The organism is Puniceicoccaceae bacterium (assembly GCA_040224245.1).
Taxonomy (GTDB): Bacteria; Verrucomicrobiota; Verrucomicrobiia; order Opitutales; family JAFGAQ01; genus JAKSBQ01.
On record JBEGIR010000084.1, the window covers coordinates 1 to 54,506 of the forward strand.

The window sequence follows — 54,506 nt, forward strand, 5'->3', positions numbered from 1 at the left end:
GCCCGAATCCATTGCACCGGTCTTCGAACAATCCCACGGAGTGCATGGCACCCTTCCCGGACTGGTCAGCATCACGCAATGCACGGAAGGGGGCACGCTCTACCCGCTCGCGGCAATTGAAGAGCTGGCGGATACCGCGCACCGCCACGACCTGCTCCTGCACATGGACGGTGCACGCTTCTGCAACGCGCTGGTCGCTCTCGATGCGACGCCAGCCGAGATGTCATGGAAGGCCGGAGTGGATATTCTCAGTCTCGGTGGAGTGAAGAACGGACTGGCGTATGGAGAAGTGCTTGTTGTCTTTAATCCAGAACAGGTGGACCGAGTCGACTACCGCGTGAAGCAGAGCGGCCAGCTCACGTCAAAAATGCGCTTTCTGAGCGGACCGTGGATTCCGTTCATCGAAACACACGAGTGGCATCGTAACGCCCTGCACGCCAATGCCATGGCCAAACAACTGGAAAAAGGGCTGCGCTCCATAGAGGGTATCGACATCCTTCTTCCGGTCGAGTCCAATGCAGTCTTCTGCTCCATGCCTGAATCCACCTACCCGGCGATGCTGGATCGGGGCTGGATGTTCTACCCTTTTCCACAGATGGGCGGTTATCGGCTCATGTGCAGTTGGGATACGGAAGACAGTGACATCGCAGCTTTTCTTGACGACTTACGCGACTTGAGTGCGACCTGAACGTGGATCGGGATCTGGTTGCACAATCCACCAATCGGTGCGCTGGATTCAAAGACCAAAACGCTGAAGGCGACGGTAGAACGCACTGCGCGACAGACCCAATGCCTTGGCCGCCTCGGTCGCATTGCCACCGTGGCGTTTGAGAGTGCGCTCAATGAAATAGCGCTCGAGATCGTCCAGACTCATGTCATCCATGGAAGCCTGCACCCCACCTGTGGAACCGTTGAGTCCAAGATGGGTCGGCTCGATGAGACTGTCCTTGCACATCAATACCGAACGCTCCACGCAGTGATCCAATTCCCGCACATTGCCCGGCCATTCATAGCCTTTGAGCAGTTCAATCGCCTTGGACGAAAAACCCTCGATGGGTTTGCGATATTTCTGGAGATGACGGTTGAGGAAATGGTCTGCCAGGACGTCGATGTCTTCGATTCGCTCACGCAGCGGGGGCAGGTGAATGTGAATGGTATTGAGGCGGTATAGCAGGTCCTGCCGAAACGCACCGCTCCTGACCGCTTCGTCCATGTCCGCGTTGGTAGCACTGATGATGCGCACATCAACCTTGCGGGTTTTGGATGAACCCACCCGTTCAAATTCCCCGGTCTCCAACAGGCGTAGTAATTTGTTCTGCTGATTGAGTGGTACATTGCCAATCTCATCCATGAACAGCGCCCCTTCGTCAGCCAGTTCAAAACGCCCAGCCCGGTCCGCCCGCGCATCGGTAAAGGCACCCTTGACATGACCAAACAGCTCGCTTTCAAAAATCCCCTCTGGCAATCCGCCCATGTTCACACTGATGAACGGCTTCTCCCGGCGGTGGCTGCGCTCATGCAATACCTTTGCAATCACACCCTTGCCCGTCCCATTTTCACCAGTGATCAAAACGTTGGCATCGGAAGGGCCGACTGCATCAATGATTTCCAGCACGGGTTTCATCGCCTCCGAGCGGGAAATAAACTCCACCTTCTGGTCCGAGCGCAGGATCTTGTTTTCCTCACGGAGCAATTTGCCCTTGCGAACCAGGCGGGTGTATTCCGCCTGATTGCGCATCACGCTGACGACACGTTCATTCTCCCAGGGTTTGGTAATGAAATCCCTCGCTCCCTCCCGCATGATTTCGACGGCAAGCTCGACTGAAGCCCAAGCGGTCATAACGACCACAGACAGGTCAGCGTCCATTCCCCGAAGAGTTCGGACCAGTTCCAGCCCCTCCTGTCCGGAAGTGGTGTCGCGGGTGTAATTCAGGTCCAGTAACACAACGTCAAATTCCTGACGTCGCACCTGGTCAACCACCTCATCCGGGTGAGTCGCCACAGAGATGCGAAACCCTTCACTGCGCAGCAGCATACGCAGCGCTTTCAAAATGTCTTCCTGATCATCAGCAATCAGGACCGAATAGGAGGGGACATCAGCCATGAGTGGTGTCGTTGTAGCTCATCATTGATCACGGACAGAGGGGATGGACGCCAAGGTTGCTTCCTTCAACTCCCTCAGCTCGGTTTTGAGCGATTTCCGCGTCTTCGAATCCATTCGATCCGTAAAGAGTATTCCGTTGAGATGATCCACTTCGTGCTGAATACAGCGCGCCAGTATGCCATCACATTTCAGATTGTGACTTGCACCCTCAAGATCCTGGTATGTCACTTCAATCGCCAGAGGGCGCCTCACCTCACCGCGAATGCCCGGAAACGAAAGACAGCCCTCTTCGAGCACATCCGTGTCTTCCGACACCTTGAGAATGCGTGGGTTCACCAGTGCCATGGGCATGATCAAGTCAATGGGTGGTGTTTTCCCGTCGAGTTCATAAGCAAAATCGACTTCCGCACCCTCGGGAGCGACATCCACCACACACAGCATGATGGGCTGATCAATTTGCTGGGCCGCAAGACCGATGCCGTCTGCCTCGTACATCGTATCGACCATCGCATCTGCCAGATTCAACAGTGCCTCGTCAAAAACGGTGATTTCAGTTCCCTTGCGTGTCAGCACGCTCTCTCCATAATGGGTGATTCTCAACATGGTATTTGATACAAGTCAGTTCAGGTCCTTTACCCGGATTTGCGAACGGCGGTTTTTTCCGCCTCCATTTCCTCTTCAAGAAGCAGGCGTTCCGATGCGATCTGCTTGAGCAATGCTTCCTCTTCCTGGCGGTTGCCCTGCTGTCGAACTTCTGCCAACTGTTTTTTGAGAAATACATCCCGCTCTGCAATCCTTGCCTTGAAACGGCGGTCAATTTCCGCAAGGCGGTCCTTCTGCTCCTGCGTTAGCGAAACCCGCTCTCCGGATTCGGTAGCCTGCAGTCGCTCCATGGCTAGTTCGTAAGCACTCTTCATAACAAATGATATGATGAAAACCGGTAATGCTTCCACGCGCCAGTGTCAATTCAGCCGCGCGGAAGCAGCAAGGATAGCAAGAGGCTTCCCAGGCTGATCAGTGGAGGCAGGAAAAGTTTGGCATGATGTTGTCGTCGAAACAGATTCCACCCGCATCCGACTCCCAGAACCGCAAGGGTAGCAACTGCCGCCAGGGCACCGGGCATCTCCATCACCAGCGTCAACGGTAAACGGTCGGTAATGGCTAGCAGTGCATCAATGCTCGCAAGCACGAGCCAGGCTGCCTGATTCAGGAAGCCACTGACCTCCCACATGCCCAACACCCCTAAGCTCGCGGACAGGAAGCCAGTGATGAGGATCAGTGCAAACAGGGGAACCAACAGGGTGTTGACGATAATCGCCGCAAACGGAACACTCCCAAATGTGCTCGCGACCACAGGCGCACTCATCCAAAAGGCCGTCCAGCTCACGGAAAATGCACCGAGGAAAAAGCGTCTCAGCTTCCACAGTCCATTGGTAATGCGATCCGTCACCCGAAAAGCATCACCAACGGATAGAAACGGAGAGTCTACCAGTCGCTCATGCAGGGGAATGGCCTGTGTCAGAATGCCCGCAACCACGATGAAACTCAGCTGGAATCCCGGAGAAAAGAGCTGAGTAGGGTCCATCCACAGCACACAAAGCGCCGCAGCAGCAGTGGACGCAAGCGCATCCGGTTTTCGCAACACCAGTTTTGCAAAAAAATAGCAGGCCAGCATGAGCCAGGCACGCTGAGCCGAAACCGGGTTGCCCGTGACCCACACAAAACCTGCACAAAACGCGAGCATCGCCACAATGCTGACCCGCTTCGAAGCCCCTACCAACTGTAGCGTTGTGTAACAGATCAGAGCGATCATGGAGAGGTGGAATCCACTGATCGCAAAAAAGTGCATCACCCCCGCACGACGAATGCGTTCTTTATCAGGGTAGGCAAGAAAGCGCGTATCCCCGGTCAGCATCGATTGCAGGTATCCTGCGTAGGCAAATCCCTTCGGTTCTCCCTTCCCCAGTGCAAGAATCATGCGATGCAGGATGGTGTAGCGAAGGGATGCATCCCAGGAAGAACGACCCGCTTCGATCACTTCCAATACCTCCCCATTTCGAAACAGAAAGGGCATTCCAGCCTGCTTCGGAGGATGCAGCACAGCGCGTGCCCGCAGGATGCCGAATTCCCGCAGTTCACCCCGTTCTGGAGGCAGCGTGAGGTGGCAGTTCAGTTCCTCTGGCATGGGTTCCAGAAGCTCTGGATCAGGGCTTCGAACCGCGACCACGTTTGCGCGGCACTCCAGCACAGGGTGACCCGACACACGCGGATGGCTTGCAATCGAGTCAACCCTGAGAACCAGCTCACATTCGCGCACGGGCAAGGATCGCCAGTGCCTGGCCGCTGCAGGGTCCGGTCCCTGTACGTGCCACCATGCCATCGCCAGAAGTCCAGCTGCCACTGCATAACAACTTTTCCAGATCCAGAAATAGCCCGAAAACCGCTCCAGTAGAAAAACCGAAGCTCCCACCAGCAGAAGCCCGGAACCCACCAGCAGCGACAACACCGATAGCGAATCGGCACGATCTGCTGAGGCCAACCAGAGTCCACTGCACCAGGGCAGGAGCAGCCACAGCATCGGCGCACGATACGATTTGCGGGAGTTGGAGGAGGTCGGATTCACGAGAGAACAGCCGAGAGAGGTGCGGAGGGTTGAGACCCTATCACCTTGGCGCGACAAGGAACGCAGCACAAGATTTTCCGAACACTCGCTCCACTTGGGGCTTGCTTTCAAATCCGGAAGGGCGCGTATTCTCTAAGGTTCAACGACTCATCTAGCAACGGATCATGTTACAGGCAGGCATCGTAGGTTTACCCAATGTGGGCAAGAGCACCCTCTTCAACGCACTCACCCGGTCACGCAAGGCCGATGCGCAAAACTACCCGTTTTGCACCATCGATCCCAATGTCGGCGTAGTCCAGGTTCCGGACGCCCGACTGGAGCCGCTCTCCAAGCTGGTGAAAACGCAGCGCATCATTCCCGCAGCTCTCGAGGTTGTGGACATTGCCGGACTCGTGGCAGGTGCAAGCAAGGGAGAGGGTCTGGGGAACAAGTTTCTTGCGAACATCCGGGAAGTGGATGCCATCGTTCATGTCGTACGCTGTTTTGAGGATGATGACATCATCCACAATGCTGGCTCGGTCGATCCCGTGCGCGATATCGAAATCATCGAAACCGAGCTCATTCTGGCCGACCTGGAATCACTCGCCCGCCAGCGGGAGAAATTGATCAAAAAGGCAAGGGGCAATGATAAGGCGGCCCTCGCGGCAGTCGACTTGATTGACCGCATCAACCCACACCTCGAGCAGGGATTCGCAGCCAATACCTTTGGCATCGACGAAGATGAAAAACCGCTGCTCAAGTCCTTGAATCTGCTCTCCTCCAAACCCATGCTTTTTGCCTGCAATGTGGCAGAAACTGATCTCGCCAATGCCAACGCAAACGCCATGGTGCAGCAGGTTCAGGCCGCCGCAGACCAGCGCAACCAAACCGAGGTTTGCGTCATTTCGGCCCGTATTGAGGAGGAACTCATGGATTTTGATCCATCCGAGGCAGCCTCCTACCTGCAGGACCTCGGTGTCGAGGACTCTGGCGTCAACCGCTTGATCCAGTCGACCTACCACCTGCTCGGACTCGCATCATACCTGACTGCGGGCGAGATCGAAGTCCGGGCATGGACGTTTATCAAGGGCATGAAGGCACCACAGTGTGCGGGAGTGATTCACACGGATTTTGAAAAAGGCTTCATCAAAGCCGAAGTCGTCTCCTACGATGACCTCATGCAGCTGGGCAGCGTCAATGCCGCGAGAGAGGCCGGAAAATACCGTCTTGAGGGCAAGGACTATCTCGTCAAAGACGGAGATGTGATCCACTTTCGCTTTGCAACCTAAGGCAAGCGACAGGGTTTTCACCGCTCGGGCGATATCAATTAAACCCTCGGCAAAGGGGTTAAGGGTAGATTTTGAGGTTGTGATCATAAGAACTGCTTATTTACTCTATTAACGCCATAAATATATACCCCTACAATCAGATGGACCGTTGATCCACGGGCATTCGGTCATACAAGAAATACTAATAAGATCCTGAAGGTGATCTCATGGAAGTCCTGTTTCTGACGATTTTTCTGAGCTTTACCCTGGCGGCGTTTTTTTTAACCTTCTTCGTAAGGAACGCGAAATCCCGTCATCGTAGCAGCCCGGAACAAAGTGCACTTATTCCGTTTCGGGATGAGCAGGCCACACGCGAGAACTCTGAATCCCCACCTCCAGGATCAACTTCCTGATTCGCAGACAAATCCACTCCCTGAACTATGAGCCAGAACAAGGTTACCATTGCATACAACGACAACATCGTCCGCTATTTCCTGATCGCCACGGTCATTTGGTCTCTCGTGGCAATGGCTGCGGGCGTGCTGATCGCCTTCATGCTGAATTTCTGGCAAATCGACGGTGGCATCTACCTGTTCGGCCTGCACATCCCGCTCGAATGGATTGGATTTGGAAGGTTGCGCCCACTACACACCAATGCCGCCATTTTTGCGTTTGTGGGCAACATGATGTTTGCAGGCATCTACTACTCCACCCAGCGTCTCGTGCGCGCCCGGCTGGCATCCGATTTTCTCTCGTGGCTGCATTTCTGGGGCTGGCAGTTCATCATCGTATGTGCGGCCATTACACTCCCACTGGGACTGACCCGTGGTAAAGAATACGCAGAACTGATCTGGCCGATCAACATTCTGGTCGCCCTGATCTGGGTCGTATTCGCGATCAACTTTTTCTGGACCCTCGCGCGGCGCAATGAACCCACACTCTACGTTGCCATCTGGTTCTACATTGCCACCATCGTCACTGTAGCCCTGCTCTACATCGTCAACCACCTCTCGATTCCTACCAGTCTGATTCACAGCTATCCCATTTTTGGTGGGGTTCAGGACGCGCTGGTGCAGTGGTGGTATGGTCACAACGCCGTCGCCTTCTTCCTGACGACTCCCATCCTCGGCATCATGTATTATTTTGTGCCGAAGGCGGTCAACCGCCCGGTCTACTCCTACCAGTTGTCGGTGATTCACTTCTGGTCCCTCGTCTTTATCTACATCTGGGCTGGCCCCCACCACCTGCTCAACACCGCACTGCCGGCCTGGCTGCAATACCTGGGCATGCTTTTTTCATTGATGCTGTGGGCACCTTCCTGGGGCGGCATGCTGAACGGCCTGTTCACCATGCGAGGAGCGTGGGACAAACTGCGAACCGATCCGGTCGTGAAGTTTTTTGCCGCAGGGATCACGTTTTACGGCATGGCCACGTTTGAGGGGCCACTGCTCTCGATCAAGTCAGTCAATGCACTTGCACACTACTCAGACTGGATCATTGGGCACGTTCACTCGGGAACACTCGGGTGGAACGGCATGATGGCAGCTGGCATGATATACTGGCTGCTGCCACGCTTGTGGAAACGCGGCCTTTACTCTCAGCAACTGGCAAACCTGCACTTCTGGCTGTCCATGATTGGCATCCTGCTTTACGTCGCCTCCATGTGGATCTCCGGCGTCAATCAGGGCATGATGCTCAATGCGCTGAATGAAACCGGCACGAGTCTGGCCTACGGTAATTTTTTGGAAACCCTGAACGCCATTCATGCGCTCATGCTCACCCGGGCGATTGGTGGAACACTCTACCTGCTCGGATTCGTGATCCTCGCCTACAACATGGCGCGCACCGTTATGGGAGCGGAAGTCAATGATGTCACCGTAGAGGTTCCAGCCCGCACCGTTCGGGATGATCAGGGTTTGACTGGCGGGTTGATCAATGCTCCGGTTGCCTACACGGTACTCGGCATCGCATTCCCCTGCATCTGGATGCTGACGGAAGGATTCTGGATGTTAGTCGGCATGTTTGGAACGATTTTCACGGTGCTACTCGCCCTCGTGAGTTTCAAGGTATCCAAGGGCGGGTGGACGCGCTGGTATGAAAAACTGCTGGCCAACTCGATGTCATTCACGATTCTGGTCTTTCTTGCCGTTGCGGTGGGTGGTGCAATCCAAATCATCCCAACCGTTACGGTGCAGCGGGCGCACAATCTTGAGGGTCGCGTCCAGGAGCTATATACGCCGCTCGAACTGGCTGGACGGGATATTTATGTCTCCGAAGGCTGTTACAACTGTCACTCTCAGATGGTGAGGACCATGCGCGCAGACGTGCTGCGTTACGGAGATTACTCCCGTCTGGGTGAATCCATTTACGACTATCCTTACCAATGGGGATCACGACGCATCGGCCCCGACTTGGCGCGGGAGGGCGGATTTCGCCCCAACGAGTGGCACTACGATCATTTCATGGATCCACGAGCCATTTCACCAGGATCCAACATGCCTGCCTACCCATGGCTCGCAGAAAAGAAAATCGACATGGATGCCCTGCCCTCAAAGCTCGCCGTGCAGCGCATGCTCGGAGTCCCTTTTCCCGAATGGGAGGAATCTGAAATCCGCGACCTGGTCGCCACACAGGCGGAAGCAATCTCCCGGGATCTTCAGACCAAAGGGCGCGCACTCGAACCCAATACACAAATGACCGCATTGATTGCCTACATGCAAAAGCTCGGAGCCTACGAAGTGAGAGGGACACCCTCCATCACGGAACCCAATCGCTGAGCATTCTGCAAATCAACCAACCCGAATCCAAAGACCGTCATGAGTGGAGCCAAGGTTACTTTTGAAGACTGGCATGTGTGGGTCCAAACCACAGCCTTCATCCTGATCGCAACCTTTTTTGTGGTGTTTACCATTCGTGCTTTACTGATGAAGCGCGACAAGGCGGATAGCATGGCATCCATGCCACTTCGCCAGGACGACGCCCCGACATCCGACTCCAAGCCTGAAAAGGCTGACACTTCCGACAACACCTGAACTTTTGCAAGCCCCACCTGACTCGCCATGAACGAAACCCGCAATGACCATTCGAATAACCAGGATCTCAAAGTCATGGAACACTCCTTCGACGGGATTCAGGAGTTTGATCAAAAACTGCCAAACTGGTGGCTTTTCACACTCTATGCGAGCATCGCATTCTCAGTAGTTTACTGGGTCGTGAGGGATCAGTGGATGGGAGGAACTTACGACTACGAGAAGCTCGAAACACAACTGGCATTGGTGGAAGATGCACGCATGCAGGAAACGCTCGCCATTCTTGATGATGATACCCTGCGCTCATTCGCGGACAATGAAACGTGGGTTGCAGCAGGACGGGCGACTTACCAGCAGAATTGCGCAGCCTGTCACATGCCCGACATGAGCGGAATGGTGGGACCCAGTCTTGTCGATGCAGAGTGGCTGCACGGCAGCAACCCCACGGACATCTACAATGTCATCTCAAACGGAGTGATCGAGAAGGGAATGCAGGCATGGGAAAATCAGTTGGGTCCGAAAAAAATCGCCGAAGTAGTGGCCTATATTCTCAGTCAACAGCCCTGAACCCACCTGGATCGTAAAAGGCAGTGAATGAAAATGTGACGAGGGTTGCGATTTTCAATTAAAACATTCTAATAAACTTATATGGCGAAAAAGCATCAGCCCACGCTCGACACGCTCGCCTCCATCAACACCGATGGGTCGCGCAATTTCCTTCGCCCTGCCGATGCCAAAGGCCCATTCACCACATGGAGGCGCATCACTGCGGCTGTGCTCATCCTGATTTATCTGCTCTTGCCGTGGATCCAGATAGGTGGCCACCCTGCCCTGTTTTTCGATTTTTCGGCCCGCCGTTTCTACATCTTCGGCGCAGCTTTTGCTGCCCAGGATTTCTGGCTCGCATTTTTTCTGGTATCCGGACTCGGTTTCACGCTCTACGTCGTCACATCCATTTTCGGCCGTGTCTGGTGTGGATGGACGTGCCCGCACACGGTTTTCCTGGAACATGTTTACCGCCGTATTGAGCGCTGGCTTGAGGGCAATGTGTCGAACCAGAAGCGTCTGGACAAAATGAACTGGGGAGAACCGGAAAAGATGCTGCGCCGTGGAACCAAGCACGCACTGTTTGTACTGGTTTCCCTGGGCATTGCCCACATGCTGGTGGCATATTTCATTTCGATTCCGGGGCTTTACGATTGGGTTTCCCACAGTCCCGCAGAACATTGGGAGGGCTTCCTTTTTGTCTTCGTCACTGCCGCACTGCTCTACTTCAACTTTGCATGGTTTCGTGAACAGCTCTGTCTGGCAATCTGCCCCTATGGTCGCCTGCAATCTGCACTCATTGACGACGATTCCATCGTCATCGGATACGACGAAGATCGTGGGGAGCCGCGTGGAAAACCACGCACACCGGGCGTCGGTGACTGCATCGACTGCAAGCGTTGTGTTCAGGTGTGTCCAACCGGTATCGACATCCGCCAGGGGCTACAGATGGAGTGTGTCGGTTGTGCCAACTGCATTGACGCCTGTGATGTGGTCATGGCCCACCTGGGTCGTGAGAAGGGACTCATCCGCTATGATTCGCTCAATGGTTTCAAGGGTCAGGGCAAGCGCATCCTGCGACCCCGGTTTTTCCTCTACCTCTTCTTTTTGCTGATGGGAGCAGGTGCGATGACCTACGCCTTCACGTCCGTGGAATCCGCCTACCTGCTGGTCACTCGCATGAGCGGACCTCCCTACTACCAGACTGAAACACAGGTGCGTAATCAGTACAATGTGCGCATCGTGAACAAGGCAGACAGCGTGCAGGTATTTTCGATCCACATTGATCCAGGTCAGCATCCGCTGACCCAACTGGGGGACGCCCAGAAGATCAGCGTCGACCCCGTGGGCGAGGTCGTCGTTCCCCTGATTGTGACAACCCCAATCGAAGGCTTTGAAGGAACCTTCCCGTTTGACGTTTGGCTTGAAACCGAAAACAGTGACCTCTCGCTATCCCGCACGGTTTCTTTCCTCGGACCCAATGTGGCTGCGCTCAACAAGGAAATGGTATTCGAATGAAGATCAGGCAAATCATTGGTAACCTGTGGATATGGGTCGTCGCAGCCTTTCTCCTGGTGATTCTGGGCTGGTACTGGACGGTTCGCATTGCAAATCAGTATGATTTTAGTCCTCCTGCCGAAGGGGAAACGCTCGAACGTCAACTCCCCGATTCGGGGCACCCCCCACATCCCTGATTCATGTTTCCCGACGTCTCAGCTGGTGCGTGGAGCGCATTTCTCGCGGGATTGATTGTCAGTCCACACTGCATTGGCATGTGCGGACCACTCTATTGTTCTTTGGTCCCCGCTCGCAGGATCGGCAGTGAAAGCCTGCAGTTGAGCTACCACCTCGGGCGAGTGATTTCCTATGTCAGCATCGGCATCCTCGCTGGTGCCCTGAGTTTGAGTTTTGTGCAAGCATTTCGCTGGGATATCTCCCGCTTCCTTCCGTGGGCACTTGTCGGCATGCTGCTGCTGTTTGCGTTGGGTCTGGATAAGTGGATCCAGCCCAAACACCGAAGATCCCCACGCTTTCTTTCCCGCTGGATGCTCAAAAGTCGATCCCTGCCGGGTGAAGTCTCGACCCTTGCAATGGGGCTGCTCACACCCCTGCTTCCCTGTGCTCCGCTCTACATGGTGCTGTGGGTTGCTCTGGTGTCGGGAAGTCCGTTCTTTGGTGCCCAGATCATGCTCGGCTTCTGTCTTGGCACCATTCCCCTGCTCTGGCTGGCGCAGAGTCAGTTTCTCCGTCACCGGCAAAAATGGGCCAGCGGCACCATCCGGGTGATCCAGCGCTCCCTCGCCCTGATTGCGGCCATCCTGATCACGGTGCGCATGATCATGATCGGTTCACCGCTCGACGGTGCTGCCTGTTTTGGATTGTGAGCGGTGCAGTGCACCATGTTCCCCAAGGGTTCATATAGACAGCAGTTGCCAATGCGGGCGTCGGTTGACAAACGCGGATGAAGGTCATTGATTGAAGCTCGCATTTTCCAAAGGATTCAACTCCATCCATCCCGTTGCAAGCTTCACCCAATACCATATTTTTTGTCTGTTCGGGTAACACCTGTCGAAGCCCCATGGCCGAACAGTTGCTTCAACACGCACTCGCAGCGGAAGCTCCACCGTTATGCGAACTGCAAGTTGCCTCATTTGGGCTGTCCGCCTTTCCCGGTTGCCCTGCGTCCCCAAATGCCGTGCATGTGCTATCCAAGGTCGGTCTTGACCTGTCTGCACACCAGAGTCGCTCCCTTCACGAAGTTGACCTGAGCCGTGGGCTGCTCTTTTTGTGCATGACCACCGCGCACCGCGACGGATTATTGAGTTTAACTGACACGGATCCAGACCGCATCTTTCTCGTTCGGGAATGGATGAACTCGGAATCCCCAGACATTCCCGATCCATTTGGCGGAGATGTACGCTCGTACGCGCATTGCCGGGACAGCATTGTCGAAGCCATCCCTTCAGTGCTTGAATTCCTGCGCCACCATTATCGGTGAGGCTGAGTTCCGCAGTACCATTTGAAACGATTCACAGCTCCAGGCCTCAGGCTGACTATTCCGCCTGCACACCACCGAAATGCAAAGGTATTCAGGCCAGAATCGAGGGAAGCTGGTTTTAACGTTGCATTCGGGTTTTGGCGTTGACTCCGAAGTGCCTGGGGACGCTTAAATAAAGGGAATTCGATCCATCCTTTGCACATGAAAACCAAACCATACCGCCGCCCCTCCTCAACCCGGCAGGCGTTCACCCTCATTGAACTCCTGACCGTCATCGCCATCATTGGCATCCTCGCCGCCATCCTGATTCCATCCGTTGGAAAAGTTCGCGAAAACGCGCAGCGCGCCAAGTCGGCAAGCAACCTGCGCTCCATCGCCCAGGCCTATGCCACCTTCGCTGCATCTGGCGGTCGGGTACGAACGATTCCAGCAACGGTGGACTCGATTCACGAATGGGCCGCATGGCTGGCCAAGGAGGTTGAACTCAACGATGCCAGCCTCTATTTCATCGAGACCGATCCGGAAGTTGCAGCTCTGGCATCACTTCCCCTGGTCGTCGGCACCACATCCGATGGCACCTTCACGATCCATTCGGAGTTTGAATCTGCAACCCCCAGCTACGCCGTCGTCGCAGGCATCACTCCAAATGCGCCCGCCACAACGACCCCATTGCTGTTTACACGTGGACTGACGGCTTCAGGTTCATGGGAGACCCATGCTCCCTGGGGAGCATCAGGAGGGCACATTGCATTCCTTGACGGCCATGTGCGTTTCTACCGGGATCTTTCTGAAAACGGGGGTGAACTTGTGCACTACCAAACCAAGGCCCGCACCGCCAACATTCATGAGGCCATCAGTCCAGGTGCAGTCATTCTAAACAATACACTTTGAGTATTTCAGCTGGTCACTTCGATTTGACACCTATGCCAGAACAACCCGCCTTCATCATCGGTCACAAAAATCCCGACGCCGATTCCGTCTGCTCCGCTATCGGTTATGCCGCATTAAAAAAGGCACAGGGGTTTGAACATTTTGTTCCCGCCCGATGCGGAAACTCGAATCCGCGAATCGATGCGATCCTCAACCGCTTTGAGACACCACTGCCAACCTTCCTGGGCGATGTCACTCCACGGGTTCGGGACATCATGCGCACCAAACCACACGTGGTATCGCCCAGCGATACCTGCGCTGAGGCACTGCGCATCATCGACGAACATGACTATCGTGCCCTGCCTGTCGTCGACGACCAAGGCATACTCAAGGGAATCATTACCATCTTTGGTCTGGGGCAATATTTCACTCCTCGTGTCAGGAACCCTCTCGACATGCGCCGTGTTCGCACGCGCATTTCCGATATCATCCGCTCACTGGATGCGAAGGTGGTGAATGTCGTCAACCCTGAGCAGGAGGATGAAATGTTTGTGCGGGTCGGAGCCATGGACATTCGCTCGTTCGACCGCACTTCACAGGAAAGCCAATTGCCCCCATCCTCCTCCATTGTGGTCGTGGGAGACCGCTGGGATATCCAGGAAAAGTGCATCCAGATCGGAGTTCGCCTCATCGTGATCACCGGTGGGCTTCGGGTTGACAAGGATATTCGTGAACGCGTCAAGGCAAACGGCATCAGCCTGATTGTCAGCCCGCACGACACAGCCACCACTTCCTGGATCATCAAAACTGCCACTTCCGTCACCCATCTGATGGATTCTGTTCCGACCACCTTCGGAATTGATGACACCGTGGCAGCGGCAAAACGCCGCGTTATTGAGCTTTCCGCACCCCTCTTTCCCGTGGTTTCCGAAGATGGAAAACTGCTCGGCGTGTTTACCAAGACCGACCTGCTTCGCCCGGTAAAAACCGAACTGGTGCTCGTCGATCACAACGAAATGAGTCAGGCCGTTGATGGAGCGCGCGAAGTGCGCATCACTGAGGTCATCGACCACCACCGCCTGGGCAATCTCACAACCGAGCAACCCATCCTCTTCATCAACGAACCCGTCGGTTCGACCTCCACGATCGTGGCCAACCTGTTTCGCCGTCATCGACTCAAGATTGCTCCCCATATTGCCGGCATCCTCATGGCAGGCATGATCTCCGATACGCTGTTCCTGAACAGCCCCACCACGACCGATGTGGATCGGGAAATCCTGAAGTGGCTATCTGATCGCTCGGGAGTGTCGCCCAAGGAACTTGCGGACCTGATCTTCAACTCGGGCAGCACGATTTCCTCCGAATCCCCGGAGGGCGTGGTCACAGCCGATTGCAAACACTACCATCATGGCGACATCGAATTCTCCGTTTGCCAGGTAGAAGAGCTGGGGTATGACAACTTCTGGAACTGCTGGAAAGCACTCTACGATGCACTCGAAACCTACCGCGAAAAGAACTCGCTCTTTTTCTCATCGCTCCTGGTCACCGACATCAATCGCCAGAATTCCCTTCTCGTGATCAGTGGAAACAAGGGTTTGATCGAATCCATTTCCTATCCCCATGTGAAGAAAGGCATGGTGTTTGAATTGAATTCCATTGTCAGCCGCAAGAAGCAACTCATTCCCTATCTTACCACTACGCTCAAAAGCATTGGCATTGCCTCCTGATCCTCGCTACCTTTCCCATTTTCGCTCGCAACGCTAACTCAATCCGAAAATCGCCATGAAAGACAACGCCGAGAAACAAATGATCGTGGGCTACGGCATCACCGTCGATGGACGCATCGACAACTGTGATCGCCTCGTGCTCGATGGAAACATGAACTGCGAACTGCACAATGTGAAGAGCCTCATCATCAGTCAGTCCGGCTTCTTCAAGGGCAAGGGCAACATCGAACAGGCAGAGATCAGCGGACGCTTCGAGGGCGAACTTACCGTAGACGGTCACATCACCATCATGGAGTCCGGAAAGGTCGACGGCATGATCACCTACGAATCCATCGAAATCAAACCCGGTGGAAAATTTACCGGACAGATCATTCTCAAGGAACAAAAACCCGCAGGTTCTGATGAATCCGAGGCGAACTCGTCGGATCAGGTAACTTCATCCAGCTACCTCGACAGCGCACTGAAGGGTCGCATCATGGGCAGTAACGCTCCCGCCTCCGACGGGGAGTAAGGGATCGTCCATGCATGACCTGCACATCCACCTTGGCGGTGCCGTGCCATCGTCCGTACTGTGGGAGACCCTTTGCGACAATGGTCTGCAGACCGAATACCAAAACTTTGACAGTTTTCACGAGTCCCTCACGGCCAATGCCCGGGACGTCAAATCCCTGGATGATTTTCTGGGTCGCTATTTCCAACTGACAGAGGAGATTCAATCGTCTCCCTCCGCAGCCAATGTTTCGGCCTATCAGGTTGTAGCCAAGGCCTACCGCCGCGCCCGAGTGCAAAGCCTCGAACTTCGCTTTAATCCCCATAAACGGGTGCGCAGTGGACTGCACACCATGGATGCCATCATCCTTGCGGTGTTGCAGGGCCTGGAAAAAGCAAGTTTGCACTACGGAGTTGCGACCGGCATCATCCTTTCACTGGGGCGCGATCTCCCCATCGAGTCCAACTGGCAAATCGTCGAAGCCGCAATCAAGTGGAAAAGTCATGGTTCCCTCAACGGTGCAAATGGGGTCGTTGGCATCGATATGGCAGGATTGGAATCACGCTCACTCGAACTGCGCGAGTCCTGGCTGGCTGAAATTGCCTCCATGTTCCATCGGGCACGGAAAGCCGGACTGAAACTGACCTATCACGTTGGCGAAAGTCAGGGGACCGGACCTGAAGCCATGTTGCGCGTAATCGAGGCTCTGCAGCCGGATCGCATCGGGCACGGCGTCGAGTTGCGCAATGCCGATGGCAAGCTCAAGCAACACCTCATCAAACTGCTGCGCACTCAATCCATCTGCCTCGAAATTTGTCCCTCGGTAAACCTCGTCACGCGCGTTGTTCCAGATTACCGCACAATTGCGGATCTGATCCGCGAGTTGGCCAGGGAACAGATCCCCTACTGCATCAATACGGACAATCCCTATCTGATTCACACCAACCTGCGCCGGGAGCACGATCTGATCCACCAGGAATTGGGGTCTGATGGCGATGCCCTGATCGCACTGGCGCAGGAGCACGCGCGAAGTCACTCGTTTCTGAAGCTCAGCTGAATACCTGATACCAAACTCACGGAAGCACTCCTCTAAGTGGTGCTTCGGTTTCAGGCTAGTGCTCACAGGCGGCGTAAGCACCCTGTTTTGCCTTGGGAAGCGGTGGAAGAATAACTCAGAGACAGAGTCCTCGGTCCGATTCCTCAATACCAGAAAAAGATGTCCGCCTTGCGCGAGCTTGCCTGGATTCCCGCTTTTTCATGATGGAACAGCAACTCGCCCCAGGGTGACAGTTGGGTGGCGTCAAAATCTATCACCAGATCGAGCTGGGCAACGGGTTCATTGTTGCCGGACCACGACCAGCCCAGGTAGCCCAGGTCCCACTGCTCGCACGCCAGGAGAATGGCCTCGGCTGCGACTGGCTTGCCGTTGTGCTCCATGCCAAACTCTCCAACGATGATGCAGAGATTTTGATCCATTGCACGCTGGAGATAGGCGCGTACTTCCTGCTCCGTCGGATACCATTCATACATGTGCACCGAAAACATCACGTTGCGCTCTGGATCGGATTCCAGCAACTCCGGACCCTTTTCAAGCATCAACCCTTTCGAATCTTGCCCCCAATGTGCTCCATCGATCATGAGCGTGTGCTTGTATCCCGCATCCCGCAGTTGCTGAATGGCACTGAGGTGGAATTCGAACCACGCTGAACTGCCCTGATTTCCAAAGGGTTCATTCGCGATGTTGAGAATCACGCGATGATCTGTGCCACGCAGAACTTCAAAAATCCCGTCATCCAACCAATAATCCACAGCCGTCTGTGGGTTCGCCGCCTCGGGTTTGTCTCCATAGCCAGTCGCATCATGGATTTCAACAACTGCCACAAGACTGAACCGCTCACACCAGTTGAGGACCTGGTTCAGCTCGTCCGGTGGAGTGCGGTTCCACTGCTCCCCATTGGAAAGCACGATGCGAACGGTATTGCATCCCATCGCCGATGCCCGTTCGAGGGTCTCGTAGGTGTGCTCGGGGAACCAGGTGTGCGACACATTGACGCCACGCATGACCAGGGGCTGATCGTTGATATCCCTCAATACTGTGCCATCGACTTTAAACCCCTGAGGCAAGTCCAGTGAAACAGCAGTTGCAGCAGAAGCCAGTGCAAGTGTGAGACAGGCAACGTTCAGGATCTCTCGGGAAAATCGCATACCCGACAGCATTCGGAATCGTCGACCAGAATCAAGCCAGATCGAGCGAATTCCGTGCCGTAAGGGATGGGAATTATTGATACTCCAGAGTCAGAACCACGACGGACTTGGCCGGAATAGAAGCACTGAGCTTGCCGGAATCCAGCGAAAATTCCTCAAACTCCGAAGGTTCAATCGCATTCGGTGAATCAAAGGTGTTGTGTGCATCCATCTCGGCGGCTGTCAGCACCCGGCCCTTCACAGAGGCAATGGACGCGCCGGACAATGCGCAGTTCAGCGGCTTCGCAACTTCGGGATCAAGGTTGCAGATCGTCACGTTGACCACTCCGTCAGCATTGCTGGAGCAAGAGACGTGAAGACTGTTCACGGATTCCTCGCCATGAACATAGGCATCTGTCTGCAAGCGATGCTGCACGAGTGTGGCTTCATGGTGCACCTTGTACATCTCAAACACATGGTAAGTGGGTGTTTTGAGAATCTGTGCACCGTCCGTGAGGATCATCGCCTGCAATACGTTCACAACCTGAGCGATGTTTGCCATGCGCACTCGATCCGCATTCTGGTTGAAAATATTGAGATTGATCCCCGCCACCAGTGCATCGCGAAGCGTGTTTTGCTGCCATAGAAAACCTGGGTTGCGACCGGGTTCAGGATCATACCAGGTGCCCCATTCATCCACCATGAGTCCAATGCGCTTCTCGGGGTCGTACACATCCATGATGGCACTGTGTTTTGCAACCAACTCTTCCATGTAGAGCGTGCGCTTGAGCGTCGAAAACCACTCGTCCTCGCCAAATCCGGTGGACTTTCCTTTGTCCGACCAGTTACCCTTGGGCAGAGTGTAATAGTGCAGGGAAAGACCGTCCATGTGGCGACCGGCGATGTGCATCAAAGTCTCGGTCCAGTCGTAGTCATCGCCACTGGCACCGCAGGCGATTTTGAAGAGACGGTTGTCACCGTAGTTTTTGGCAAAGGTTTTGAAATGGCGATACACGTCTGCGTAGTACTCGGCACGCATGTTGCCCCCGCAGCCCCAGTTTTCATTTCCAATCCCCAGATATGTGACCTTCCACGGTTCCTCGCGACCGTTCTGACGGCGCAGGTTTGCCATTGGCGAAATTGCATCGGAGGTCATGTATTCAATCCACTCCATCATTTCCTGTGGCGTTCCGCTGCCCACATTCGCACTGATGAAGGGTTCCGCGCCAATCTGCTCACAAAGGTCCAGGAATTCGTGCGTTCCAAAATGGTTGTTTTCCACCACACCGCCCCAATGAGTGTTGATCATGGTCGGACGTTCCTCCTTGGGGCCGATGCCATCCTTCCAGTGATACTCATCCGCAAAACAACCACCCGGCCAGCGAAGCACCGGAATATCCACTGCCTTGAGGGCTTCCACAACGTCGGTTCGAATCCCTCGCACATTTGGGATTTCACTGTCCTCACCCACCCAGATGCCTTCGTAAATACAGTGCCCCAGATGCTCGGAAAAATGTCCGTAGATGTTCGGATTGATCGTCGCTCCGGTGTGGTCCGGATAGATCATGAGTTCATTGGCTTGAAGGCTGCCTGCAAGCAGGGCAGCACCGGTTGCCAGGGCGGCAGCGGTCGATGGGTACCATGTCGATTTCATGTCGGTATTGGGTCGGGTTTCAGAATACCTGCCATTCCATTACCCCGGGACGGGTTTCCGAATCCGGTGCAAACACGAGTCGCAGGCAGCGCGCTTCGACCGGAGTGGAAATCTGAACAGGGGAACCTTTCGCAGGGGTAAGAGAAAAGTCTTCCAGTAGCTCCCAAGTCGAGCCATCATCCGAGTGCTGAACAGTAAAGTGGTAGGGTTTCCACGCAAACTCCAAGCGCAGTTCCTGATGAGTCACCTGCATCCGCTTCCCGAGGTCCATCACGAGCGTTGGACGGGAATCCTCGGGATCCGGTTTCCAGAGCGTTGCATAGTTGTTATCCTGCGCCTGATCTGCCCCTGTCCAGGAATGCTGCACCGACGATGCTTTCACCTGTCCACGCATTTCGGAAGCGGAGCTTGTGCGCAGGCGGGCAAACCGTTCGACTCCATCGTGGCTGGGACGGATGTTGCGAATCCACCCGTGCTCATCCCATTCCAGCGGCTCCATACAGACCTGTCGCCCCACTACCTCCGGATCGAAGGGAATGCTGTGGCGATGGTACAGGATGTAGTGTTCGCCTTCCAGTTCGACCACCGTGTGATGCCCGGGACTTAGTATGTTTTGAGAGTGATCCGACACCAGGATGGGACTGTTGGGTGCTTCGACAAAGGGTCCGGTCGGGCCGTCTCCGACGGCATAGTGCACCTGATAGGTGTCTTCAATGGTTTTCCCGTCAGAATACATCAGGTAATAACGTCCGTCCCGCTTCACCATCAGCGGAGCCTCGAAAAAGTGCGGCGGCGTCACATCGACCACTTCTCCGGCAAAGGTCACCATGTCCGCCTCAAGTGGAACGACCCAGCATTTCCCGTTGGTCCAGTTCCATCCAGATCCCCAATAGAGCCAAGGCTGCCCATCATCATCAATGAAGGCCTCCCCATCAATCATGTGGTAGCCGGGACGAAAATCCTCTGGAATCATGGGCTGATCCCCAAGAAGATTTTGCCAGGGTCCGAGCGGGTGGTTCGCAGAGCCAACCCAGATTTCACTGCCAACGGAAACATACATGTAGAAGGCGCCATCGATGCCCTGCACTACCGAGGGTGCCCAGACCATTGCATCCTTGGAGGTGGGGCTTGTGCATGCTGCTTTGGTGGGCCAGTTGAGTTCGTGAAATTCCCAGTTGGCAAAATCCTCACTACTCCAGCAACCAAGCGTTTCCCCTCCCCAGGGATCGAGCGTGGCATAGAGATAATATCGTCCGTCGTGGGTTACCACCGAAGGGTCCGCATAATATCCTGGCAAAATGGGGTTGCCTGAATCCGGGCAGAGTCCGGAAGGAAGTTCGGAACTCGCTGCCATTGCCGAATGGCATTGCAGCGTCATGGAGATTGCGATCACACAAGACAGAATGGGGTTGTTCATGAACTCCATTCAACCCAATTTGCCCAACATTTCGAACTCAATCGCATCCCCCAAATGGGTGAAACCTTCGCTCCAGATGCACGACTTGATCATTTCCAAATTCGCACCAGCACCCTCTTTACACGGCACAGAGGGTGCAAGGTCTCCACTCGCTAACTCGTGATTGCATAGGCCAGATCGTCATTTTCCACCCGAAGGTCCACCCTCGATCCGTCCTGCAGCTCGCCCGCAATGAGCAGGCGCGCGATGAGCGTTTCCACGCGTTTTTGAAGAAACCGTCGAAGGGGACGCGCACCGTAAACGGGATCATAGCCCCGCTCAGCGATCCACTGTTTCGCCTCATCCGTGAGGTGGAGCAGAATCTTGCGGTCCGCAAGGCGTTGGTTGATCTCTGCCAGCAGCAGTTCCTCGATGCGCTCAATCTCTTCGAGCGTCAGCGGCTTGAAGAGCACGGTGTCATCAATTCGATTGAGAAATTCCGGACGAAAAGCGTGGCGCAGTTCCGCCATCACCGACTCCCGCACACTCTCGGGGATTTCACTGCCCGTCACACCCTCCTGCAGATAACGACTGCCGATGTTCGAGGTCATGATGATGATCGTGTTCTTGAAGTCGACGGTTCGTCCCTGCGAATCGGTGATGCGCCCGTCATCAAGCACCTGCAGCAGCACGTTGAAAACGTCGGGATGCGCCTTCTCGATCTCGTCAAACAAGACCACCGAGTAGGGTTTGCGGCGAACCGCCTCTGTCAGCTGTCCACCTTCGTCATAGCCCACGTATCCCGGAGGTGCTCCGATCAGTCGGGCCACTGCGTGTTTTTCCATGTACTCCGACATGTCAATGCGAGTGAGGTTTTGCTCGGAATCAAAAAGCGTCGCCGCCAATGTCTTCGCCATCTCGGTCTTTCCCACTCCTGTGGGTCCAAGAAACAGGAACGATCCGATGGGGCGGTCCTGATCCTTGATGCCTGCACGAGCACGCAAAATGGCCTCCGTTGTGAGCGTTACCGCTTCATCCTGACCGATCACACGCTCATGCAGGATGCTTTCAAGCCGCAGTAGTTTTTCCCGCTCCCCCTCAAGCAGCCGCGTCACGGGGATACCGCTCCAGCGTGCGATGATCTCCGCAATTTCCTCGCTGGTCACCTCCTCTTTGAGCAGATGCCCCGAATGATCGGCACTCTCGAACGCTCGCAATTCGGCTTCGAGACGTGGCAGGGTGCCATGTCGCAGCTCAGCGACCCGGCTCAGGTTGTAGTCCCGCTCGGCGCGCTCCATTTCGAGCCGGGTATGCTCAATCTCCTCACGCAGTTTGCGTCCGCGATTAAGCTGTGCTTTTTCGTCGTTCCAGCGCTCCTTGAGTTCCCGAAGTTTCTCACGATCCGCGTCGAGTTCACCCGAAAGTGTTTTGAGGCGATCCCTGGACCCTGCATCCTTCTCCTGCTTGAGTGCCGCCTCTTCAATCTCCAGCTGCATCACGCGGCGGTGGAGGTCATCGACCTCTGTGGGCATGCTGTCGATCTCGGTGCGGATCATCGCACACGCCTCATCCACGAGGTCGATCGCCTTGTCGGGAAGGAAACGATCCGAAATGTAGCGGTTTGACATCACCGCCGCATTCACAAGCGCATTGTCCTGAATCTTCACACCATGATGCACTTCAAAGCGCTCCTTGAGTCCCCGAAGGATCGAAATGGTATCTTCCACGGTGGGCTGATCCACTTTCACCGTCTGAAACCTGCGCTCCAGTGCGGCGTCTTTTTCAATGTATTTTCGATACTCGTCCAGTGTGGTGGCCCCGATACAATGCAGCTCCCCGCGTGCGAGCATGGGCTTGAGCATGTTGCCCGCATCAATCGCACCTTCAGCCTTGCCTGCACCGACAATGGTATGCAGTTCGTCAATGAATAAAAGGATCTGGCCATCGCTGCCCTTAACCTCCTGCAGCACCGCTTTGAGTCGCTCCTCAAATTCACCACGAAACTTAGCACCCGCCAGGAGCGACCCCATGTCGAGACTGAAAATGGTCTTGTCTTTCAATCCTTCCGGTACGTCGCCTCGAACAATGCGTTGAGCGAGGCCTTCTGCAATTGCGGTCTTTCCCACTCCGGGTTCGCCGATCAGCACAGGATTGTTTTTTGTTTTGCGAGAGAGGATGCGAATCACGCGTCGAATCTCCTCATCACGTCCGATCACGGGATCCAGTTTGTTCTGTCGCGCCTTTTCCACGAGGTCTTCACCGTATTTCTCAAGAGCCTGGAACGTCGATTCGGGGTTTTCAGAAGTAACCCGCTGGTTTCCGCGCACTTCGGATAACACCTTCATGACGGCGGCACGGTTCAGTTCAAAATTCTTGAGGAATTTTTTCAGATCCGTTGGTTCGGCCACTTCAAGGATTCCCAATAACAGGTGTTCAGTGCTGGTAAATTCATCCCGCAATTCTGTCGTCGCCTTTTCCGCAGCCGTGAGAATTTGCTGCATGTGAGCAGCCATGTAGGCCCCGGATGCACTCGTATTTCCACTTGCAGAGGGAAGCCGATCCAGCTCGCGATCAAGCGCGACCGCAATGGCATTGGCACCTTGCGGCATCTTGTTGAGAAGCGCAGGGACCACTCCATGATCCTGATTCACCAATGCGTGCAGGAGGTGCCAGCTTTCCACCTGGGCATGCCGACGTTTCTGGGAAAGATTCTGCGCTTCAACAATCGCCTCTCTGGACTTTTCCGTATATTTTTTGAAGTTCGCGTTCATGATTTGCTCCCTGCAGGTTTCGTACCGTTAATATTGGTGCTTTAAGTATCGTATTTGCAGCAGTTTAACAACCCGAAGCACTTCAAAATCGGGCGTATTCGGGCAGAACTGAGTCAAAATGACACAACCACAAACAGACATATGGATCGGGCTTTCAGCCCTCGCGGCATGGACACCCCTTCACACCTGGGCCTGCGACCCAGGCTGGTTTGAAACGGGGCGTTGCCCCGGGAAACTGGCACGACTCATCAAATTCCATACAGGCGTCAAATCCTTCAAGGCTTGAATACGATACGATTTGTCCCTTGCCAACTGACGCTACCCGTGGCAGCATCAGATCCTCCGATCCTGCGCCAACGGCGCAATCCATACCAGCCTGGGGCGACGCCCCAGGAAACCTCACACACCACCAATCCAAGGGCTGAAAGCCCGTGCCATCCTCCTCGAAATGCCTCAATCACTCTCCTTCCTTCTCGTGCATATCGTTTTCAGCACCAAAGATCGTGCCCCCATCCTCGATCACAAAACCCGTCATGCACTTTTTGCCTACCTTGCGACGGTGGCCCGAAATGAACATTGCGAATGCTTTCGGGTGGGAGGTGTCACCGATCATGTCCATCTGGCCATTCGACTTGAACGAACTTGCTCTGTGGCAAAGCTTGTTGAACGGCTGAAAACCACGTCTTCCAAATGGATTAAACCCCAATCACCGGTATTCTCCGATTTTGCATGGCAGCGAGGATACGGAGCATTTTCAGTACGTCCAAGCGATCTGGAAGCCTTGATTCAATATATCGACAATCAGGAATCCCACCATCGGACTCGCACATTTCAGGATGAGTATCGTTCGTTTCTGACCAAATATGGAGTCAAATTCGACGAACGATTCGTGTGGCAATAATAGCGATAGATCGGGCTTTCAGCCCTCACGGCATGCGGCCACCCTTCCCACCTGGGCCTGCGACCCAGGCTGGTTTGAAACGGGGCATTGCCCCGGAGAAAACATCCGACGATGGTTTTCACACGGATCCGGCAACATTCCTGTCCGACAGGCTCCCGTGGGTCGGGCTTCCAGCCCTCGCGGCATGGACCGGTCCTTCTCACCTGGGCCTGCGACCCAGGCTGGTTTGAAACGGGGCGTTGCCCCGGGAAAGGGAGCTGGACGCAATCCGGGACCAGGTGTAAAACCCAAGCTGGCATGAAACGGGCGTTGCCCCGGGAAACTGGCATGACTCCTCAAATTCCATACAGGCGTCAGATCCTTCAGGGCTTGAAAACGAACGTCTTGTCCCTTGCCAACCTGACGCTACCCGTGGCAGCATCAGATCCTCCGATCCTGCGCCAACGGCGCAATCCATACCAGCCTGGGGCGACGCCCCAGGAAACCTCACAACCGATATTCGAGGGCTGAAAGCCCGTGCCATCCGCTTCCATCTGTTCCCCTGCAACGCATGGAAACACCACAAATCGGATGGGGGCCTAACGGTCAAACGCGATGTCCTTGCGCGCCGAAGGAATGGACACCGAAAATCCACAGAGCACATCGATCAGGGAGATGATTCCCAAAATCAAAAACGTTCCCGTCCCTGCAGGTGCCCAGATCAAAAAGGCCACCAAATACGCAATAAACACAAAGGTCGATAGCATGTGATCAATGATGGACCCCGAATCCGAACGGGTGGCTTTGAAAATTTCAATAAACAGCAGGAACAGTGCGGCGATGATCAGCAGATCATTGATCGTGACATTGAGTGACGCTGATGAGATCAGTCCGATCTTAAAAATGGGCTTGGGTCCACGGTGTACCCCTGTCGGCTTTTCCATGGGTAACGGCTCCGGTTTCACCTCAACAGGTCCACCGGTTTCGGACGGTGTGACCTCTTCCGATCCGTCTTCAGAATCCGTAGAGATTACAGCGGGAATCACAGCATCTGCCGAAATTTCCTTCTTCGACACACCGAGATGTGACGGAAATGTCATTGCGAGCACAGCATAGGCCAACAAAACAAACAACAGCAGGGGGACTTTGATCAGGACTTTCATGACAACCAACTTGAATTGAGTGGGGAGATTCACCTGCAATCCGGAGATTCGGAACAGGATGCTGGACCTGAAAAGATGGAACGAATTGCCGCAGGAGTCAATCGAGCGTTCTGGATTGCCCCGGTTCTCATTCCCAAGTGGACGAAACTCCAATCACAATACGCTCCGCGCAAAGAATCCCGCCTCAATTGTAAGCGCGAATCAATCCCCAATTTCTGCAGAATTTTGCTAAGTTTACCCGTATCATGATAGGACTGAACCCCACCCCCAACTGTCATGAAGATGTTTCGCTGCTTTCCTCTGTGCTACCTCGCAGGATCACTGCTGTTCGCTCCTGGCGCTTCAGCGTATGAGAACTTTGAGGTCGCTGTGTATTGTCGCGCCTATGAGGTCGAGAAAATGTCAGACCGCACCTGGCTCGAAGAAACCTGGGCCAAAATATCCGATCAGCTGCACATCGACAAAGTGTACCTCGAAACTCACCGGGATCTGCTCATCGTCGACGATGCCACCCTCGAATCCGCAAAAGCGTTCTTCGCAGAAAAGGGCATCCGGACGGGCGGTGGCATCACCTACACAATTGACGAACCCAACCGCTTTGAAACGTTCAGTTTCTCCAATCCTGAACACCGCGCGAAGGTCCGTGAAATTGCCGAACACACCGCCCGGCATTTCGACCACTTCATCCTCGATGATTTTTTCTTCACCAGCACAAAATCCCACTGGGATGTGCAGGCCAAGGGACAGCGCAGCTGGACCCAATACCGGCTGGATGTGATGACACGCGCTGCGGAGGACTTGGTCATCCAGCCGAGCAAAGCCGTCAACCCCGACGTAAAAATCATCATCAAATACCCCAATTGGTACGATCACTTTGCGGCACTGGGGTTCAATTTGGAGACGGGTCCAAACCAGTTCGACGGAATCTACACCGGAACCGAAACCCGGGATGCCGTGACCTCCGCCCAACACCTCCAACCCTATCTCAGCTACAACATCATTCGCTATTTTGAGAATCTGGCTCCGGGTCGAAACCTGGGTGGTTGGGTCGACATCTTTGGTTCGCGCTACGCGGATCGCTACGCCGAACAACTGTGGCTCACACTGATGGCAAAAGCGCCGGAAATTACCATGTTCCAGTTGGATCTCCTGTCACGTCCCATCACGCCCGACATGCGCGGCGACTGGCAGGATCAGCCAACAAGTCTCGATTTTGACACATTGCAGAGTGCCGCTGGTGATGCTCCAGCGAGTTTTGCCACTATAGCGGGTCAGACGTTCCAAACCCTTGATTCCCTGATCAAGGAACTGGGCACACCCTTTGGGCTGAAATCCTACAAACCCCATCATTCCGTCGGTGAAGCCTTTCTGCAGAATTTTCTGGGCATGGCAGGATTTCCGATGGAAATGGTCCCGGAGTTTCCGAAAACCGAACCCGTCGTGCTGCTGACCGCACAGGCAGCGGATGATCCCACCATCCTATCCAAAATCACCGAACACCTGAGTGAAGGAAAGAAAGTCATCATTACATCGGGGTTGCTCCAGCAGTTGCAACATCGCGGACTGCACCACATTGCCGAAATCGAGCATTCGGGACGCATTGCTCTGGCAGACCGTTATGTCGTCGGTCGTCGCCTTGTGCAGGGCGGACAGTCCATCCTGATTCCACAAATCACCTACCGAACCAATGATTCATGGGAACTCGTGTCCGCGATCCGTGGCGACAATGGTTGGCCGTTGCTGCACGATGCGGACTATCTCGACGGTCAACTCTACGTGTTGACGATCCCCGAGAATTTCGCGGATTTCTACCACATCGCTCCCGAGGCACTAAACGCCATGCGTGCGATCCTCACCGATCATTTGCCATTTCAACTGGAAGGACCCGCAAAAATAAGCCTTCTGATCTACGACAATGACACTTTCATCGTGAATTCGTTCCTCGACGAACCCACCGATGTCGCCGTGTGCATGAATCTCGACGCCGAATCCGTGCACGACCTGCTGAGCGAGCAGTTGCTGCCACTTGAGACCCGACTTCGCGCTAGTCGCTGGGATCAGGAACCTACACCGCACAAAAAGATTGTGCAGTTTCGCATCCCACCCCATTCCTTCCGTGCCTTTCGAGTCAATCGCCAGTGACTGCCCGGAAAAATAAAATCGGTCCATCGCTTAAGGCGCAGGCACTCGCCCAACATATCTCTTTTGCATGGGCATCCTCTGCCCGGAAATCCACACGTTTGTTCGCTTTCAGTTCACTGCAAGTGGGTCGAGTGTGAAGGATTTACGGGTTGCTGTTGAGTGAGGCAGTGAATTGCGCCGCCCTCGGTGATCAAGTCCCGGCAGTCCACGGCTTCAAGGCGATGATCGGGAAAACACTCGCCCAACACTCCCATCGCATGGGCGTCATTGCGGGGTTGTCCATATTGCGGCACGAAGACCCACTCATTGTAGATCAGGAAATTACCGTAGGTGGCGGGACAGGCTTCGCCGTCATTGATGACGGGTTCTGGCATGGGCAAATCGATCCCGTCAAAATGCCCACCCGTGAGCGTGCGAAAGCCTTGGAGCTGCTCGCGAATCGACTGTAGCGCACGATACTGGGGATGACGTGCATTGGACTCCGTGCAGACCACCATGGTTTCGGGTTTCACAAATCGTGCAAACATGTCCACATGACCGTCAGTATCATCCTCCGCAAGTCCTTCGCTGAACCACAATGCCTGCTGGCAACCCAGGTGTTCGAGCAACCACGATTCGATCCTGCGCTTGTCGATGCCCGCGTTGCGGTTCGGGTTGAGCCAAACCGATTCCGTGAGCAGGACTGTGCCAGCTCCGTCCACTTCCAGTCCGCCGCCCTCGCCAACAAACGGACTGGCAATGCGTTCGACCCCGAGCGATTCGAGCATTCGTGAAGCAACCTGGTTGTCCAGTGACCACGGCTGGTATTTGTTTCCCCAGGCATTAAAGTTCCAATCGAGTCCTGCCAGCGACCCCGAACGACGGTCCTGCACAAAACTCGGTCCGTGGTCACGGCACCAGGCATCGTTGTTGGGAATGCCAGACAGATGCAAAGCCTCACGGTGCAACCCGGGCACCATCGACAGTAAGGCGTTCGTTCGCTCATTCCCCGGAGCCAGCCCGTTGATTCCAACCCTCGAAGTTTCGGAAACCAAAGCTGCGATGCGCAGGATTTCGCGCTGTACCCGATCCAGCTTGCCAGGCCAGAGGTGAGTGGCAGTTGGCCAGGAAAACCACAGGCATTCCTGAGGCTCCCACTCGGCAGGCATGCGAAAGTGCGACGGCATATCTTCAGACAGCTTGTTCATAAGGAAATCTCAACCAGCAACAATTGGCCAACGGTTCATGTACATTTTTCACTCACTCCACAATACGTCGGGTGAGCTCGCCATAGGCATCCACGCGACGGTCACGGAAGAAGGGCCACATGCGACGAAACGCATCCTGAGCTTCACGGTCCAGCGTCGCGAGCACCACCTGTTCCTCCGATGAACTGCCCTTGGCAAGGATGGAACCGTAGAAGTCGGAAACAAAAGACTGGCCCCAAAAATGGGTATCCCCTTCGCGCCCCACACGATTGCAGGCGGCAATGTAACAACCGTTTGCAACACCGTGTCCACGCTGCACGGTCTCCCATGCCTGATGCTGACGATAGCCAAGTGCTTCCGCTTCCTCATCGAGTCTGCCGATGGCGGTAGGATAAAAAATCACGCGCGCTCCGCGCAGAGCCATCAGGCGGGCGGCTTCGGGATACCACTGATCCCAGCAGATCAGAACACCCATTTTTCCCCAGGGAGTATCAAAAACAGGCCAGCCCAGATCTCCTGGCGCAAAGAAGAATTTTTCCTCAAACCCGGGATCCTGCGGAATGTGCATCTTGCGGTATTTGAGAACGGTTTCCCCCTGCGGTCCCAGCACCACAACCGTGTTGTAGTAGACCGTTCCGTGCACGGATTCGAAAATCGGCACAATCAGGTAGATGCCGAGTTCCTGCGACAAGTCGGCCAGAGCCTGCGTTGTCGGCCCCGGCACAGGCTCTGCCAGATCAAATAGTGCCGGATCCTGAGTCAGGCAGAAATAGGGCGTGTGAAACAGCTCCTGCAGACAGATCACACTTGCGCCGCTCTGCGCAGCACTGCGGATGTGCGTCACAGTCTTTTCAATAACAGCCTGCTTGCTCGCTTCGGTGGTCGTTTGAATCAGGGCAATGGTGACAGTGCTCATGCGCAATTCAGGGGTTCGGGTTTGGCTTTCACTTCGATGGCAACTTCAAGATTGTTCGAATCCATGCACTTGCGGCTGACCACCTCACAAAACTTCTGCATGCGCAAGGTGTTCACGCGATAACAAATCGACGTGCCGCAGCTTTCCGAATCGAGCAATCCGCACTGCTTCAGCTCCTTGAGGTGACGGGAAACCGCCGGTTGAGAGAGTGGCAGCGCACCAATGATCGGGGCGCAGGTACTCGATCCTTTTTCATTGAGGAAACGGATGATCGCAATGCGCGCAGGGTGCGAAAGCGCCTTGGCAGTTTCGGCCAGCGCAATCAGCTCCGGATCAAATTCGTTTGACTTGTCAGGCATATATTTAATATGTCGAATATTAAATCAATACATTCACAACGCAACCTAAACCATGAGTCACGAAATTACCAACTTTGAAACCGATGTTCTCGCATCAAGCAATTCCACTCCCGTCCTGGTCGACTTCTGGGCACCCTGGTGCGGACCCTGCCGCATGCTCGGACCCGTGCTCGATGAACTCGCCTCGGAGTCCGGCGGCACCTGGAAACTGGCGAAAGTGAATGTCGACAACCATCAGCGCGAGGCAGCCATGTTTCAAGTGCGCTCCATCCCCAGTGTGAAACTGATCCACCAGGGTAAGGTGCTCGCCGAATTCACCGGTGCTGCCCCCAAGGAACAGATTTCAGCTTGGTTGAAGCAAAAGCTGCCAGCCGCCTGAAGGGTCTCAGCGAGCGGGCACGGCCATGCGCCGACGCCCCGCTCCGCGCGGGACTCCGTCACCGTCCTCGCTGGCTTCCACCACCGATTCATACAGCTTTTCGAAGGTTTCTGAGTCCAGCTGCTGAAATCCGGCTGAAAGAATGCGCTTGTTCAATTCGTGAATGGGCAAATCCGCAATCGCTGGAGGAACCCACAGGTCGATGTCTGGATCCAGCGCCGAACGAATGCTCTGCTGCACCTGGATTTGCTCATCCGCACTGAAGCGATCACCTCCCGTGACACCCAATCGATTCGCCATCGCCTCAGTGACCCGCTCTACACCGCGATCCCGCTGCTCCGCTTCCATCGCCTCACGGACAGCCTTTTGTTGCTCGGACAGCAGACTGGTCAGTGCCAGTTCATAGTCAAACTGCTCCAGCTCAGCAAACAGGTTGGAGGATTCTTCCTCGGTCAGCACTCCCATGCCTCGCAACATCATCAGGCGACGCTGTGCATCGCGTTTTTCCACCAGTCGCGACAATTCCATTGCCTGCTCTGGAGTCAATCCAAGCGATTCAATCAACTGATTCTGCTCCCGTTCACTACGGCGCGCAAAGCGCGAGGATTCCGTCGAAAAAATCACTCCTTCCGTCCACTGTCGCTTTAATCGACGCAATTGGGCTTCGGAGGGTTCGGATTCGACAAAGGCTTCATTTTCGGACACTTGCTTCAGCTGTTCAAGCTGAGCTTCCAACTGCTCGATGCGTTCAATCAGCACCTCCCGGCTGGGTTCCTCGAGAATCCCTTCATCGCGGGCCTCCGGCATGGTTACAGGATTTACCTGCTTGAGCGCAACGGCGTCATCCGGTGCCATCCACACTGTTACCATACCAGCCCCGGCCAATGACCCGAGCAGGAATATCCCCATCCACACTGCCACGCTCTGCTTCATCTGTTATTCCTTTCGATTACCTCTCATGCTAGGCACAATGCACCTGGGACGGAAGTCGAAAACCGGATATTCGCTACACCGCACTTGCAAGCACACCTAAGTTTTATATTTGGTTTTCCTAATATAAACAAATTGACATGCCAATCTACGTATACGAAACCATTTCACAGAACGCCACCGAGCTTCCTGAGCGATTCGAAATCCGGCAGCGCATATGGGATTGACTCAAAACGGGGCTGAGGTTTGTCTCAAAAGTTTTGGATTGCGCACGCTTGCAGTGGCAATCCGGATTCAAACCGCTCAGCATTCAAAAGGAAACCGTGAAACGAAGCTTATTTCAAAAGGTATGGGAAAAGCACACCGTTCGGAAACTGTCCGACGGCCGTACGCAACTCTTGATTGGAACACACCTCATCCATGAGGTCACCAGCCCACAGGCATTTGGCATGCTTCGTGACCTCGGACTTGGGGTCAAGTTTCCTGAGCGCACATTTGCGACGGTTGACCACATCATTCCCACCGATGAAATTGCCGAACCCTTTTCCGATCCGCTGGCAGATGCCATGATCAAGGAACTGCGGAAAAATTGCCGCGAATACGGCATCACTTTTTTTGACAGCAACACTGGGAAACAGGGCATCGTGCATATCGTCGGCCCCGAACAAGGCATCACTCAACCCGGCATGACGATTGCCTGCGGGGATTCCCACACGGCTACCCACGGGGCTTTTGGCGCCATTGCCTTTGGCATCGGCACGAGTCAGGTGCGCGACATCCTGGCTACCCAGACCATGGCACTCAATCCACTCAAGGTGCGCCGCATCAACGTCGATGGCAAGCTTCGCCCGGGCGTTTATGCCAAGGACGTCATCCTGCACATCATCCGTGTGCTGGGCGTGAAGGGGGGCCTCGGCTACGCCTACGAATATGGTGGAGAAGTCTTTGACAACTTCAGTCTCGAGGAGCGCATGACGGTATGCAACATGTCCATCGAGGGCGGCGCGCGCTGCGGGTATGTCAACCCGGACGAAAAGACTTTTGCCTACCTGAAAGGGCGACCCTACTCTCCCAAGGGTGATGCATGGGAAAGGGCGGTCGAAGAGTGGCGCAGTATCGCCTCGGATGAGGGATGTGCCTATGACGACATCGTCAATATCCGCGCTGAGGACATCGCACCGACCATCACCTGGGGCATCAATCCCGGCCAGGCCATTTTCATCGACGAAACCCTTCCCCGCATTGAAGACCTGCCCGAAGCAGACAAGGAGACTGCCATTGAGGCCTATGAGCACATGAAGCTCACTCCGGGAACCCCGATCAAGGGCACCAAGATCGATGTGGTGTTCTTTGGTTCCTGCACCAACGGGCGGCTGTCCGATTTTGAAGAAGCGGCGAAGTACCTCAAGGGACGCAAAGTCGTCGACGGGATAAAGGCCATTGCAGTACCGGGATCCCAGGTGGTTTCCGCAATTGCGGAGGAAAAGGGCATTGCCTCGATCTTCCGGGAGGCCGGATTTGAATGGCGGGGTGCGGGCTGTTCGATGTGTCTGGGCATGAATCCGGATCAACTCGTGGGTGACCAGATCTGCGCGAGTTCGAGCAATCGCAACTTCAAGGGACGCCAGGGCAGCCCCACCGGACGCACGATCCTGATGAGTCCACTCATGGTCGCAGCTGCAGCCATCACCGGAGAAGTGACCGACGCACGCGAACTCTTCACCATCGAGGGCTGACTCATTCAACCCGGAATTATCTCAACACACAGGATTTCACATGGCATTGGAAAAAATCACCAAGGTTTCCGGCAAAGGCATCCCCGTCATGGGCGATGACATCGACACGGACCGCATCATCCCTGCACGTTTCATGAAGTGCGTCACTTTTGACGGGCTGGGCGAGTTTGCGTTTTACGATGCAATCAAGGAGGCACAATCCCACGGGCAAACCTTTCCGTTTGGCAGTGAGCGCTTTGCGCAGGGATCGATCTTGATCTCAGGTGCAAATTTCGGTTGCGGTTCCTCCCGTGAACACGCGCCTCAATCGCTCTATCGAGCCGGGGTTCGTGCAGTCGTTGCCCAGAGCTTTGCTGAGATCTTTTTTGGCAACTCGATCACACTCGGCATGCCCTGCGTCACCCTTCCCCGGGAAAAATTGAACGAACTGGCGGCTTTGGTGAACCAAGACCCAGCAACTGAGATCTCGTTGGATCTTGATTCACGAACGATCCGTGCGGGAGACTGGGTTGCAACCTTCGGGATGTCCGATTCGGTTCACCAGGCACTGGTGGAAGGGAAGTGGGATCCCATCGCCGAGCTGCTCGAATCCGACAGCGATGTGAAACAGGTTGCTGCCGGACTCCCCTACGTATCCGGATATTAACAGCATCCTATTTCTATCGCACCCATGGAAGGCATCATCGAAGGAGCGGGTTTTTTCATCTACCCGCTGGCAGTTTGCTCACTGCTGGCATTCATCATCATCGTTGAGCGCCTGATTGCCCTGCGCACCGCAGTGATCATCCCTGACGCGCTCGTAAATGCCTTTGTGCGGGGCGATGTGCTGGAGCAGCAAATCCACACCGGAACCGTCGGTGGAAGGATTGTCCAGTTTTACAAGGACAATCAACCCGACGAGGAGGGTCTCAAAGCGTTTGCCCGCTTGCAGGTCAACGAGATGGAACGCGGCCTTTTTGTGCTCGAAATCGTGATCGCCGCCGCTCCGCTCATCGGTCTGTTAGGCACCGTTACGGGATTGGTGGGCGTGTTTTCCGGGTTTTCAGAAACCACGGGCATGCCGGACCCCACAGCTTTTGTGGAAGGCATCGCGCTGGCACTCTCAACGACAGTGCTCGGACTGAGCATCGCAATCCCTGCGCTCGTTGGCAACGCACTGCTGTTCCGGCGGGTCGAATCGCTGGCCGCCCGCATTGAGGTGGGTGTGGAGCGTCTGAATGACCTCACCCGAAAATCTGCTGCCAACCTGAGCTGATAAAGGAATCTCATGAGCCTGATCAAACGCCGACGTCACAAAGCGGGGATCAATATCGTTCCGTTGGTGGATGTGCTCATGGTACTCATTTTCTTTTTCCTCATGACCATGCAGTTTCGCAACATGGACGTGCTCAACATCACGCCACCAAAGATCGAAACCGCAGGTGAGAATCAACTCACGGATCAGATCCTCATCGCCCTAAGCCCGGAAGGGGATTTTTTCCTGAACAACCAGCTGGTGACCGAGCAAGTGCTCATCCAGGCGTTGACGATTGCCGGTGAGCAAAATCCGGATCAAGCCATTCTCCTGGTCTCCGACGAGGAAACTCCGTTGAAATACGTCACCCGGGTGATGGATCTTTGTCGCCAAAACAAGCTGAACAAAATTCGCCTGAAGTCTAGATAACCACGCTTCGGGAAGCAGGTTGTTCGCACGCCAATATCCCAGACACACGTTCCCGCGTTCCGCACAAGCCTTTCTCACACAACATGTTCACGGTGGACCTCAGTTTTTTTGTCAGCATCGCCATTTACAGTGGTCTTGCGGTCATCGCCGTGCTCTGGGTCTATTACGATACGTATGGAAAGACCATTCACGCAGAAAAGCGCAATCGGGACGTCTTTCACTGTGTGAAGTGTGGACACATCTACACCGGACCCAAAGGTGTGGAGGAAGCCCACTGTCCGCGCTGTGGCATGGATAACATCAAGTTGCGATTCTAGGGTTGATTTCACTGGAGATTCGCCCTTTAGCTAAGACGCAAATATGAGCGAATTATTAGCTGTTCTGGACTTCGGTTCGCAATACACCCAGGTCATCGCACGCAGGATTCGGGAAAACAAGGTCTACTCGAAAATTTTTCGGTATGACGTCAGCGCACAAACACTCCGCGAGGAAGGGGTCAAGGGCATTATACTTTCCGGCGGACCCTCCAGCGTGCTGCGCAAGGACGCACCCCTGCCAGATGCTGCGATCTTCGAACTTGGCGTTCCGGTCATGGGCATCTGCTACGGCGTTCAATTGATGGCCCATTTGCTGGGGGGAGAGGTGCAGCCGAGCAAGGAGCGTGAATTTGGGCGCGGAACCCTTCACCTGCAGGCAGAATCTCCCTTGTTCAAGGGACTGCCAACCACATTCAAGGTCTGGAACTCCCACGGCGACCGCCTTGAGAAAATGCCTGTCGGTTTCAAAACCATCGCCACCACAGAGAATGCTCCGTTTGCCGTTATCGAAAACCACTCCAAGGGGTTCTATGGTCTGCAGTTCCACCCTGAGGTGGTGCACAGTGACCACGGCAACGATATCATTCAGAATTTCCTGACTCAGGTCTGCGGCTTTAAGGCAGACTGGGTGATGACACACTTTATCGATGAAAAGGTCGAAGAAATCCGCGCAACCGTTGGGGACCGCAAGGTTGTGCTCGGCTTGAGCGGTGGTGTCGATTCATCCGTTGCGGCCGCCCTCATCCACAAAGCCATCGGAGACCAGCTGAAGTGTGTCTTCGTGGATAACGGCCTGTTGCGTAAGAATGAGCGTGCTGGTGTGGAAAAACTGTTTGGTGACAATTTTTCGATGGACCTGACCACCGTCGATGCATCCGAAACATTTCTCTCACGCCTGGCAGGTGTAACCGACCCGGAAACCAAGCGGAAAATCATCGGCAATACCTTTGTGGAGGTGTTTGACCAGTCCATCGCCGACCTGCCAGAGGTAGCATTTCTCGCTCAGGGAACCCTCTACCCCGACATCATTGAAAGTGTCCCGATCGGGGGAAATCCGGCCGCACTGATCAAGTCCCACCACAACGTCGGAGGACTGCCCGAGAACATGAAACTGCGCTTGCTCGAACCGCTCAACGCCCTCTTTAAAGATGAGGTGCGCCTGCTCGGTGAAGCACTCGGATTGCCCAAATCCGTGGTGTGGCGACAACCGTTTCCCGGCCCCGGACTCGCTGTTCGGGTGATGGGTGAAATCACACGCGAGCGTTTGGAGATTCTACGGGAGGCTGACGCGATTCTGCAGGATGAAATGCGCGCTGCCGACTGGTATTACCGCGTCTGGCAGTCCTTCTGCGTCTTTTTGCCCGTGCGCACCGTAGGTGTCATGGGAGATGAACGCACTTACGACTACGTGATCGCACTGCGCTGCGTAGAAAGCCAGGACGCGATGACGGCAGACTGGACCCGCCTTCCCTACGACCTGCTGGGCAAAGTTTCCACCCGTATCATCAACGAGGTTAAGGGTGTCAATCGCGTCGTTTACGACATCAGCTCCAAGCCTCCCGGTACCATCGAATGGGAGTGATTTCAATCCAACATACCTTCCCACCATTGCATGCTATGAAACCCACCTTCCTTTGCACATTTCTATTGCTCGGCATTGTTTCAACGACCGCCCAAGCTTCCATGGAATCCGTTGAAACCACGGTCACCAAGGCCCGTGAGTATCTCGGAGGTGATGCAAAACTCAATGCCATTCACTCGCTGCAATACCGCGGTACGGTTACCCTTTACCAGGGCAAGGATGCTGAGGGCAATGACCGTGAGCCGCTTGTGGGAGATGCCATCCTCTCATTCCAAAAGCCATCGAGTCAGAAGATTGAGTTTCACTTCCCGGAGCAGTCGCTGGTGACGGGCTTCAATGGATACGAAGGTTACGAGTATCTCGAAATTCAGCAGGAAGTGGGCGACCCCATGAGAAATGTTCGCTCCATCGGAGGAGAAGAGCTGCGCCGCAATAAGGCAGCTGCGATCGAAAATCTGCGCTTTTTCCGTCCCTTTGAGTTCTCCGAAACCAACGTGAAGGACCATGGAACTACCGAAGAAGCTGGCAAATCGGCACACCGGATTGATTTCATTCACAACGGGAAATTCATCTTCAGTCGCCTGTTTGACACCGAAACCGGCGACCTGCTTCGCACCGATCTGGATACCGGTATGGTAACATATGAAACAGGAGAAATGTGGGTCGAAGGCGTTCGATTCTCCACCCACACCCGCGGTGTTCTCAATGGTGAAACCCGCTACGAAATGATCTTCGAAACCATCGTGATCAATCCAGAACTTGCACCGGACCTCTTCGACTACCCGATGTTCTGATCCGGAACCGCCCACCATTCATTCCGACCATGTCCGTATATCAGGCCGACGACCCCAGCATCCTGAAGGTGCTCGCAGACTTCGAATCCACGATGTCGCGCAGCTCCGAGATCCCGGAACGGGTCGAACACATCCTTTCCGAGGTACGCAGTCGAGGGGACGCGGCACTGCTTGAGTTCACCCAGCGCTTTGACGGAGTACGACTGACGCTCGATACTCTGCGCGTCACCGAAGCCGAGCTGGAAGCCGGACTGCAAAGCCTGTCACCGGAACAGATCGAACACATCCAGCAGGCCAAACTACAGATCGAAACCTTTCATCGGCAAACCCTTCCGGAGAACTGGCAATACAGCAATGCCCAGGGTGCTACTGTTGGAGAACGTTTCTATCCCATCGCATCGGTCGGCCTCTATGTTCCCGGCGGTTCCGTGCCGCTTGTCTCATCGGTGCTGATGTCAGCCGTGCTCGCCAAAATTGCAGGCAACCCACGAATCGTCGTGGTGACCCCTCCCCTGCCCGACGGAACACTCGCGCCTGGCATGCTCGCAGCCTTGAAGATCTGTGGCATCACTGAGATTTATAAAGTCGGCGGTGCACAGGCAATTGCCGCGCTTGCCTACGGAACGGCAACCATCGAACGTGTCGACAAACTCTTCGGTCCCGGGAATGCATACGTATTGGAAGCCAAGCGACAGGTCTTCGGACAAGTGGGCGTCGACCTGCTGCCCGGCCCCAGTGAAGTCGCCATCGTAGCCGACAACACAGCCAATCCTGCATGGGTAGCAGCAGACCTGCTCGCGCAGGCCGAGCACGGGTCCGGGAAAGAACGCATTCTGCTCCTCTCGCAGGGCCAGGCTCTGCTCGGTCAGATTCTCGCAGAAATCGAACGCCAACTGCCCGGGCGCAGTCACGCCAATGCCATTCGCACGGTCGTGGATTCACGTTTTCTGAAAATCATCTACTCGCAGCCCCACGAGGCTGTTTCCGTGCTCAACGCATTCGCTCCCGAACATCTGGAACTTCAAGTCGAAGAAGAATCGCTTGAGTATTTCATGCGCTATGTCACCACAGCCGGAGCGATGTTGCTCGGCCACCATACGCCAACCGTTTTGGGCGATTTCACTGCCGGCCCCAGTCACACACTGCCAACCGGTGGAGCGGGACGCTTCATGAGTGGAATGCAGTTGGGAGACTTTTTGCGGCGCACCAGCGTGGTGAAGTATGGTCCGGACTCCCTGCCAAAGGCACAGCCCGTCGTCGCTACCTTCGCCGAACTTGAGCAACTGGATGCCCACGGTCGCTCCCTGCAGATTCGCCTGGATTCCTGAACGGGCTGCTGGAGTTCGCGCGACACCACCCTTCGCATTTTCACGTGCCATCTCATTCGCCCATCATTCTGGCTTCACAGTCTCCCCGACGCCGGGAGCTGCTCAAGCGCTTGGTGCCGGAGTTTGAGGTCCAGGCGGCAGCGGTTGACGAAGTTCTGGTTCATGAAGACGGTGGACCCGCGCTCGCACTGCACAATGCACAGCTCAAGGCACGTTTTATTGCCGAACTCCACCCCGACTCCTGGATTATCGGATCGGATACCGTGGTGGAGTGTGACGGACAACACCTCGCCAAACCCGAATCGCGGCATGAGGCGAAACACATGCTGCGCACATTGTCGGGGCGCAAACATCACGTGCATACGGGCGTTGCCCTGTGTTGCCAGAGCATGGCCGTGGAGGACACTGCAGTTGTGACCAGTGAGGTTGCATTCTTTCAGCTCGACGAGCAGACCCTCGAAACCTATGTCGCGACCATGCATGCCTCACACTATGCCGGGGGGTATGCGATCCAGCATCTGCTCGGCACTCTGGTTTCTGGATTCGACGGCTCCTTTACCAATGTTGTTGGGTTGCCAGTCGAACGGCTTGAAGCCATGCTAAGGCAGCGTCGTCTGCTGCCCCCACCCTCCTGAATCTCATGGATGTCTTTTTTGCAGGATTCTCCTCGGCCTTCATGGCCATGCTGCAAATCGGTATCGTGATTGCAGTTGCCGGAGTATTGGCCCGTGCGGGAGTGTTTCAGGACAGTATGATCACCGGGGCCTCCCGGGCGGTGGTCTTTTGTTTCTTGCCCTGTCTGATTTTTGACAAAATCACCCGGGGATTTGATCCAACCACAATGCCATACTGGTGGATGATTCCTGTCAGTGCGCTGGTTCTCTTTCTTGTCGGACTCACGGTCACCCTCGTACTCAACCATGTGGAATTCCTCAAAAAGCCAGACCTGCTGCCACTGGGTTTCATGCAAAATGCTGGCTATTTCTCCATTGCGATTGGAGAAACTCTGGTGCCTGAGCAATTCGACACCTGGGCAGTCTACACGTTCCTGTTCGTGCTGATATTCAACCCCTTGCTCTGGACCTTTGGCAAATACTTTGTTTCCGATAACCGTGCCACCCGATTCCAGTTTCGCCAGCTGATCACGCCTCCCCTCATGGGCGTAATTCTGGGGATCGTCATGGTTCTGAGCGGTTTGATCCAATGGGTGCCCCATCCAGCAAGGAACGCTGCTGCACTGCTTGGAAATGCCGCCGTGCCACTGTCGCTGGTGATTCTGGGAGCAACCATTGCCACCACGCCACTTCGTCTGCGAAACCATGCCCGGCTGATTCTCAAGTCCTTACTAAGCAAACTCGTGCTGATCCCCGCCATTACCCTGGGCCTGCTCCTCTGGATGGATCTTCCCGCTGAATTGAGTCTGCTGGGGCTTTTCTGGATGCTACAGGCCGCCTACCCCCAGGCCAGTAACCTCGTTCTGCAAATCCGCACCTATGGTGGCAGCGCCGAACGGGTGTGCGCAGTTTTGGTATCGGGCTATACCGTCAGTCTGCTGACCTTACCCATCTGGGTCGGTATCTGGACTTGGCTGAGCCACTGAGAGCGAACTTCCCAGAAATCACAGGCATCGCTCAAACTGTTCGATCAGCACCTCTGGATCTTCCGTGCCGACGGAAAGCCGGATCATGTTCCCATGAATCCCTGCGGCATCGAGGCATCGTCGACCTGCTTCACTCTTCAATAAATCGTAGTGTGCCAGATGGATGTAGGGACACACCAGGGTGAACTCAGTGCCAAAACTCGGCCCCTTTGCAAAAGGCAGGCAGTCGTACACCTGTTCCAGGGGTCGAGCCAGATCGAGCGTCAATACTCCACCGGGGCGATCCGGTCCCCGGGCGATCGCTGCATACGCGCCGCGAAACGCATCTGCATACGCCCAGTGCAAGTGTTTCACACCTCGGTGCGATTCCAAATAAGCAGCGACCTTGAGCGTGTTTGCATTGATGCGCTCGAGCACGTCAATGGCCTGTTCCAATGAAGCCCCCAAGCGGGCAAGATCCCTCGCATGTCCTAACGTCAACTCAACCGTCAACTGGTCCTCCAACTCACGCCCATTCGGGCGTTCGAGATTCACACTGACGGCACCAATCATGACATCTCCTTCAAAGACCGCATATTTGGTAAGGCTGCAGCAGACGATGTCGCACAAAGGACTCAGGTCCACATTCCGAGGGGAGACCAGCGACGGGTCCATTACCGTCAGAATGCCAGCCTGTTGGCAGGCTTCGCTGATGCGCGCAATCTGAGGGGTCTGTACCAGTGGATTGCTGGGTGCCTCCAGCACCAGCCCGGCGATGCGATGACCTTCGGCTTGAATGAAATCCAACAGTGCTTCCGTGTTTGCAACGTCAGTGAAGGCATGATGCCTGCCACCCGACTCAAGGTATGCATCCAGGATCTGCATTGTATCGAGGTACAGCCAGCCAACCGAAATCCAGTCCAGTCGATGCTTGGGTTTCTGCAGTTGATTGATCGCCTGAAAGGAAGCGTAAAACGCATTCATTCCACTCTTGCACGGAAGGATCGCCGATCTGACAGCGGGTGCAAACCAGCGATGCAGCAAGTAGCGAAAGCGTTCATTTGCACCCGTCATCACTTTCTGTTCCGGGAAACGCTGACGCGTGGGTTCAAGCTCCATGAGCCGTTCCTCTGCCTCTCGTGAGGAAAGTCCGGTACCCGTGTGCTGGATGTATTTGGCGAGCAGTCGTTCCGCCTCGCCCGCTCTGGCTGCCACCAATGTGGAGATGGATTGGAACTGAAAGCACTGCACATCCATCCGACACTCCCCCAATCGTTCAAGCGCATCCTGTGCCGCGTGGGGTGCAGCAAAGAAGAACGGTTGAACACTTCCTCCATCCAGGTCATGGACTGCAAGAAACCGTTCGGAAAGGATTTCAATAAAGGGGTGGCGCACAAACCGGGGATACCCCGAGCGAACTTTTGCCATCGTCTGTGGCTCTTTCTCCTCGTAGGCGATCACATCCCGAAGGGTCGGCAGACTCACGGATACGCCATGAGGCGAATCCGGAATTCGACCGCCGAGCGGAATCGACAAGGGGGTGTTCGAAGATGATGCGTTCACAATAGTGTTCCATCGTGAAAAGCTGCGCGTGTTTTGCAAGTCTGCGAAAACGCCCTCAGTTCAACACCGGCAGGGATTAGTCCACGCTATCTGTTTGCCCACGTTCGGGATCTGCTTCGAGCATCAACTGGATCACGTGCTGCAGGTTCTCGCATTTGTAGGTTTCGTACCCATCGGGTCCAAGGTGAATCAACACCTTCTGGAAAAGGGTGTCCGAATCAAAATAACCCTCACGTCGACAAATGAATTCGTAGAGATTCAACTGCAGGGAGTAGTGAATGAAATTGCAATCTGAGAGGTGGTGGATTGGAGGTAAGGCATTTTGCCACGGATTGTGTCGGGAGATTTTCTGGTTAGTCTTCCAATCATAAAGTCCGATCACCGGGCGCCCGGAATCCGTGCGTAGCTGCACGACCAGATCCACCATGCCCGAGAGCAGCAGGTCGGGCGAGGCGATCACACGCTCTGGCTGCAGAAAATCCAGCACCCGACTCATGCGCTCCACCGCCTCGTGCATGGATCGGATCAGAGCACACGTGAGCTGAGGATCATCGGAGATTCCATCAGCACTTGGATCCGTGAGGATTTCGTCGAGTTCGATCAACGTTCCATGCTCCAGAAAATGCCGCACCGCGCGTTCTGCACGCTCGTGTACCAATGTGCCGCGTTCCCGGGCGATCCGGGAGTTTTCATCCCACATGGCAAGCACCGCTTCCTGTGAAAGCCCATGTTTTTGGGCATAGCGCAGGCTGATGCGATCCCGATCAAAGACCGGAAAGAAACGGCTTATCCAAGTTGTGGCGGAAGTAAAGGCCAATTCCGGCATGCCCCGAAGGCAATAGCGGTGATCCTGCTCATAAAACTCCACCACCTGGCCCGACGGGTGAAAGTCCTGCTTCGTGGGAGCCAACTGCATCCGTATTGCCTAGCCGAGTCCATGCTCCAGCACAAGCGAGAAGTCGGAGTGCTTCGGGATCATGATCCGAATTAGACAGCCCAATCCCAAATTGAAGCATTTGTGAATCCCAGCTAATGATTTTCAATACTTAGCCGATTACCTAATTTTATGTATTGCTTGCACAACAATGGTTGTCGAAGTGCACCACCAGTTCCATTGTGTATGTTCCAGAACCTGAAGATTCGAACCAAACTACTCCTGCTCACCAGTACTCTGTTGCTGGCGATGGGATTCGTGCTCAGCGGTATCGCCTATCGCGAAGCTGGCAAAACCAGTGCTGTGCTTGTGGAACAAACCCTCACAAGCAAGCTGGAAGGGGATATCCAAAGCGCCACCCATTATGCAACACGCTTTCATGGGAACATCCGTCTAGTCGATGGTGCCCTCGTGGATGCGAAGGGAATGTCTCTTGCAGGACACAATGAATTGGTGGATGCCCTCCAGAAAGACCTGGGTGTGGTTGCGACCCTCTTTGTGCGCGAAGGACAGGACTTCAAGCGCATTTCCACCAATATCCGCGATGAGGATGGCAACCGGGTAGTGGGCACTCATCTGGGAACTCAGAGTGCTGCCTACCAACCTGTGAGGCAAAAACAGCGCTACATCGGATATGCAAACATCCTTGGAAGCTCCTACCTGTGTGCCTATGACCCGATACTGGACGCGCAGAAAAATGTGATCGGAATTCTGTTCATCGGGGTTTCCCAAGAGGCCGTCGACGGAATCATACAGTCGGGCAATCATCAGCTGCTTGTGAAACTGTCGCTTGCGTTTGTTCTGATTTTTGCAGCAACCCTGGTTGCACTCTTTTTTGTCGTGCAGATGATCACACGGCCCATTCAAGCCACTACGCGCATGCTGCAGGATATTGCAGAAGGAGAAGGTGACTTGTCCCGAAGACTCGAGCAGAACTCGCATGATGAAATCGGGGAACTCTGCCACTGGTTCAACCATTTTGTTAACAACATCCAGCAAATCATCCGTGAGGTTCAGGTGAGTTCAGAAACCCTCTCTGCAGCTTCGGAAGAATTGTCTGTCACTTCCACCCAAATCGCCTCCCATTCAACTGAGGTTAGCCAACAGTCACGTTCTGTAGCCGCAGCAGCCGAGCAGTCCAGCACCAATATCCACGCCATTTCGTCATCTGCCGAAGAAATGTCTTCGACAATGACCGTGGTCTCATCGGCAGTCGAAGAACTCAGTGCGTCCATCAGTGAGGTCACTCGCAGTTGTGAACAGGAGTCTCACATCGCCCAGCGTGCTCAAGGCGAAGCTCAGGAGACTCAGAAAATCATCGAAGAACTGAATCAAGCAGGGGTTTCGATTGGCCACATCGTAGACCTCATTCAACAAATCGCCGCTCAAACCAACCTGCTCGCTTTGAACGCAACCATCGAAGCCGCCTCAGCTGGAGAAGCAGGCAAAGGCTTTGCCGTTGTCGCAAACGAGGTGAAAGAACTCGCCAAGCAAACCGCCCAAGCCACCGACGACATTCGCAAACAGGTGGAAATGATGCAAACGAACACCGGCAATGCGGTCCGTGCCATTCAGGCGATTGGAAAGGTCGTCGGAGAAGTCAACGACCTGTCACAGGTCATTGTTCGCAGCGTGATCGAGCAAAACGATGCGGTCAGTGAAATTGCACACAATATTTCCGGTGCGAATGAAGCAACTGCAGATGTTGCTCGCAACGTTGGCGAATCCGCAACCGCTCTCACAGAAATTTCTGCAACCGTTGGTCAAGTGAACGATTCCATCGCCGAAACCACACAGGGAATTGAGCAGATCAATCGCAGTGCAGAAGAACTTGCACAACTCGCTGTCAGTCTTGGCTCCATTGTGGGTCGTTTTAAAGTGTAACGGCCTCAGACCCCACAAGATTCAATGCTCTGATGCATTGTTGCCTGCGTCCCTGCGAACCATCTGCATCGACTCGTTGAGCGCGACCTGATCCCGAAGTGCGATCAGGTCGGGATGCTGTGGAAAGCAACTCAAAAAGGTATCGCAGACCTGCATCGCCGCCGAGTAATGTTGTTGTTGGAGCCATAACTTCCCCAGGCGAACAACGTGCGCAGGTTGGCGAACCCGATTCAGCAACAAGGTTTGCAGAGCATGTATTTCGGTACGAATCCACCCCAACTGTTTTGCAATGTCTGCAAGACGCAAGTTCGCCGGGACATCCAGCGCATGTCGATCCAGTCTGCGCTCACACCATTTCAGAGAAGAAGGGGCACTGCTCAACCATGGCCAACCCGGTAACACCGGCAGGAGACGACGCCTGGATCGATGAAAATCACCTTCTGGAAACTGGAGTTTGAGCTGTGCCTCCCGCAGAAGGATGCGAAATTCGGGAACCTGCGGGCAGCGTTCCACCCACACCCGGCACCACTCGCGGGCATGTTCGGCCCGTCCGTTCCGAAGCGCTTCGCTCGCCTGGGCGTAGTGGCGTTGCAAACGCAAATCTTCGGACAAAAGGGAGGACTCCGGCGGAAGGACTAAAGGCATGGGGCAAGGGAGGAATTCTGCATGTCATGTGAGCACGTGAAGGTCGGCTCTTGCGGCACGCTCCAAGTGGGTGAGGTGATGGTGTACGAGTTCATTCGATGCACATTCCACAAGGATTCGCAACTTGTTTTCAGTACCCGAATATCGCAACAACACCCTGCCTTCCCCTTCAATCTGCGCCTCCACTTCGCGCATGGCCTTTGTAAGCGTGGGAAGGGAAGCAAGATCCCGTTTTTCGGAAACCACCAGGTTCAGCAAGTGCGAGGGGAAAAGCGCAACTTCGCTGCAAAGTTCCTGCAGAGAGCGACCCGTAGCACGCACGGTCTCCAGCAGCTTGAGTACCGCAACCAGTCCATCCCCACTGCCCAGGATATCCGCACAAATGAAGTGACCTGAGTTTTCTCCGCCCAAATGACAGCCACGTTGCCGCATGCACACGGCCACATTGCGGTCTCCCACATCCGTGCGAAGCACCGGGATTCCACCTTCCTTCAAATAAGCATCGAGCGCAAAATTACTCATCTGTGTGGTCACAAGGGCGTGATCTCCATCGCAACCAAGCGTCGGGCTGTAGCGGGCAAGTAACGCCAGGACTTGCTCTCCGGAAACCAGCTGTCCTTCTGCATTGACCACCAACACCCGGTCACCGTCACCATCATGGGCAACGCCAAGATCTGCCCCCGTCTCTTTGACGAGTTGCTGCAGCATCTCCGGATGCTCACTCCCCACAGCGCAGTTGATATTGTGTCCGTCGGGCTCACAGGCAACAGGATGCACGTCGGCACCGAGGGATTTCAGAAATAGGGGTGTAGTGTGGGATGTCGCTCCATTAGCGGCATCCACCACAATGCGCATGCCATGAAGTCGAAGATGGGAAAATGCGGCTCTGAGTCGATTCTGGTATGCCTGGGAAATGGCAAGCCCATGCTCCGTCGCCTGAAAAAGACGGGCGGGGTTCGCTGGCGGAGGTTTGAAGGATCCCGGTTCGCACGTAATAATGCACTGCTCGATCACTGCTTCTTCATCCGCTTCAAATTTGGTCCCATCCGTTCGGAAAAGTTTATAGCCATTGTCCTGCACCGGGTTGTGTGATGCGGTGATGGCGAGTCCAAGACTGGCCCCCAAATGATGGGTTGCAAAGGCGACCTGCGGCGTTGGCAACACTCCCAAATCGATGACCTGAATTCCCTGACACTCAAATCCCTGAGTAAATGCAGCAGCCAAGGCAGGGCCGGAAAAACGCGTGTCTCGAGCCATGACCACGGAATGCGAGTCAGTCGCTGTTCCATCACGCCTCCGAAGGTACTGCCCCAATCCGGCAGCAACCCGGGAGGCGAAGAGCTCTGTGATCGGATCCTCCCCGTAGGTACCGCGAATTCCGTCTGTTCCAAAAAGTGGTCCGTTCATGCGTGAGACGAGTAGAATGCAGAAATTCCGCGCACCCATTCGGCAACTTTGCCGCTCTTCAATAAGTCCCATGCGAGCACATATCCCGCCTCAAGCGAGTCGACCTTGCCGACCAGACGAAATGCGACCGCTGCGTTGATGCAGAGGGTGTGCGACAACGTTCGATTCGCTTCGCAGGACAAAACCGAACGCAGGATGCCGCTATTCGTTTCTGCGTCTCCACCCTTGAGTTCTCCAAGGGTATCCGTCGCATGTCTCGCGATCAGATCCCGCAGCTCCTGCAAGTCCTCTTCCGAAACCTGGCCAACCGGACGTATCGTGCACTCACCCACACTTGCAATCTCATCCAGAGGTTGCCCTTCAGCCAATGAGGATGCCACCACACCCGCTCGCAGTTCCATGCAGGAGAGTACCTGTGCCAGCGGCTCCACCCAGTCAGCATCATAGACCCCCATTAACAACTGGTGAGGGCGGGCAGGATTGATCAGAGGGCCGAGAATATTGAATACCGTTTTCTGTCCACGTGATGCCAGTGCCTTGCGCACAGGAACAATCGCCTTGAACGCCGGATGATATGCAGGAGCAAAAAGAAACGCGAAGTTATGCTGCTCGAGTGAAGCGAGAAGCAGGGAATCCGGTGCCTGCAGGGGAATGCCAATCGATTCGAGAAGGTCTGCCGACCCCGTCTTGGATGTGATTGAGCGATTACCATGTTTGATCACAGGCACCCCTCCTGCCGCAACAATGAGTGCCGTGGTAGTGGACACATTGAAGGTTCCGGCACGATCACCACCCGTGCCTACAATATCAATCGCACGGGGCGCGTAGGCATCCAGACCAGGGTTGCGCGCATGACCCCGAAAAAATTCTGCAAGCACTGCAACTTCCTCTGCTTGCTCTCCACGTTCCTGCCACTGTGTCAGGAAAGCGGCTTTGTGGTCATCGGAACATGCCTCATCGATCAAGCATGCACCCACATCCCGCACCATGGCGGGGTCCAGCGTACTCCCTGACTGCAAACTTGCGGTCAGGGATTGAAGAAGGAAATCAGATTTGCTCACAAGTTCGGTAGGATTGACTCTTTCTTGACATTGTCAACGTATTGGCTTTCTAGGAGGGCAATTCCTATGCATTGCTTCCGTTCCGTCCTTCCTCATCCGCGTCTGTGGAAGCTGCCACTCCGGTGTGCGTTCCTGGGGTTCATCCTCTTTGGTTCGCTGCTTACCTGCTCCATGGCGCAGACCGAAACTTCAGAAGCCGGAACTCCAGCCGTTGAAGCAAGTCCAGATCTGATGCTGCCTGGCCTGACCCGCAGCGATGCAGTCGTGCTCGGAGTGGTTGAAGGTTTGACCGAATACCTTCCGGTATCATCCACAGGACACCTCATTCTGGCCGATCACCTGCTCCATCGGGAAAGGACAGTCCCTTTATCCCTTGCACATGAACAGGCTCGCTCAGCCTACCTTATTGTGATCCAGGGAGGTGCCATCCTGGCGGTACTGCTGCTGTATTGGCGCAAGCTCCTGACGATCCTGCTGGGCTTGCTCGGACGAGATCGGGAGGGTCTCCAACTCGGACTCAAGATAGGGATCGCATTTATTCCGGCGGCCGCCCTTGGCCTGATGCTCGGTGATTGGATCGAATCAAGCCTCTTCAACCCTAGATCTGTGGCAATCGGCCTGGTGATGGGTTCGATCATCATGGTGGGGGCAGAATGGTATCGGAAGCATCGTCAAGGCACTGCCGGTCACCTGGAGTCATCTCCGGATTCCCTTCAGTCGCTCAGCTATCGGGGTGCACTTACCGTCGGCTGCATGCAATGCCTGGCTCTGTGCCCGGGAATGAGTCGGTCGATGGTCACAATCGTGGGAGGATACGTTGCCGGACTCACCGCACGCGCATCAGCCGAATTCAGTTTTCTGTTGGGATTGCTCACACTTTCCGCAGCATCCCTCTACAGTCTGGTGCGCTCCTGGGGACCCGTAACCGCAACCCTGGAACTGGATGCCGTGCTGATCGGCATCGCAGTTGCAACCGTTGTTGCCATGCTCGCCGTCAAATGGTTTGTGAGCTACCTCTCCCGTCATGGATTGCTGCTGTTTGCCCTGTATCGACTGCTTCTGGCGGCAGCGATCGGCTGGTTCCTCTGGGACTCCTAAGGGCATTATTTTCACGCGCTGCCCTGGAAACACACTTGACGAGCCATTCGAAAGGTCTATCGTAATTCTCTTTTTTCAACGATAAACCCGCTAAAACAGAGCCAAACCTATGGGTCAGCCAAAACGCAAACAATCCAAGTCCAGAAGCCGCACACGCCGTGGTGCCAACCGCTACGTTGCCCCCCAGCTTGCGAAGGATCCAACGGACGACACGCTTTTCATGCCGCATCGTGTGAACCCTGCCAACGGCATGTACCGTGGCCGCCAGGTGATCGACACCGACGCCTGAACCCGTTAAAACGCTTTGCCGCCCGAAGCCTTCGGGCGATACAATCTGCATGAAGGAAGAGGTGCGTGGCAGCCTTGCTGTAGACGCAATGGGGAGTGACAAAGGCCCTGTTGAGGTCGTGCAAGGACTCAAACTGGCGCTTGACGCGATGGCGTCAACAACCCCACGGATGGATCCCATCCTGTTGGTAGGTCGTCAGGAGGAACTGGAACCCGCTCTGTCGAGTGAAAATCTCGCGCAGGATCCCCGAGTGCGCATCGTTCATGCTGACGATGTGATCGGCATGGACGAGAAGCCGATGCAGGCGATCAAAAAGAAGCGCAATGCTTCCATGATGATCGCCCTCGACCTCGTGAAATCCGGTTCTGCACAGGCCATTCTGAGCTGCGGAAACACGGGTGCCCTGATGGGGGGAGGTACAATCAAGCTTCGCGCGCTTGAGGGAGTTGACCGCCCAGCTCTTGCAACCATCATCCCGGGATTGCGAAAATTCACAGTGCTGATCGATTCGGGGGCCAATCCAGATGCCACTCCCGTTCACCTCTGTCACAATGCCGTGCTTGGTTCTCACTTTGCACGTGTTGTACTCGGCATCGATGAACCCAAGGTTGGTTTGCTGACCATTGGAACCGAAGAGGGCAAAGGCGGCGAGCGGGTCACTGAAACGCACCACCTCATGCGATCCATCAAGGGATTGATCCGATACGACGGATTGGTGGAAGGCTATCATCTCTTTGATGGCGAAGCCGATGTGATCGTTTGCGATGGATTTGTTGGCAATGTCGTCTTAAAGGCATGCGAATCCTTGTTCCACGTCATCGGAGATTACCTCAAACAGGAAATCACAGCTACTCCCATGCGGAAACTTGGTGCAATGTTATCTCGCGGTGCCTTTCGCAACCTGAAGGACCACTTCAGTCCATCCGAATATGGTGCAGCACCCTTCCTTGGGCTGAAAGCCCCTGTTTTTAAATCTCATGGATCATCAGACCGCCATGCCATCGCAGGCGGTATCAAGGTGGCCCTCAATGTCGTGCAACACGATATGACTGAACGCATCCTCGAGGATATCCGGGGAGTCAATCGCATGATTCAGCCTCCCCAGCGGGACTGAATTGCAACCACACAGCGGATTTTTAAGAGTTGATTGTATGGGCGTTTTTCCTCTTAAAGTTATCGCACGTCGCCCGACCGTGTCGGTCACTGTCCCTTCTGCTGGCGCAACGCCCCAGGTATTTGAATGAATTCCAAAACACATTCCATTGTCATCCGCGGCATGGGTTCTTCCGTTCCGGAAACCCGACTCACCAACGAAGATCTGACCAAGATCGTCGACACCAATGATGAGTGGATCACTGCTCGAACTGGCATCAAGGAGCGCAGAGTCGCAGGCGACGATCTACAGGTGAGTGATCTGGCAGTCAATGCCTCCCGCAACGCACTGAACGAGGCTGGGCTGCGCCCCGAAGATATTGATTTGATCGTGGTGGCCACGCTGACCTCAGAAATGATTTCACCGGCAACGGCATGCCTCGTGCAGCAAAAGCTCGGATGTCGGCCAATCCCGGCATTTGATATCAACGCAGCTTGCAGTGGGTTCATCTATGGACTCGAGGTCGCCACTGCCATGATGGAAGGCGGAAATTATCAGCATGCACTGCTCATCGGGGTGGAGAAGTTAACAGCCGTGACGGACTACGAAGACCGGGGGACCTGCATCCTCTTTGGAGATGGAGCAGGTGCAGCGGTACTTTCGCGGGTTGATGAACCGGGTTTTGGAGTGCTGGGCTGCCGCATCGGTGCGGATGGTTCAAACGCTCCCTTGATTCACATTCCGGGTGGAGGCTCTGCCAAGCCCGCAACCGAGGAATCCGTGCGTCAGCGCGAACACTATCTCAAAATGAATGGGAAAGAAGTCTTCAAGCTGGCCGTTCGAGCCATGGGCAATGCGGGGCTTTCCATCCTCCGCGAGCAGGGGATTGACCCTGCGGAACTCAAGTGCCTCATTCCTCATCAGGCGAATATTCGCATCATCGACGCACTCTCCCGCAGCCTGGAGATTCCGATGGAGACCATTTTTGTTAACATTCAGAAATACGGAAACACCTCAGCCGCTTCGATTCCGATTGCACTGGATGAAGCCAAAATTGAACGAAATTTCAAGCGAGGCGATCCTATCCTACTGGTAGCATTTGGAGCAGGATTGACTTGGGCTGCTTCTGTGATCAGATGGTATTAATCAGCACAATGGAACGATTTAGACACATTCGAAAATACGGCGTTTTTGCGCTGGCTCTCCTTTTACTCTCCCAGTCGAGTGTGTACGCGCTTTCCTGGAACCCGCTCAAATGGTTCTCCGGTGACGATGAATCCGAACGGCGTCCTGCCTATTTTGTCACCCCGGAAGAACAGGCCATTGCAAACGAACTGTTTCAACAGGCAGTCTCTTTGGAACATGAAGGCCGACGGGGCAAGGCGATGGATCTCTACGAAAAAATCGCGAAGGACTACGCCTACTCTGCTGTTGCACCGCGAGCACTGTTCAACTGGGCGCAAATTTACGAGGATACCCACCGTTTCAAGAAAGCATTTCTGATGATGCAGAACATCATCCTTCTCTACCCCGAATACGAGGGGTTTGATGAAGTGATCGGCGCCCAATACGACATTGCTACCCGAATTATGGAAGGGGATCGGGAAAAGATGTGGGGCGTGATTCCCATGTTTCGCTACTACACTCGCGCGATCCAGTTTTTTCAGGTCATCGCACGCAACGCCCCCTACAGTGACTATGCCCCGCTTTCACTCATGAACATTGCGCTGGTTGCCAAGGATCTCGACAAGGAGGCAACCGCAATTGATGCGCTTGATCAGTTGATCAATTTTTACCCGGACCATGAGTTGACCTCTGATGCCTATTTCCTGCTGGCCGAAGTGTTTTCGGAACTGATCGACGGTGCCAACTACGATCAGGGTTCCACACGGGAAGCGATCAGTTATTATGAGGACTTTCTGATTCTCTTTCCCGACAGTGAACTGGTGCCGCAGGCCGAAGAAGGCTTGCGCGAGGTCAATGAAATTTACGCCCAAAGCAAGTTCCTGATGGGAGAATACTATCTGCGGCACATCCGCAACGAAACCGCAGCCCTCGCACTGTACAATGAAACCATTACCGTGGCTCCCAGTTCAGAAACTGCGCGCCGTGCCCGCGAACGCATTGACCAGATCAACGAACGCGTCATTGAGGTGGACATCGTCGGAGCGGGTTCCTGAAGGTGGCAGCATTGGGAAGGCGCTCATGAATGCAGTGCTGCGTGCGAGGTTCTGGCTACCCATGCTCGCCTTATCAACGCTTCTGAATGCGTGCAGTCATTACCAAATGGGGCGTCCGGGAGTTGACGCAACGTCAGCCCCCGTTCGGGTATGGATCGCTCCCGTCATCATGGATGCCGTTGTAGCGGATGTAATGGTGCCGTTGCAGCGTGAATTGCGCGAGCAGGTCATTCGCAACCCCTCGATGCAGTTGGTCAATTCCCCGGGACTCGCAGATGCGCGCCTGCATGTCATTGTTGACCAGCTGCTCCGTGAAACTCTGGCACGCCGCTCAGACGATACAGGTCTCGCCGATGTCATGCGGCTCGAACTGGTATTGCGCTATGAACTCGAAGATGCAGAGGGTCAGGTGACTCGTGAAGGTGTCGTGGATGCGGGCGGTCCCATTTTCCGTGAGGCCGGGTTTGCCGAATCTGCACGTCAACGCCTGCCTGCGATTCTGAATGAACTCGCACGGGATATCTTGCAAGAGGCCTTTTTCGACTGGTAGCATGCGCGCCTGATGAAACCTTCCCTTGCATTTGGAACACGGTGCATCGCACCCTCCATCCTTGCCGGAAATCACGCCAATCTCAGTTCGGGGCTGCGGGAGATTGAGTCTGCCGGAGCCCGGTGGGTCCACATTGACATCATGGATGGGCACTTTGTTCCGAACCTCACTTTCGGACCCAAAACGGTTGAAGACATCCGCGCCGATACCCCTCTATTTCTGGATGTGCACCTGATGCTTGAAGCCCCCCATCGCCATGTGCAGGCATTTCTTGATGCCGGAGCCAACTTGGTGAGCATCCATGTCGAACCCGAATACGACATCGAATCCACACTTCGACAGATCCGCGAAGCTGGAGTACATGCAGGCATCGTGCTCAATCCCGATACTGCGGTATCCGCTGTTCTTCCCTTTCTGGATCACGTCGATCTGGTGCTTCAGATGACCGTGTTTCCTGGCTTCGGCGGACAATCCTTTATCGAATCCACACTTCCAAATCTTCGCAAACTACAACAACTGCGTCGTGAGCGAAATCTCCCCTTCCGCATCGAAGTCGATGGAGGTATCGATCTGCAAACGCTGAAGCTCGTCAGGGAAGCCGGTGCTGATACGTTTGTTTCGGGCAGTGCATTCTTCAAAAGTCCCGACAAGCGATCCTTTGTTTCAACCTTTGAAACCTGATCCAACCCAAACCCATCACGTCTCATGATTATCGGCGTCGTCAAAGAAATCAAAAAGGATGAAAACCGCGTTTCGCTCGTTCCGGTGGGAGCGGAAATCCTCACCCAGCGAGGACATCAGGTACTCGTCGAGGCCAACGCAGGCCTCAACAGTGGATTTCCCGACTCCGAGTATGCCGCATCGGGAGCTGAGACAGGGCTGACCGCCGAAGCTGTTTTTGCAAAAGCCGACCTCATTCTGAAAGTAAAGGAACCACTCGAAGCTGAGTATGCGCTTATCCGACCCGGGCAAATCGTCTTTACTTACTTTCATTTTGCTGCGTCTCAGGAGCTGACCCACGCCATCGTGGCATCCGGGGCGACAGCTGTTGCCTACGAAACCATCGAAACAAGCGATGGACGTTTGCCCCTGCTGACACCCATGAGCGAGGTGGCCGGAAAAATGTCCGTTCAGCAAGCTGCCAAATACCTCGAGCGCGAGCACGGCGGTCGTGGCGTGCTGATTGGCGGAGTTCCCGGAGTTGAACC

53 protein-coding genes are annotated in these 54,506 nt (G+C 54.8%); 35 read left to right on the forward strand and 18 right to left on the reverse strand.

The features are described from left to right. Positions 1 to 688, forward strand: a 688-nt coding sequence (locus tag ABQ298_14035; GenBank protein ID MEQ9825500.1) for a beta-eliminating lyase-related protein, incomplete at its 5' end; no start/stop codon positions are given. 48 nt (positions 689 to 736) lie between these two features. On the opposite strand, the gene ABQ298_14040 is transcribed toward ABQ298_14035, so the two are convergent. Genes ABQ298_14040 through ABQ298_14055 form a run of 4 tightly spaced genes read right to left on the reverse strand, consistent with a single transcriptional unit; the run spans position 737 to position 4,727 of the window. Beyond that, complete coding sequence (locus tag ABQ298_14040) at positions 737 to 2,104, reverse strand: sigma-54 dependent transcriptional regulator (GenBank protein MEQ9825501.1); 1,368 nt, start codon at positions 2,102 to 2,104, stop codon at positions 737 to 739. Between the two features lie 21 nt (positions 2,105 to 2,125). Next, entirely contained in the window at positions 2,126 to 2,707 is a 582-nt protein-coding gene (locus ABQ298_14045; protein MEQ9825502.1) for a peptide deformylase, read from the reverse strand. A gap of 29 nt (positions 2,708 to 2,736) precedes the next feature. Continuing rightward, positions 2,737 to 3,021: a hypothetical protein gene (locus tag ABQ298_14050; GenBank protein ID MEQ9825503.1), complete on the reverse strand. Its 285-nt coding sequence runs from the start codon at positions 3,019 to 3,021 to the stop codon at positions 2,737 to 2,739. Between the two features lie 50 nt (positions 3,022 to 3,071). Then, the gene (locus ABQ298_14055) at positions 3,072 to 4,727 is read right to left on the reverse strand and encodes a ComEC/Rec2 family competence protein (GenBank protein MEQ9825504.1); all 1,656 of its coding nucleotides are present in this window, start codon (positions 4,725 to 4,727) and stop codon (positions 3,072 to 3,074) included. 164 nt (positions 4,728 to 4,891) lie between these two features. Here ABQ298_14055 and ychF point away from each other — a divergent pair, with 164 nt between their 5' ends. The 12 genes from ychF (at position 4,892) to ABQ298_14115 (ending at position 16,691) form a co-directional block, all read left to right on the forward strand. Then, positions 4,892 to 5,995, forward strand: coding sequence for a redox-regulated ATPase YchF (gene ychF / locus ABQ298_14060; GenBank protein MEQ9825505.1), 1,104 nt, complete (start codon positions 4,892 to 4,894; stop codon positions 5,993 to 5,995). Positions 5,996 to 6,414: 419 nt separating this feature from the next. Continuing rightward, positions 6,415 to 8,751, forward strand: a complete 2,337-nt coding sequence (gene ccoN, locus ABQ298_14065) for a cytochrome-c oxidase, cbb3-type subunit I (GenBank protein ID MEQ9825506.1) — start codon at positions 6,415 to 6,417, stop codon at positions 8,749 to 8,751. A gap of 39 nt (positions 8,752 to 8,790) precedes the next feature. Beyond that, the gene (locus ABQ298_14070) at positions 8,791 to 9,006 is read left to right on the forward strand and encodes a hypothetical protein (GenBank protein ID MEQ9825507.1); all 216 of its coding nucleotides are present in this window, start codon (positions 8,791 to 8,793) and stop codon (positions 9,004 to 9,006) included. Between the two features lie 27 nt (positions 9,007 to 9,033). Further along, complete coding sequence (locus ABQ298_14075) at positions 9,034 to 9,570, forward strand: c-type cytochrome (GenBank protein MEQ9825508.1); 537 nt, start codon at positions 9,034 to 9,036, stop codon at positions 9,568 to 9,570. An 81-nt stretch (positions 9,571 to 9,651) separates the two neighbouring features. Further along, positions 9,652 to 11,067 carry a cytochrome c oxidase accessory protein CcoG gene (gene ccoG, locus ABQ298_14080; protein ID MEQ9825509.1) on the forward strand — a complete coding sequence of 472 codons (1,416 nt, stop codon included), beginning with the start codon at positions 9,652 to 9,654 and terminating at the stop codon, positions 11,065 to 11,067. Further along, positions 11,064 to 11,243 carry a hypothetical protein gene (locus ABQ298_14085; protein MEQ9825510.1) on the forward strand — a complete coding sequence of 60 codons (180 nt, stop codon included), beginning with the start codon at positions 11,064 to 11,066 and terminating at the stop codon, positions 11,241 to 11,243. Before ccoG ends, ABQ298_14085 begins: the two co-directional genes overlap by 4 nt. A 3-nt stretch (positions 11,244 to 11,246) precedes the next feature. Next, a complete protein-coding gene (locus tag ABQ298_14090) occupies positions 11,247 to 11,933 on the forward strand; it encodes a sulfite exporter TauE/SafE family protein (protein MEQ9825511.1) in 687 nt (228 codons plus the stop codon). Between the two features lie 134 nt (positions 11,934 to 12,067). Then, positions 12,068 to 12,547 carry a low molecular weight protein arginine phosphatase gene (locus tag ABQ298_14095; GenBank protein ID MEQ9825512.1) on the forward strand — a complete coding sequence of 160 codons (480 nt, stop codon included), beginning with the start codon at positions 12,068 to 12,070 and terminating at the stop codon, positions 12,545 to 12,547. A 201-nt stretch (positions 12,548 to 12,748) separates the two neighbouring features. Beyond that, entirely contained in the window at positions 12,749 to 13,438 is a 690-nt protein-coding gene (locus ABQ298_14100; GenBank protein ID MEQ9825513.1) for a prepilin-type N-terminal cleavage/methylation domain-containing protein, read from the forward strand. 32 nt (positions 13,439 to 13,470) lie between these two features. Continuing rightward, positions 13,471 to 15,144 carry a putative manganese-dependent inorganic diphosphatase gene (locus ABQ298_14105; protein ID MEQ9825514.1) on the forward strand — a complete coding sequence of 558 codons (1,674 nt, stop codon included), beginning with the start codon at positions 13,471 to 13,473 and terminating at the stop codon, positions 15,142 to 15,144. 55 nt (positions 15,145 to 15,199) lie between these two features. Next, on the forward strand, positions 15,200 to 15,655 hold the full coding sequence (locus ABQ298_14110; GenBank protein MEQ9825515.1) for a polymer-forming cytoskeletal protein: 456 nt from the start codon (positions 15,200 to 15,202) through the stop codon (positions 15,653 to 15,655). A 10-nt stretch (positions 15,656 to 15,665) separates the two neighbouring features. Then, entirely contained in the window at positions 15,666 to 16,691 is a 1,026-nt protein-coding gene (locus tag ABQ298_14115; GenBank protein ID MEQ9825516.1) for an adenosine deaminase, read from the forward strand. A 143-nt stretch (positions 16,692 to 16,834) separates the two neighbouring features. Here the strand turns inward: ABQ298_14115 and ABQ298_14120 are convergent, their stop codons facing one another. The 4 genes from ABQ298_14120 to clpB all read right to left on the reverse strand — a co-directional run bounded on the left by ABQ298_14120 (position 16,835) and on the right by clpB (position 23,639). Beyond that, positions 16,835 to 17,839: a cellulase family glycosylhydrolase gene (locus ABQ298_14120; GenBank protein MEQ9825517.1), complete on the reverse strand. Its 1,005-nt coding sequence runs from the start codon at positions 17,837 to 17,839 to the stop codon at positions 16,835 to 16,837. A 73-nt stretch (positions 17,840 to 17,912) separates the two neighbouring features. Further along, the gene (locus tag ABQ298_14125) at positions 17,913 to 19,385 is read right to left on the reverse strand and encodes an alpha-N-arabinofuranosidase (GenBank protein ID MEQ9825518.1); all 1,473 of its coding nucleotides are present in this window, start codon (positions 19,383 to 19,385) and stop codon (positions 17,913 to 17,915) included. A 106-nt stretch (positions 19,386 to 19,491) separates the two neighbouring features. Beyond that, positions 19,492 to 20,889: a family 43 glycosylhydrolase gene (locus tag ABQ298_14130; GenBank protein ID MEQ9825519.1), complete on the reverse strand. Its 1,398-nt coding sequence runs from the start codon at positions 20,887 to 20,889 to the stop codon at positions 19,492 to 19,494. A gap of 152 nt (positions 20,890 to 21,041) precedes the next feature. Next, the gene (gene clpB, locus ABQ298_14135; GenBank protein ID MEQ9825520.1) at positions 21,042 to 23,639 is read right to left on the reverse strand and encodes an ATP-dependent chaperone ClpB; all 2,598 of its coding nucleotides are present in this window, start codon (positions 23,637 to 23,639) and stop codon (positions 21,042 to 21,044) included. Between the two features lie 448 nt (positions 23,640 to 24,087). On the opposite strand from clpB, the gene tnpA reads away from it, so the two are divergent. Further along, complete coding sequence (gene tnpA, locus ABQ298_14140; GenBank protein MEQ9825521.1) at positions 24,088 to 24,540, forward strand: IS200/IS605 family transposase; 453 nt, start codon at positions 24,088 to 24,090, stop codon at positions 24,538 to 24,540. Positions 24,541 to 25,118: 578 nt separating this feature from the next. On the opposite strand, the gene ABQ298_14145 is transcribed toward tnpA, so the two are convergent. After that, positions 25,119 to 25,682, reverse strand: a complete 564-nt coding sequence (locus tag ABQ298_14145; GenBank protein MEQ9825522.1) for a hypothetical protein — start codon at positions 25,680 to 25,682, stop codon at positions 25,119 to 25,121. A gap of 276 nt (positions 25,683 to 25,958) precedes the next feature. Here ABQ298_14145 and ABQ298_14150 point away from each other — a divergent pair, with 276 nt between their 5' ends. Beyond that, complete coding sequence (locus tag ABQ298_14150) at positions 25,959 to 27,824, forward strand: hypothetical protein (GenBank protein ID MEQ9825523.1); 1,866 nt, start codon at positions 25,959 to 25,961, stop codon at positions 27,822 to 27,824. A gap of 113 nt (positions 27,825 to 27,937) precedes the next feature. Here ABQ298_14150 and ABQ298_14155 read toward each other — a convergent pair whose 3' ends face one another. The 3 genes from ABQ298_14155 to ABQ298_14165 are packed head-to-tail and all read right to left on the reverse strand — an operon-like array spanning position 27,938 to position 30,286. Then, positions 27,938 to 29,011, reverse strand: coding sequence for an agmatine deiminase family protein (locus tag ABQ298_14155; GenBank protein ID MEQ9825524.1), 1,074 nt, complete (start codon positions 29,009 to 29,011; stop codon positions 27,938 to 27,940). Positions 29,012 to 29,063: 52 nt separating this feature from the next. Further along, complete coding sequence (locus tag ABQ298_14160; protein ID MEQ9825525.1) at positions 29,064 to 29,927, reverse strand: carbon-nitrogen hydrolase; 864 nt, start codon at positions 29,925 to 29,927, stop codon at positions 29,064 to 29,066. After that, entirely contained in the window at positions 29,924 to 30,286 is a 363-nt protein-coding gene (locus ABQ298_14165; protein ID MEQ9825526.1) for a metalloregulator ArsR/SmtB family transcription factor, read from the reverse strand. Before ABQ298_14165 ends, ABQ298_14160 begins: the two co-directional genes overlap by 4 nt. Before the next feature lie 52 nt (positions 30,287 to 30,338). On the opposite strand from ABQ298_14165, the gene trxA reads away from it, so the two are divergent. Further along, positions 30,339 to 30,665 (forward strand): thioredoxin, encoded by a 327-nt coding sequence (trxA, locus tag ABQ298_14170; protein MEQ9825527.1) that lies wholly within the window; start codon positions 30,339 to 30,341, stop codon positions 30,663 to 30,665. Between the two features lie 6 nt (positions 30,666 to 30,671). On the opposite strand, the gene ABQ298_14175 is transcribed toward trxA, so the two are convergent. After that, entirely contained in the window at positions 30,672 to 31,598 is a 927-nt protein-coding gene (locus ABQ298_14175; protein ID MEQ9825528.1) for a hypothetical protein, read from the reverse strand. 320 nt (positions 31,599 to 31,918) lie between these two features. Between ABQ298_14175 and leuC the strand changes: the two genes are divergently transcribed. From leuC to ABQ298_14225, 10 genes are all read left to right on the forward strand, one after another. Beyond that, positions 31,919 to 33,331 carry a 3-isopropylmalate dehydratase large subunit gene (leuC, locus tag ABQ298_14180; GenBank protein ID MEQ9825529.1) on the forward strand — a complete coding sequence of 471 codons (1,413 nt, stop codon included), beginning with the start codon at positions 31,919 to 31,921 and terminating at the stop codon, positions 33,329 to 33,331. Between the two features lie 40 nt (positions 33,332 to 33,371). After that, entirely contained in the window at positions 33,372 to 33,977 is a 606-nt protein-coding gene (gene leuD / locus ABQ298_14185; protein MEQ9825530.1) for a 3-isopropylmalate dehydratase small subunit, read from the forward strand. A 24-nt stretch (positions 33,978 to 34,001) separates the two neighbouring features. Then, positions 34,002 to 34,586: a MotA/TolQ/ExbB proton channel family protein gene (locus ABQ298_14190; protein MEQ9825531.1), complete on the forward strand. Its 585-nt coding sequence runs from the start codon at positions 34,002 to 34,004 to the stop codon at positions 34,584 to 34,586. Positions 34,587 to 34,598: 12 nt separating this feature from the next. Next, a complete protein-coding gene (locus tag ABQ298_14195) occupies positions 34,599 to 34,994 on the forward strand; it encodes a biopolymer transporter ExbD (GenBank protein MEQ9825532.1) in 396 nt (131 codons plus the stop codon). Between the two features lie 83 nt (positions 34,995 to 35,077). Further along, positions 35,078 to 35,311: a hypothetical protein gene (locus ABQ298_14200; GenBank protein ID MEQ9825533.1), complete on the forward strand. Its 234-nt coding sequence runs from the start codon at positions 35,078 to 35,080 to the stop codon at positions 35,309 to 35,311. A gap of 43 nt (positions 35,312 to 35,354) precedes the next feature. After that, positions 35,355 to 36,893 carry a glutamine-hydrolyzing GMP synthase gene (gene guaA / locus ABQ298_14205; GenBank protein ID MEQ9825534.1) on the forward strand — a complete coding sequence of 513 codons (1,539 nt, stop codon included), beginning with the start codon at positions 35,355 to 35,357 and terminating at the stop codon, positions 36,891 to 36,893. A 35-nt stretch (positions 36,894 to 36,928) separates the two neighbouring features. Then, the gene (locus ABQ298_14210; GenBank protein ID MEQ9825535.1) at positions 36,929 to 37,687 is read left to right on the forward strand and encodes a hypothetical protein; all 759 of its coding nucleotides are present in this window, start codon (positions 36,929 to 36,931) and stop codon (positions 37,685 to 37,687) included. Between the two features lie 29 nt (positions 37,688 to 37,716). Then, on the forward strand, positions 37,717 to 39,015 hold the full coding sequence (hisD, locus tag ABQ298_14215; GenBank protein MEQ9825536.1) for a histidinol dehydrogenase: 1,299 nt from the start codon (positions 37,717 to 37,719) through the stop codon (positions 39,013 to 39,015). A gap of 44 nt (positions 39,016 to 39,059) precedes the next feature. Then, positions 39,060 to 39,650 (forward strand): Maf family protein, encoded by a 591-nt coding sequence (locus ABQ298_14220; GenBank protein MEQ9825537.1) that lies wholly within the window; start codon positions 39,060 to 39,062, stop codon positions 39,648 to 39,650. A gap of 5 nt (positions 39,651 to 39,655) precedes the next feature. Continuing rightward, positions 39,656 to 40,615, forward strand: a complete 960-nt coding sequence (locus ABQ298_14225; protein MEQ9825538.1) for an AEC family transporter — start codon at positions 39,656 to 39,658, stop codon at positions 40,613 to 40,615. A gap of 18 nt (positions 40,616 to 40,633) precedes the next feature. On the opposite strand, the gene ABQ298_14230 is transcribed toward ABQ298_14225, so the two are convergent. Next, positions 40,634 to 42,157: a PLP-dependent transferase gene (locus tag ABQ298_14230; protein MEQ9825539.1), complete on the reverse strand. Its 1,524-nt coding sequence runs from the start codon at positions 42,155 to 42,157 to the stop codon at positions 40,634 to 40,636. A gap of 76 nt (positions 42,158 to 42,233) precedes the next feature. After that, positions 42,234 to 43,073, reverse strand: a complete 840-nt coding sequence (locus ABQ298_14235) for a PD-(D/E)XK nuclease family protein (GenBank protein MEQ9825540.1) — start codon at positions 43,071 to 43,073, stop codon at positions 42,234 to 42,236. 204 nt (positions 43,074 to 43,277) lie between these two features. Between ABQ298_14235 and ABQ298_14240 the strand changes: the two genes are divergently transcribed. Beyond that, complete coding sequence (locus tag ABQ298_14240; GenBank protein MEQ9825541.1) at positions 43,278 to 44,975, forward strand: methyl-accepting chemotaxis protein; 1,698 nt, start codon at positions 43,278 to 43,280, stop codon at positions 44,973 to 44,975. A 21-nt stretch (positions 44,976 to 44,996) separates the two neighbouring features. Here ABQ298_14240 and ABQ298_14245 read toward each other — a convergent pair whose 3' ends face one another. Genes ABQ298_14245 through trpD form a run of 3 tightly spaced genes read right to left on the reverse strand, consistent with a single transcriptional unit; the run spans position 44,997 to position 48,088 of the window. Then, positions 44,997 to 45,620, reverse strand: coding sequence for a hypothetical protein (locus ABQ298_14245; GenBank protein ID MEQ9825542.1), 624 nt, complete (start codon positions 45,618 to 45,620; stop codon positions 44,997 to 44,999). Positions 45,621 to 45,644: 24 nt separating this feature from the next. Next, positions 45,645 to 47,027: a phosphoglucosamine mutase gene (locus ABQ298_14250; GenBank protein MEQ9825543.1), complete on the reverse strand. Its 1,383-nt coding sequence runs from the start codon at positions 47,025 to 47,027 to the stop codon at positions 45,645 to 45,647. Beyond that, complete coding sequence (trpD, locus tag ABQ298_14255) at positions 47,024 to 48,088, reverse strand: anthranilate phosphoribosyltransferase (protein ID MEQ9825544.1); 1,065 nt, start codon at positions 48,086 to 48,088, stop codon at positions 47,024 to 47,026. Before trpD ends, ABQ298_14250 begins: the two co-directional genes overlap by 4 nt. A gap of 66 nt (positions 48,089 to 48,154) precedes the next feature. Between trpD and ABQ298_14260 the strand changes: the two genes are divergently transcribed. The 8 genes from ABQ298_14260 to ABQ298_14295 all read left to right on the forward strand — a co-directional run. Continuing rightward, positions 48,155 to 49,186 carry an undecaprenyl-diphosphate phosphatase gene (locus ABQ298_14260; GenBank protein ID MEQ9825545.1) on the forward strand — a complete coding sequence of 344 codons (1,032 nt, stop codon included), beginning with the start codon at positions 48,155 to 48,157 and terminating at the stop codon, positions 49,184 to 49,186. A gap of 109 nt (positions 49,187 to 49,295) precedes the next feature. Further along, a complete protein-coding gene (rpmF, locus tag ABQ298_14265; protein MEQ9825546.1) occupies positions 49,296 to 49,475 on the forward strand; it encodes a 50S ribosomal protein L32 in 180 nt (59 codons plus the stop codon). Positions 49,476 to 49,524: 49 nt separating this feature from the next. After that, the gene (gene plsX, locus ABQ298_14270; GenBank protein MEQ9825547.1) at positions 49,525 to 50,589 is read left to right on the forward strand and encodes a phosphate acyltransferase PlsX; all 1,065 of its coding nucleotides are present in this window, start codon (positions 49,525 to 49,527) and stop codon (positions 50,587 to 50,589) included. 126 nt (positions 50,590 to 50,715) lie between these two features. Beyond that, positions 50,716 to 51,714, forward strand: a complete 999-nt coding sequence (locus ABQ298_14275) for a beta-ketoacyl-ACP synthase III (protein ID MEQ9825548.1) — start codon at positions 50,716 to 50,718, stop codon at positions 51,712 to 51,714. 8 nt (positions 51,715 to 51,722) lie between these two features. Continuing rightward, positions 51,723 to 52,748 (forward strand): outer membrane protein assembly factor BamD, encoded by a 1,026-nt coding sequence (bamD, locus tag ABQ298_14280; protein ID MEQ9825549.1) that lies wholly within the window; start codon positions 51,723 to 51,725, stop codon positions 52,746 to 52,748. Between the two features lie 25 nt (positions 52,749 to 52,773). Next, complete coding sequence (locus ABQ298_14285; GenBank protein MEQ9825550.1) at positions 52,774 to 53,298, forward strand: hypothetical protein; 525 nt, start codon at positions 52,774 to 52,776, stop codon at positions 53,296 to 53,298. A gap of 12 nt (positions 53,299 to 53,310) precedes the next feature. Further along, positions 53,311 to 53,979, forward strand: coding sequence for a ribulose-phosphate 3-epimerase (gene rpe / locus ABQ298_14290; GenBank protein ID MEQ9825551.1), 669 nt, complete (start codon positions 53,311 to 53,313; stop codon positions 53,977 to 53,979). A 24-nt stretch (positions 53,980 to 54,003) separates the two neighbouring features. After that, a partial coding sequence (locus ABQ298_14295; protein MEQ9825552.1) for an alanine dehydrogenase occupies positions 54,004 to 54,506 on the forward strand: 503 nt, incomplete at its 3' end.

Excerpts from the sequence above, each read along its gene's own strand:
- ABQ298_14075 (MEQ9825508.1), top strand. The coding sequence starts at position 9,034 with ATGAACGAAACCCGCAATGACCATTCGAATAACCAGGATCTCAAAGTC.
- ABQ298_14240 (MEQ9825541.1), top strand. The coding sequence starts at position 43,278 with ATGTTCCAGAACCTGAAGATTCGAACCAAACTACTCCTGCTCACCAGT.
- ABQ298_14130 (MEQ9825519.1), bottom strand. The coding sequence starts at position 20,889 with ATGAACAACCCCATTCTGTCTTGTGTGATCGCAATCTCCATGACGCTG.
- ABQ298_14285 (MEQ9825550.1), top strand. The coding sequence starts at position 52,774 with ATGAATGCAGTGCTGCGTGCGAGGTTCTGGCTACCCATGCTCGCCTTA.
- plsX (MEQ9825547.1), top strand. The coding sequence starts at position 49,525 with ATGAAGGAAGAGGTGCGTGGCAGCCTTGCTGTAGACGCAATGGGGAGT.
- ABQ298_14120 (MEQ9825517.1), bottom strand. The coding sequence starts at position 17,839 with ATGCGATTTTCCCGAGAGATCCTGAACGTTGCCTGTCTCACACTTGCA.
- ABQ298_14100 (MEQ9825513.1), top strand. The coding sequence starts at position 12,749 with ATGAAAACCAAACCATACCGCCGCCCCTCCTCAACCCGGCAGGCGTTC.
- ABQ298_14210 (MEQ9825535.1), top strand. The coding sequence starts at position 36,929 with ATGAAACCCACCTTCCTTTGCACATTTCTATTGCTCGGCATTGTTTCA.
- ABQ298_14245 (MEQ9825542.1), bottom strand. The coding sequence starts at position 45,620 with ATGCCTTTAGTCCTTCCGCCGGAGTCCTCCCTTTTGTCCGAAGATTTG.
- leuD (MEQ9825530.1), top strand. The coding sequence starts at position 33,372 with ATGGCATTGGAAAAAATCACCAAGGTTTCCGGCAAAGGCATCCCCGTC.
- ABQ298_14145 (MEQ9825522.1), bottom strand. The coding sequence starts at position 25,682 with ATGAAAGTCCTGATCAAAGTCCCCCTGCTGTTGTTTGTTTTGTTGGCC.
- bamD (MEQ9825549.1), top strand. The coding sequence starts at position 51,723 with ATGGAACGATTTAGACACATTCGAAAATACGGCGTTTTTGCGCTGGCT.
- rpe (MEQ9825551.1), top strand. The coding sequence starts at position 53,311 with ATGAAACCTTCCCTTGCATTTGGAACACGGTGCATCGCACCCTCCATC.
- ABQ298_14235 (MEQ9825540.1), bottom strand. The coding sequence starts at position 43,073 with ATGCAGTTGGCTCCCACGAAGCAGGACTTTCACCCGTCGGGCCAGGTG.
- ABQ298_14155 (MEQ9825524.1), bottom strand. The coding sequence starts at position 29,011 with ATGAACAAGCTGTCTGAAGATATGCCGTCGCACTTTCGCATGCCTGCC.
- ABQ298_14085 (MEQ9825510.1), top strand. The coding sequence starts at position 11,064 with ATGAAGATCAGGCAAATCATTGGTAACCTGTGGATATGGGTCGTCGCA.
- ABQ298_14225 (MEQ9825538.1), top strand. The coding sequence starts at position 39,656 with ATGGATGTCTTTTTTGCAGGATTCTCCTCGGCCTTCATGGCCATGCTG.
- clpB (MEQ9825520.1), bottom strand. The coding sequence starts at position 23,639 with ATGAACGCGAACTTCAAAAAATATACGGAAAAGTCCAGAGAGGCGATT.
- ABQ298_14260 (MEQ9825545.1), top strand. The coding sequence starts at position 48,155 with ATGCATTGCTTCCGTTCCGTCCTTCCTCATCCGCGTCTGTGGAAGCTG.
- ABQ298_14150 (MEQ9825523.1), top strand. The coding sequence starts at position 25,959 with ATGAAGATGTTTCGCTGCTTTCCTCTGTGCTACCTCGCAGGATCACTG.
- ABQ298_14125 (MEQ9825518.1), bottom strand. The coding sequence starts at position 19,385 with ATGATCTATCCGGACCACACCGGAGCGACGATCAATCCGAACATCTAC.
- guaA (MEQ9825534.1), top strand. The coding sequence starts at position 35,355 with ATGAGCGAATTATTAGCTGTTCTGGACTTCGGTTCGCAATACACCCAG.
- ABQ298_14090 (MEQ9825511.1), top strand. The coding sequence starts at position 11,247 with ATGTTTCCCGACGTCTCAGCTGGTGCGTGGAGCGCATTTCTCGCGGGA.
- ccoN (MEQ9825506.1), top strand. The coding sequence starts at position 6,415 with ATGAGCCAGAACAAGGTTACCATTGCATACAACGACAACATCGTCCGC.
- ABQ298_14070 (MEQ9825507.1), top strand. The coding sequence starts at position 8,791 with ATGAGTGGAGCCAAGGTTACTTTTGAAGACTGGCATGTGTGGGTCCAA.
- ABQ298_14195 (MEQ9825532.1), top strand. The coding sequence starts at position 34,599 with ATGAGCCTGATCAAACGCCGACGTCACAAAGCGGGGATCAATATCGTT.
- ABQ298_14250 (MEQ9825543.1), bottom strand. The coding sequence starts at position 47,027 with ATGAACGGACCACTTTTTGGAACAGACGGAATTCGCGGTACCTACGGG.
- ABQ298_14275 (MEQ9825548.1), top strand. The coding sequence starts at position 50,716 with ATGAATTCCAAAACACATTCCATTGTCATCCGCGGCATGGGTTCTTCC.
- ABQ298_14045 (MEQ9825502.1), bottom strand. The coding sequence starts at position 2,707 with ATGTTGAGAATCACCCATTATGGAGAGAGCGTGCTGACACGCAAGGGA.
- ABQ298_14190 (MEQ9825531.1), top strand. The coding sequence starts at position 34,002 with ATGGAAGGCATCATCGAAGGAGCGGGTTTTTTCATCTACCCGCTGGCA.
- ABQ298_14200 (MEQ9825533.1), top strand. The coding sequence starts at position 35,078 with ATGTTCACGGTGGACCTCAGTTTTTTTGTCAGCATCGCCATTTACAGT.
- ccoG (MEQ9825509.1), top strand. The coding sequence starts at position 9,652 with ATGGCGAAAAAGCATCAGCCCACGCTCGACACGCTCGCCTCCATCAAC.
- trxA (MEQ9825527.1), top strand. The coding sequence starts at position 30,339 with ATGAGTCACGAAATTACCAACTTTGAAACCGATGTTCTCGCATCAAGC.
- ABQ298_14105 (MEQ9825514.1), top strand. The coding sequence starts at position 13,471 with ATGCCAGAACAACCCGCCTTCATCATCGGTCACAAAAATCCCGACGCC.
- ABQ298_14110 (MEQ9825515.1), top strand. The coding sequence starts at position 15,200 with ATGAAAGACAACGCCGAGAAACAAATGATCGTGGGCTACGGCATCACC.
- hisD (MEQ9825536.1), top strand. The coding sequence starts at position 37,717 with ATGTCCGTATATCAGGCCGACGACCCCAGCATCCTGAAGGTGCTCGCA.
- ABQ298_14115 (MEQ9825516.1), top strand. The coding sequence starts at position 15,666 with ATGCATGACCTGCACATCCACCTTGGCGGTGCCGTGCCATCGTCCGTA.
- ABQ298_14160 (MEQ9825525.1), bottom strand. The coding sequence starts at position 29,927 with ATGAGCACTGTCACCATTGCCCTGATTCAAACGACCACCGAAGCGAGC.
- tnpA (MEQ9825521.1), top strand. The coding sequence starts at position 24,088 with ATGCCTCAATCACTCTCCTTCCTTCTCGTGCATATCGTTTTCAGCACC.
- ABQ298_14040 (MEQ9825501.1), bottom strand. The coding sequence starts at position 2,104 with ATGGCTGATGTCCCCTCCTATTCGGTCCTGATTGCTGATGATCAGGAA.
- rpmF (MEQ9825546.1), top strand. The coding sequence starts at position 49,296 with ATGGGTCAGCCAAAACGCAAACAATCCAAGTCCAGAAGCCGCACACGC.
- ychF (MEQ9825505.1), top strand. The coding sequence starts at position 4,892 with ATGTTACAGGCAGGCATCGTAGGTTTACCCAATGTGGGCAAGAGCACC.
- ABQ298_14050 (MEQ9825503.1), bottom strand. The coding sequence starts at position 3,021 with ATGAAGAGTGCTTACGAACTAGCCATGGAGCGACTGCAGGCTACCGAA.
- ABQ298_14165 (MEQ9825526.1), bottom strand. The coding sequence starts at position 30,286 with ATGCCTGACAAGTCAAACGAATTTGATCCGGAGCTGATTGCGCTGGCC.
- ABQ298_14175 (MEQ9825528.1), bottom strand. The coding sequence starts at position 31,598 with ATGAAGCAGAGCGTGGCAGTGTGGATGGGGATATTCCTGCTCGGGTCA.